41 protein-coding genes are annotated in these 48850 nt (G+C 41.6%); 24 read left to right on the top strand and 17 right to left on the bottom strand.

Features of this window, described 5'->3' with window-relative positions; translation table 11 throughout:
* Nucleotides 1-286 precede the first annotated feature (286 nt).
* The 3 genes from ACE01T_RS08425 to ACE01T_RS08415 form a co-directional block, all read right to left on the bottom strand.
* On the bottom strand, nt 287-2926 hold the full coding sequence (locus ACE01T_RS08425) for a bifunctional aconitate hydratase 2/2-methylisocitrate dehydratase (protein ID WP_180176100.1): 2640 nt from the start codon (nt 2924-2926) through the stop codon (nt 287-289).
* 296 nt (nt 2927-3222) lie between these two features.
* Nucleotides 3223-3495 carry a hypothetical protein gene (locus ACE01T_RS08420; RefSeq protein WP_180176154.1) on the bottom strand — a complete coding sequence of 91 codons (273 nt, stop codon included), beginning with the start codon at nt 3493-3495 and terminating at the stop codon, nt 3223-3225.
* Nucleotides 3496-3639: 144 nt separating this feature from the next.
* Entirely contained in the window at nt 3640-3999 is a 360-nt protein-coding gene (locus ACE01T_RS08415) for a hypothetical protein (RefSeq protein WP_180176101.1), read from the bottom strand.
* A 444-nt stretch (nt 4000-4443) separates the two neighbouring features.
* Between ACE01T_RS08415 and ACE01T_RS08410 the strand changes: the two genes are divergently transcribed.
* Nucleotides 4444-4653: a cold-shock protein gene (locus ACE01T_RS08410; RefSeq protein ID WP_086175076.1), complete on the top strand. Its 210-nt coding sequence runs from the start codon at nt 4444-4446 to the stop codon at nt 4651-4653.
* A 265-nt stretch (nt 4654-4918) separates the two neighbouring features.
* Here ACE01T_RS08410 and ACE01T_RS08405 read toward each other — a convergent pair whose 3' ends face one another.
* The 3 genes from ACE01T_RS08405 to ACE01T_RS08395 form a co-directional block, all read right to left on the bottom strand.
* Nucleotides 4919-5119 (bottom strand): hypothetical protein, encoded by a 201-nt coding sequence (locus tag ACE01T_RS08405; RefSeq protein ID WP_180176102.1) that lies wholly within the window; start codon nt 5117-5119, stop codon nt 4919-4921.
* A gap of 257 nt (nt 5120-5376) precedes the next feature.
* Nucleotides 5377-9891, bottom strand: a complete 4515-nt coding sequence (locus tag ACE01T_RS08400; protein ID WP_300046745.1) for a translocation/assembly module TamB domain-containing protein — start codon at nt 9889-9891, stop codon at nt 5377-5379.
* Nucleotides 9892-9929: 38 nt separating this feature from the next.
* Nucleotides 9930-12659, bottom strand: coding sequence for an autotransporter assembly complex protein TamA (locus ACE01T_RS08395; RefSeq protein WP_300046743.1), 2730 nt, complete (start codon nt 12657-12659; stop codon nt 9930-9932).
* Nucleotides 12660-12836: 177 nt separating this feature from the next.
* Here ACE01T_RS08395 and ACE01T_RS08390 point away from each other — a divergent pair, with 177 nt between their 5' ends.
* The 4 genes from ACE01T_RS08390 to ACE01T_RS08375 all read left to right on the top strand — a co-directional run bounded on the left by ACE01T_RS08390 (nt 12837) and on the right by ACE01T_RS08375 (nt 18049).
* Nucleotides 12837-14159: an MFS transporter gene (locus ACE01T_RS08390; RefSeq protein ID WP_180176105.1), complete on the top strand. Its 1323-nt coding sequence runs from the start codon at nt 12837-12839 to the stop codon at nt 14157-14159.
* A 4-nt stretch (nt 14160-14163) separates the two neighbouring features.
* A complete protein-coding gene (gene coq7, locus ACE01T_RS08385; RefSeq protein WP_180176106.1) occupies nt 14164-14799 on the top strand; it encodes a 2-polyprenyl-3-methyl-6-methoxy-1,4-benzoquinone monooxygenase in 636 nt (211 codons plus the stop codon).
* A gap of 753 nt (nt 14800-15552) precedes the next feature.
* Nucleotides 15553-15879 (top strand): pyrimidine/purine nucleoside phosphorylase, encoded by a 327-nt coding sequence (locus ACE01T_RS08380; protein WP_086197291.1) that lies wholly within the window; start codon nt 15553-15555, stop codon nt 15877-15879.
* Between the two features lie 547 nt (nt 15880-16426).
* Nucleotides 16427-18049, top strand: a complete 1623-nt coding sequence (locus ACE01T_RS08375) for a S8 family peptidase (protein ID WP_180176107.1) — start codon at nt 16427-16429, stop codon at nt 18047-18049.
* 251 nt (nt 18050-18300) lie between these two features.
* Here ACE01T_RS08375 and ACE01T_RS08370 read toward each other — a convergent pair whose 3' ends face one another.
* The 7 genes from ACE01T_RS08370 to ACE01T_RS08340 all read right to left on the bottom strand — a co-directional run bounded on the left by ACE01T_RS08370 (nt 18301) and on the right by ACE01T_RS08340 (nt 25546).
* A complete protein-coding gene (locus tag ACE01T_RS08370) occupies nt 18301-18738 on the bottom strand; it encodes a 2-amino-4-hydroxy-6-hydroxymethyldihydropteridine diphosphokinase (protein ID WP_180044266.1) in 438 nt (145 codons plus the stop codon).
* The gene (gene folB, locus ACE01T_RS08365) at nt 18695-19075 is read right to left on the bottom strand and encodes a dihydroneopterin aldolase (protein ID WP_180044268.1); all 381 of its coding nucleotides are present in this window, start codon (nt 19073-19075) and stop codon (nt 18695-18697) included. The genes ACE01T_RS08370 and folB overlap by 44 nt, the downstream gene beginning before the upstream one ends.
* A 135-nt stretch (nt 19076-19210) precedes the next feature.
* Nucleotides 19211-20509, bottom strand: coding sequence for an ABC1 kinase family protein (locus tag ACE01T_RS08360; RefSeq protein ID WP_180176108.1), 1299 nt, complete (start codon nt 20507-20509; stop codon nt 19211-19213).
* A gap of 58 nt (nt 20510-20567) precedes the next feature.
* A complete protein-coding gene (locus tag ACE01T_RS08355; RefSeq protein ID WP_218948958.1) occupies nt 20568-21323 on the bottom strand; it encodes a HesA/MoeB/ThiF family protein in 756 nt (251 codons plus the stop codon).
* Nucleotides 21324-21473: 150 nt separating this feature from the next.
* Nucleotides 21474-23120, bottom strand: coding sequence for an AMP-binding protein (locus ACE01T_RS08350; protein WP_300045511.1), 1647 nt, complete (start codon nt 23118-23120; stop codon nt 21474-21476).
* A 240-nt stretch (nt 23121-23360) separates the two neighbouring features.
* Complete coding sequence (locus ACE01T_RS08345) at nt 23361-24497, bottom strand: acyl-CoA dehydrogenase family protein (RefSeq protein ID WP_180044276.1); 1137 nt, start codon at nt 24495-24497, stop codon at nt 23361-23363.
* Nucleotides 24498-24775: 278 nt separating this feature from the next.
* On the bottom strand, nt 24776-25546 hold the full coding sequence (locus ACE01T_RS08340) for a 3-hydroxyacyl-CoA dehydrogenase (RefSeq protein WP_180044278.1): 771 nt from the start codon (nt 25544-25546) through the stop codon (nt 24776-24778).
* 156 nt (nt 25547-25702) lie between these two features.
* Between ACE01T_RS08340 and ACE01T_RS08335 the strand changes: the two genes are divergently transcribed.
* The 4 genes from ACE01T_RS08335 to ACE01T_RS08320 all read left to right on the top strand — a co-directional run bounded on the left by ACE01T_RS08335 (nt 25703) and on the right by ACE01T_RS08320 (nt 29614).
* Nucleotides 25703-26722, top strand: a complete 1020-nt coding sequence (locus ACE01T_RS08335; protein WP_180082595.1) for an AraC family transcriptional regulator — start codon at nt 25703-25705, stop codon at nt 26720-26722.
* A 213-nt stretch (nt 26723-26935) separates the two neighbouring features.
* Complete coding sequence (locus tag ACE01T_RS08330) at nt 26936-27289, top strand: hypothetical protein (RefSeq protein WP_180044280.1); 354 nt, start codon at nt 26936-26938, stop codon at nt 27287-27289.
* Between the two features lie 526 nt (nt 27290-27815).
* Nucleotides 27816-28784, top strand: coding sequence for an aliphatic sulfonate ABC transporter substrate-binding protein (locus ACE01T_RS08325; RefSeq protein ID WP_180044282.1), 969 nt, complete (start codon nt 27816-27818; stop codon nt 28782-28784).
* A complete protein-coding gene (locus ACE01T_RS08320; protein ID WP_180044284.1) occupies nt 28784-29614 on the top strand; it encodes an ABC transporter permease in 831 nt (276 codons plus the stop codon). Before ACE01T_RS08325 ends, ACE01T_RS08320 begins: the two co-directional genes overlap by 1 nt.
* A gap of 37 nt (nt 29615-29651) precedes the next feature.
* Here the strand turns inward: ACE01T_RS08320 and prmC are convergent, their stop codons facing one another.
* Both prmC and prfA read right to left on the bottom strand, forming a co-directional pair.
* Nucleotides 29652-30470 (bottom strand): peptide chain release factor N(5)-glutamine methyltransferase, encoded by an 819-nt coding sequence (prmC, locus tag ACE01T_RS08315; protein WP_180044286.1) that lies wholly within the window; start codon nt 30468-30470, stop codon nt 29652-29654.
* Entirely contained in the window at nt 30470-31558 is a 1089-nt protein-coding gene (gene prfA, locus ACE01T_RS08310) for a peptide chain release factor 1 (RefSeq protein ID WP_180044288.1), read from the bottom strand. Before prfA ends, prmC begins: the two co-directional genes overlap by 1 nt.
* Before the next feature lie 365 nt (nt 31559-31923).
* Here prfA and ACE01T_RS08305 point away from each other — a divergent pair, with 365 nt between their 5' ends.
* The 4 genes from ACE01T_RS08305 (at nt 31924) to ACE01T_RS08290 (ending at nt 35294) form a co-directional block, all read left to right on the top strand.
* Entirely contained in the window at nt 31924-32355 is a 432-nt protein-coding gene (locus ACE01T_RS08305; RefSeq protein WP_086197280.1) for a hypothetical protein, read from the top strand.
* A 194-nt stretch (nt 32356-32549) separates the two neighbouring features.
* A complete protein-coding gene (locus tag ACE01T_RS08300) occupies nt 32550-33068 on the top strand; it encodes a YMGG-like glycine zipper-containing protein (protein ID WP_180082203.1) in 519 nt (172 codons plus the stop codon).
* 157 nt (nt 33069-33225) lie between these two features.
* On the top strand, nt 33226-34227 hold the full coding sequence (locus ACE01T_RS08295; protein WP_300045498.1) for an LLM class flavin-dependent oxidoreductase: 1002 nt from the start codon (nt 33226-33228) through the stop codon (nt 34225-34227).
* A 512-nt stretch (nt 34228-34739) separates the two neighbouring features.
* Nucleotides 34740-35294 carry an NAD(P)/FAD-dependent oxidoreductase gene (locus ACE01T_RS08290; RefSeq protein ID WP_300045526.1) on the top strand — a complete coding sequence of 185 codons (555 nt, stop codon included), beginning with the start codon at nt 34740-34742 and terminating at the stop codon, nt 35292-35294.
* A 43-nt stretch (nt 35295-35337) separates the two neighbouring features.
* Here the strand turns inward: ACE01T_RS08290 and ACE01T_RS08285 are convergent, their stop codons facing one another.
* Entirely contained in the window at nt 35338-36108 is a 771-nt protein-coding gene (locus tag ACE01T_RS08285; RefSeq protein WP_180082205.1) for a hypothetical protein, read from the bottom strand.
* A gap of 66 nt (nt 36109-36174) precedes the next feature.
* The gene (ppsR, locus tag ACE01T_RS08280) at nt 36175-37011 is read right to left on the bottom strand and encodes a posphoenolpyruvate synthetase regulatory kinase/phosphorylase PpsR (protein WP_086197275.1); all 837 of its coding nucleotides are present in this window, start codon (nt 37009-37011) and stop codon (nt 36175-36177) included.
* Between the two features lie 153 nt (nt 37012-37164).
* Here ppsR and ppsA point away from each other — a divergent pair, with 153 nt between their 5' ends.
* The 11 genes from ppsA (at nt 37165) to dnaB (ending at nt 48723) form a co-directional block, all read left to right on the top strand.
* Nucleotides 37165-39543: a phosphoenolpyruvate synthase gene (gene ppsA, locus ACE01T_RS08275; RefSeq protein WP_300045493.1), complete on the top strand. Its 2379-nt coding sequence runs from the start codon at nt 37165-37167 to the stop codon at nt 39541-39543.
* A gap of 88 nt (nt 39544-39631) precedes the next feature.
* A complete protein-coding gene (locus ACE01T_RS08270; RefSeq protein ID WP_131274772.1) occupies nt 39632-40402 on the top strand; it encodes an RDD family protein in 771 nt (256 codons plus the stop codon).
* Between the two features lie 318 nt (nt 40403-40720).
* Nucleotides 40721-41791 (top strand): ubiquinol oxidase subunit II, encoded by a 1071-nt coding sequence (gene cyoA, locus ACE01T_RS08265; RefSeq protein WP_180082206.1) that lies wholly within the window; start codon nt 40721-40723, stop codon nt 41789-41791.
* A 3-nt stretch (nt 41792-41794) separates the two neighbouring features.
* Nucleotides 41795-43783: a cytochrome o ubiquinol oxidase subunit I gene (cyoB, locus tag ACE01T_RS08260; protein ID WP_395519101.1), complete on the top strand. Its 1989-nt coding sequence runs from the start codon at nt 41795-41797 to the stop codon at nt 43781-43783.
* Nucleotides 43784-43787: 4 nt separating this feature from the next.
* Nucleotides 43788-44408 carry a cytochrome o ubiquinol oxidase subunit III gene (cyoC, locus tag ACE01T_RS08255; protein ID WP_086197270.1) on the top strand — a complete coding sequence of 207 codons (621 nt, stop codon included), beginning with the start codon at nt 43788-43790 and terminating at the stop codon, nt 44406-44408.
* Nucleotides 44408-44734, top strand: a complete 327-nt coding sequence (locus ACE01T_RS08250; RefSeq protein ID WP_086197269.1) for a cytochrome o ubiquinol oxidase subunit IV — start codon at nt 44408-44410, stop codon at nt 44732-44734. The genes cyoC and ACE01T_RS08250 overlap by 1 nt, the downstream gene beginning before the upstream one ends.
* A 10-nt stretch (nt 44735-44744) precedes the next feature.
* Nucleotides 44745-45623: a heme o synthase gene (gene cyoE, locus ACE01T_RS08245; protein WP_180082208.1), complete on the top strand. Its 879-nt coding sequence runs from the start codon at nt 44745-44747 to the stop codon at nt 45621-45623.
* A 311-nt stretch (nt 45624-45934) separates the two neighbouring features.
* Nucleotides 45935-46321, top strand: a complete 387-nt coding sequence (gene rpsF, locus ACE01T_RS08240) for a 30S ribosomal protein S6 (protein ID WP_086197267.1) — start codon at nt 45935-45937, stop codon at nt 46319-46321.
* Between the two features lie 12 nt (nt 46322-46333).
* The gene (gene rpsR, locus ACE01T_RS08235) at nt 46334-46561 is read left to right on the top strand and encodes a 30S ribosomal protein S18 (RefSeq protein WP_004719336.1); all 228 of its coding nucleotides are present in this window, start codon (nt 46334-46336) and stop codon (nt 46559-46561) included.
* Nucleotides 46562-46570: 9 nt separating this feature from the next.
* Entirely contained in the window at nt 46571-47017 is a 447-nt protein-coding gene (gene rplI, locus ACE01T_RS08230) for a 50S ribosomal protein L9 (RefSeq protein WP_086197266.1), read from the top strand.
* Nucleotides 47018-47277: 260 nt separating this feature from the next.
* Nucleotides 47278-48723, top strand: a complete 1446-nt coding sequence (gene dnaB / locus ACE01T_RS08225) for a replicative DNA helicase (RefSeq protein WP_086197265.1) — start codon at nt 47278-47280, stop codon at nt 48721-48723.
* The last annotated feature ends 127 nt before the right edge of the window (nt 48724-48850 follow it).

Below are 48850 nucleotides of genomic sequence, written 5' to 3'. Positions count from 1 at the left end.
TGGGTAATGTACAAGTTGCTGTAGAAGCATGTTTAATTCGTCTGATCACAGATACTTTATAAAGCATTTTAATACTTTTTTGAATCTGTCAATGCGTAAGTCCTAGAATATTTAAAGTCATTGTTCTATTAGAGTGCTTGGAAATATTACTTTTCAGCAAAGATCAGACGTTTGTATAAATTCATTGAGGCTTTTAAAAAGCCCAGAATACCAACTCTCTATATTTGTCATTACTCCAAAAAATAAGGGCTGATAAATCAGCCCTTATTCTCAACTACTTAATCAATTAAGACAATTGAGCAGCAGCAATTTTCTTAGTATCGATGTCTTTAGCAGCATCTGTATACTCGCCCATCTTGTCGAAGTTCAAGTATTGATAGATATCAGCCGACATGCTGTCAATTTGAGCTGCATATTGTTGGTATTCTTCTGGAGTTGGTAATTTACCAAGTACAGCAGCAACAGATGCAAGTTCAGCAGAAGCTAAGTAAACGTTAGCGCCTTGACCTAAACGGTTCGGGAAGTTACGAGTAGAAGTCGATACACAAGTTGTGTTCGGAGCTACACGTGCCTGGTTACCCATACATAATGAACAGCCTGGCATTTCAGTACGAGCGCCAGCTTTACCATAAATGTTATAGAAACCTTCTTCCATCAATTGGTGCTCGTCCATACGAGTTGGCGGAGCCAACCATAAACGAGTAGACAATACGCCACCAGGTACTTTATCAAGTAATTTACCCGCAGCACGGAAGTGACCGATATTCGTCATACATGAACCAACGAATACCTCATCAATCTTAACGCCTTGAACGTCAGAAAGAAGTTTCGCGTCATCTGGATCATTCGGGCAGCAAAGAACAGGTTCAGTGATTGTAGCTAGGTCGATTTCATACACTTTAGTGTATTCAGCGTCAGCATCAGCTTTAAGAAGTGATGGATTCGCCAACCATTTTTCCATGTTCTCAACACGACGAGCCATAGTACGCGCATCGCCATAACCTTGAGAAATCATCCATTTCAACATAGTGATGTTAGAACGGAGGTATTCAGCAACTTTCTCTTCAGAAAGCGTAATTGAACAACCAGCAGCAGAACGTTCAGCAGAAGCATCAGAAAGTTCGAATGCTTGTTCTACTGTTAATTCAGTTTCCATTTCAGTCAGGTCGATTTCTAGGATACGACCAGAGAAAATGTTTTTCTTACCTTTTTTCTCAACAGTAAGATCGCCTTCTTGGATCGCACGGTAAGGAATCGCATGTACAAGGTCACGTAGAGTGATACCAGGCTGCATTTTACCTTTGAATTTCACAAGAACAGATTCAGGCATGTCTAGTGGCATAACACCAGTCGCTGCAGCGAACGCTACAAGACCAGAACCTGCTGGGAATGAAATACCGATTGGGAAACGAGTATGTGAGTCACCACCAGTACCAACAGTATCTGGAAGAAGCATACGGTTTAACCAAGAGTGAATAATACCGTCACCTGGACGTAATGAAACACCACCACGGTTCATGATGAAATCAGGAAGCGTGTGTTGCATTTGTACGTCAACTGGTTTTGGATACGCAGCTGTGTGACAGAAAGATTGCATTACTAGGTCAGCAGAGAAGCCTAGGCAAGCCAAGTCTTTCAATTCGTCACGAGTCATAGGACCAGTTGTATCTTGAGAACCAACAGTTGTCATCTTAGGTTCGCAGTAAGTACCTGGACGAACACCTTGACCTTCTGGAAGACCACAAGCGCGACCTACCATTTTTTGAGCTTGAGTGAAACCTTTACCAGTATTCTCAGGTTGAACTGGAGTACGGAATAAAGTTGAAGGTGCAAGACCTAAAGCTTCACGCGCTTTACCAGTCAAACCACGACCAATGATCAGGTTGATACGGCCACCAGCACGTACTTCATCTAACAACACTGGAGTTTTGAGTTCAGACTCGGCAATTTGAGCGCCATCTTTGAATGCAGTTACTTTAGCAGCAGCATGGTCGATTTTAAGTGTGATCTCGTCGCCCATGTTCATGTTGGTAACGTCGATCTCGACTGGTAACGCACCAGCATCTTCCATTGTGTTGAAGAAGATCGGAGCAATTTTACCACCTAAGCAGTAACCACCGTCTTTTTTGTTCGGGATGTGAGCAATTTCGTCACCAAAGAACCAAAGAACAGAGTTAGTTGCAGATTTACGAGAAGAACCTGTACCAACTACGTCGCCGACGTAAGCAACTTGGTTGCCTTTCGCAACAAGTTCTTTAATTTGGTTTAATGGACCAACTTCACCTGGTTTTTCAGGATTGATGCCATCACGTTCGTTTTTCAACATCGCATTTGCATGTAATGGGATGTCCGGACGGCTCCAAGCATCTTGAGCTGGAGACAAGTCATCAGTATTAGTTTCACCAGTAACTTTGAATACAGTGAGTTTAATTTCTTCTGGAACGTCTTTACGGCTAGTGAACCATTCAGCATCAGCCCAAGACTGCATAACAGCTTGTGCATTTGCATTGCCCGCTTTCGCTTTGTCAGCTACGTCATGGAATGCATCAAATACAAGAAGAGTTTTTTTCAATGCATCAGCAGCTAAACCTGATAATTCTGCATTGTCTAAAAGTTCAACTAAAGGCGCAACGTTATAACCACCAAGCATAGTACCCAGTAAGTAAACCGCACGTTCTTTAGAAACTAATGGCGAAGTCGCTTCACCTTTTGCCACAGCAGCCAAGAAAGCAGCTTTAACATAAGCAGCTTGGTCAACACCTGCTGGAACACGGTTTTCAAGCAAGTCAACTAAAAATGCTTCTTCTCCAGCTGGTGGATTTTTTAATAGTTCAACCAAGTCAGCTGTTTGAGCATCGTCAAGTGGCTTCGGTGGGACTCCGAGTGCGGCACGTTCTGCAACGTGTTGGCGGTAAGCTTCTAGCACAGTGTTATTCCTCTTTTTTAAAAAATTATTTACGAATTCCAGCTTATGCAAAGCTTCGCAAATAATATGGACTGCTAAATTTTACTAAAATTCCAGTTAAAAGTTAATGCAACTACAGTGTTTCTTTGTGATGCCCATTATTTTATAGCTAAATAATGCCCATATCGATTACACAATAAGCAAATCCTTCACTTTTAAAGCTTTTTGATGATGAAAAAAGTTACTTTTAATGGAACATTCAACACAAAAAAGACAACTCCATGTTGCCTGTTTTGCTTCTATAAAAATATTCAACCTTAGTGGACAGTGGTAGCTGTTAAATATTGAGCTAATTCTGTACGATTCCCGGTAAATTTAACTGCACATTCATCTTCAAACAGGCCTTGATGTTGATTACTGGCGAATGAAATATCAACTAAATAACGAGGATAATGCTGATCTGCCAATTTTCTGCGCAGAAACACTTTATCTCCCACACTCAGGACATAATTTGCACCACCAATAATTGCTACACCGTGCTCATCTTCCAAGAGCAAATCTTCATGATGTAAGTAGCCAATCACATCCATATTTCTACTCCAGTCATTATAATTCTTGATTTCATTATTCAATAACAAGATAAGTTTTTCCATATTTTTAATGAAGCAAATGTCACAATTTATGCTGATCAATATACTCAGGCTATTTTAAGTCACCCAATAAAAAACCGTTCATTAGAACGGTTTGTAATTCGGCATTTTATCATGCGGCGTAGCGATACATTTTTCAGTTATTTTCTGCTTAAATTGATTACGGCTGGCTTCTGGATCTTTACTAATTTCATCTATAGGAAATGCATAGACCTGTTCAATAATATCCAGAATAAAGGTTTTGGTGATTTCATCTTCAATCTTGTTGGCGTGTTCTATAGCGGCCTCTTTGGTAATGGTATTTTGACGATCATACATAATATTGTTTGCCGCATTACCCATACTCGTACAATAGCCTTTCCACTGCTCTTCAGGTGTTAGCGGCTTCTTTTCAGCACAGCCCACCAAGGCAACCAATGCCATCAAAGTGAATAACTTTTTCATCAATGTTCTCCTATTGCCCCCTATCATAATCAAAGTTCATGAAAATACGAAATCATCAAAACAAGATATCCCCAAAAATCATGAGCAAACTAAAATCAAGTACATAAAAATAAGCTCTATTTTAAGTTCATGGTTTTAAAAAAGACTTTGAATTGATTTTTTTATTTTTAACTGATCTTTAAGTTATTAATTTAATTAAATATAATTATTAAGTTACAAATTTAAGCTATAAAATGCAGCAATAGGTAGCTATTCATTTGCATAATTTCATACATAACTGTATGCTTAAAGCCAACTAGAAAAATAGTTTGCTCTGGTAAATCTTCTTGTATTTCGCAGTTTTAGTCATAATCCTTCGTTTTTCAGATTTAAAGTTCCATTCTTATTTTCAAGTTAAATTATCTGGCTTTTCAATAAGCTAAAAACATTTTTAAGGATTTTATTATGTCTAATACTGTAAAAGGTACTGTTAAGTGGTTTAACGAAACTAAAGGTTTTGGTTTTATTCAACAAGAAAATGGCCCTGACGTTTTCGCTCATTTCAGCGAAATCACTGGTAATGGCTTCAAAACTTTGGCTGAAGGCCAACAAGTTGAATTCAGCATCGCTCAAGGTCAAAAAGGCCCGAATGCTGTAAACATCGTAGCACTATAATTTTTAAATCGCGCTTGCCGACTGCAAGTATGATTTAAAAAAAGCGAGAGTTTAACTCTCGCTTTTTTTGGATTTTAAAACACTGATGCGCTAAATTAGGGTGTTTTATTGAGTAGTTGATCTACCAGTTCATTAATTTTAGTTTCAATGATGCACGTTGCGAGTGACATTGCTGAGGTCAGAATCGGGGGATTGGAAATATTGTTTCATTCATGTCCACCACCTCACAGAAAATAAATAGCCCAATATTGAATTGGGCTATTCTTTACTCTTCAACTTCTATCGGATCCCCATCTTCAGGTCGAATATGACGAGTTCCATCATCTGCAGGGTCAACACTTGAGCCATCTTTAGTAATCGTGTTGTACATCTCTTCCTCTCTCTTATCGTCGATAAATTCTTCATCTTCGAAATCTTGAGGCTCATTATCATCGTCAAAATCTAAAGGTTTTTCTTCATCTATCATGACAATCCATCACTTGTTTGATCAATCAAATATCATGCTCAAACATTCGACAGTGTTATTCAATAGTGAACTATCCTTATTTGTGTAACTGATGATGAGATATTTTGTTGTGGCTAAAACCACAAATGCAACACTTGTCTTTAAGTCCGAAATGATGCAACAAGCTATATATGGTCTACACTGCTAAAAACAATGCAGACCGATGTTGATAAAATTTTGAATATAACAAATACTTGAGAATTTATTTTCTCAAGCCATTAGAAGCGCCAGTTATAGAACACGTCGATCGCACGTTCTAGCGATTGGCTCGCTTCCAGATACAAGCGTTTATTCATTTGATAACGCAAGGTCAATTTATTCACCGGTGTAAACACCCCTACACCATAACGGATGAACAGATCCGGTGTAATATAACCTGTCACACTGACCTGAGTATCGTCTCCCGTTCCCTGTGCATCCAACGCCAGACCACTCAGACCAAAAGTACGTCCAATCTGGTTGGTGAGAGCGCGTGTACCGCCTAAGCCCATACTGATTCCGGCAGCCGCAATGGTATTATTGACATCGGACTTAAAGCCCGCTTCCTGACTAATACCACTAGCCCCCTCATTAATACGGCCGGTAATGATGGCATTTAAGGCTTCTTGTTCAGACAATCCGGCATCGTTATAGACCTGAATATTCGGACTGGTGGCTGTACCTGTTACACGCACCCCAACCAGACTACCCTGTACAGTCTTATTGGCATCGATATCCAGGGTCGGGTTATATAAAGGACCGTTAAAACGTGCAATCGAACGATTCAAATCCAGACTTTGTCCATAGGCTTCAATTTTTACCCGTTGACTGACCCCAATTGCACCATTAGCACGCATGGCGGTTTCAAGTCCACGTTGTGAAAGATACAAACGGCCGGCCAGTGGAATACGACTATCAAAGCCCTGGAAAATTACCTGATTACCTAAATTAACCATGACATCGGCACGAATATCCCAAGGACGGGCTGCCCTTAATATTGCAAGCTGGTCTTGTCCTTCACGCACGATTCGTACATCTGAAGATACATTGATTACCGGTGCTGAAGCTTCAGGCATCGAAATTAAGGCACGTGGTACATCCACCTTACCGTTTAAGCTTAATTTCTTCTTAAATGGCAGCACATCTAAAGACAAATCCGGCGTAACCACGGCGGTAATTAACGGCGCCTGACGTATAAGCAGGTTTTCACCTTTTAAATGCAACTGAATGCGGGGATCATCTTTCCAATTTACACTACCAGTCAATGCACCTGCACCTTGACCACTATTAAATGCACCGTTAATGGTAGCGTGATCCTGGCGAATGGAAGAATAGACCTGAATATTGGTTAAATTCACCGGCAAGGAAATCATGCTGATCGCACCATCTTTCAGGCGCATTTCACCATTCAGCAAAGGCTGCGTTAAAGTACCGCTAATTTTTCCAGCAAAAGACAAGTTGCCCGCCAGGGAACGGACATCTCGCATAAACGGTTTAAAGACTTTCAGTTGTACCTGATCGAAGGCGATCTCACCGCGCATCGGCATCCTGTCTTTATAAGGGTCGATAATGACATTGACATAACCGGTACCAATTTCAGGGGTTTTAACATCTAAACGAACCTGTAGCCCCGTCGCTACACTTTTTGCCACCACTGCAATTTCATTATAATTTAGTGTAGAACCCATATCTTGTGGATCTTCAGCGGCGAGCCCGATCACACCACTGCGTGTCACCAGTCTGGCATCAATTTTTGGCTTGCTGCCTTGTGCCCAAGTGGCTTTGGTATAACCATTGACCTTACCGGTAATTTCCAGACCTTCTGGCATAAAAGCAGCAAAGTCATTTAAATCGACATTACGGGTAATAAATGAAACATTACCTCTGGTTTTGCTGACCCGAATCGGTTGGTCAAAACACAACTGGCTTTGTTGACTCGACCAGCAATGTGCACCGACAAACAATTCGCTTTTGGCAGAACTGTAAATCACTGAGGCATTTTGACGTTGTACCAAACGTGCGCGCAAGGAGTCAAAATCACCTTTCTGGATTTGTCCCAACCAGTCATTCTGTGCATTAAAACCACCAGCCAATTGCACATAAAATTTAGACAGTCTGTTTTGTGCTTGTACTTTCAGGATATGGGCCTTACGCGTTCCGGCCAGTGAAATTTCACCCTGCTGAATCTCACGCTTACCACTACGCAAGTTTTCCATTTTTGCAGTCATCAAGGTCGGAGCCGACTCAGAAGTCGGCAGCTCGCCTTGTACACGTAATTTTTTAACACTGAATAACTGGTTAAAACCGAAATCATCTACCGCCAGATTGGCCGTCGCTTGCAGGCGTGGTTGTGATTGCACATTTAAATAGCCATAAGCACGGCCACGAAGTCCACTGTATATTTCATACAAGGCCGGCGCATTGATTTTCAGCCTTAGATTCTGTGCATTGCCTGTGGCCTGAAGCTGGTTTTTGGCATAAGAAAGATACAAGTTGTTCGCTTCAAACTGTTGTGGCAGGAAGCCTTTTTGATTTGAATTAATCACCATCGCTAGATTTCCTGTTCCGCGAACAGGTTTATTGTTGATGATACCGGCTATATTCAGTTTCTGGATATTAATACGTTTTAAGTTGTCCGACCAAACCCCTTCAGTTTTCACGTTACCGGACAATTCACCGCGCACAGATGAGACAAAATAATGCGGTTTAAAACGTACTAAAGAGGCATTGATATTCCAGCCCAAACCATTTTTAAGATAGACCAGACCACTGGCATAAATTTTTCCGGCAATACCTGAATGTTTCAGTTCATCGACTTTAACCAGTTCAGGTGTACCGGAGATCTTGAACTTGAGCATGCCTTCGCTGGCCGGAATTTGACTGGCATTGAGTGCGCCATCATAATTGACAGCAAAACTTTTAAATGCACCACCCGCTTTTTGGGTATTAAATAAAAGGGCGATGGTGCTACGACCAGTTAAGCGTACAGTTTCGTTGTTATTTTGCTGCGCCAGGCGACCGGTTAAATTAATCGCATTCAAATGAATAATCTGCTGATTCGGTTTGGCAAAACCATTGGCTTTTACCTGTCCATTGAGCAGATTCACCGGTGCAGCCACCGCAACAGTTTGTGGATTAAAATCTTTGGCATTGAGAATGGCATTCCATTTCAATTGACGTTTTTTGGTCGGCAAATCTACTTTGGCACTACCGCTTAAACTACCTTTACCTGCTACATAACTAAAACTCGGGATATTCAAGTCATTATTTTTGAAATTGAGCTGGGCAGTATACAAGCCTTCAGGCAACCTGCCCTTATCATTTTTGGTCACTGTAGTGGCGACATGAATATCCTGCTTGCCTTCAACCAGCGCTAATTTTACATCGCCCGATTTACTGCTTAACCAGCCCACGTAAGGCACGGCACGATCAATATTTTGCCAGGCCACATTGAGCAGCATCGGGTTTGGTTTTTTGCCTTTCTGCTCCGCCTGATCGAGCTTTAAGTTCCATGTTTCATAACGGTCAAAATCCACCAATGCGGTTAAATGCAGACCATCTTGCAAACGGCCTTTAGATGCAATTTTTGCATCCAGACTTGGCGGCAAAAAGTCCTGAATGATTTGCGGAATCAGTTTGTCTTTGGGATTAATTTTATCGACACGGCCATTCATGTCCCAGGTGACATGATTTTTCCAGCTCACCACGCCTGCAACATTCACCGCACCACTCATCAACTGACCATTTAAATTGCTAATGTCGAGCTGATGCACCAAGTCGGTATGCATACTGCCGTTATATTGACCTTGCGGAATATTTTTACCGCTTAAATCTGTAATGGCATCGATATTTAAACGCTGAATATCACCATTAAATTTAGCCACGCCATTTTTGGTATATAATTCTTGTTCCTTCAGCAATGGCCAATGATATTTTTTTAAATTTAACTCGCCAAACATCGGCACATGTTTGCGTACCGGATGCAGTACCACCCAACCGGTTAACAGGTCTGGGGTATTGGTCGCTACACCGGCCTGAATCGTATCTAAAGACCCAGTTGCAACTACTTTAATATCATGAATATTTAGATTTTTATGCAGTGCAGGTATGTTCAGATCACCCACAGCATGTAAAGGGTATTTCCCTTCAAACTTCATGTTGCCCGTGGCATTTTTCACCGAAAGGTAACCCATATCCATCCGGGAATCTTCAAACTGCAATTCAGTACCTGACCAAAGCGCGTCATTCAGGTGAATATCGTGAAACTTGACACTTGCCGAAGCAGTCTTAATCAGCAGATGATCGACATCTGCCATATCTAAACGCAAAACAAAGGGCAAACGGATTTCATTAAATTTAAAGGGTTTATCACTCGGTGGATGTTTGGTGATAATTTGCAGATTACGTACATCGGCACGATTCAGATGAATTTCTTTTTTAAGAATGGCACGCCAGCCCAGAGTGACATCTGCTCGGTCAATTTTAACGTCTACAGGTTTGAGCGTGACCAAAATATTTTTTAGGATAATACCGCTGAGCAGATTACCGCCTTCATATTCATAATGAATAATTTGCTGACGCTCTAAAACACGGTCCAGTAAAAACTTGCTGCCTTTATCGGTACTAAACATCACGGCGAAAGAAGCAATCAGCAACACAAACACGATAAGTAATGTGAATAGCACACTCCTTAAAATACGACGCTTTTTCGGTCTAGGTGTTTCCGTTTCCGGTTGCTGTTCTACTTCAGCCATAATACTCTCTAAAAACTAAGATTTATAAAAACCAGTATTTATAATTGTGAACCAATAAAGAAATGCAGACGTATTGGATGATTGTCATCAGAAATACCTGAAGCAACATCTATACGAATAGGGCCAATTGGCGATGCCCAACGCAGCCCCAAGCCCACACTGTATGCAGTAGGCGTATTGAAATCTTTATCATAAGCATTGCCGACATCGCTAAAAATGGCTGCACGCCAACCTTCTTTAAATTGATAGTTATATTCAAATGATCCCACAGCCAGAGCCTGACCACCGATTTTAAATCCATTTTCTTCCGGCGATAGACTTTTATAGTCAAAACCACGTACTGTCTGGTCACCACCAGTAAAGTAACGCAGGTTATAAGGCACCTTGCTAAAATCCTGGGTCAGGATATAACCCAAATCGCCACGCCCGACAAACTGGTGACTATCATTTTCACCCAATGAATAAATAAAACGCCAACCTGCATTGAGAATAGCCATATCAGCATCAGACAATAATGACTCACTGCCAAGTTCGACCTTATAGGTCTGCTTAAAGCCTTTACCCGGATTGACCCGTTTATCGCTGGTCGCAAGTGATGCCTCATAACCCAACAATAAAGATTGCTGCTGGTCATTGGCATTGGCAATAAATGCATCAGGAATTTCATTGGTATTAATGGTTCCCTGTTGGGTAATCTGGTCCAAACGATAACGGAGACCAAAAGTATGTTGCCAGCTACCACGCGGTCTTTTAATAATTCTGTCAGCACCAGCCACAGCAGATTCAATCTTCAGGCTATTCCCCTGTGCCACGTCATCACGTTCTTCACGTTCATAACCGCCAACGATACTGATGTAGTCATTGATAGGATCGTGATAGGGAATATTATAACGTCCGTCGATAGACTGGCGAATTTGCGACACTTCCATGTTGGCATCAAAAGAATGTCCACGGCGGTTGACGATGGCACGGCGGTACTGAGCACGTAATCGTGCTCCTGTATCGGAACCATAACCTGCCCCCAGTTCTGCACTATTTAAACGATCAGTATTTAAAGTCACGATCACTGGAACTTTCTTCTCTTCACGTGCCTGAACTTTTAAACGATCTTCTTCAGATTGTTTGGTTTCCTGCTGTGCACGCATCTGACGAAGATTTTCATCCCCTTCAGTTTCCTCTTGACCCGCAAACTGGGTTTCATCGGCTACAGATTGGGTGACTTCTTTAGCGGAAGCGACCCGTTTTTTATCCTGAACGCTAGCCTCACTTTCAGATATTTTTTGCTGATCGACCAAAGCCTGAATATCGGGCGGCAGTTCCAGCGCTTTCTCAACTGGATCTGGATGTATTGCATCCACCAGAGTGTAATTAAAATAACGCGAGTTGGTGAGGTTATTGGCTAAACCATTGACACGCCAGAAAGTATAATCGGCACCATCCTCCCAGGAAACCATGCTTTGCAGAACATCCATATCAATTGGAAATGGCTGTGACGGATCACTCATGCGGAATTCGACTGGGCCTAACTTGTAGCGTTCGCCCGTTTCATAGCGCAGGTTCACATCGACAGTATTTTGTGGCTGGGCTACTTTTACATCATGCAGGCGCCAATAGCTGTCAAAGTAACCATTATTGGTTGCGGCATCGCTAATACGGTTTTTGGTTTCTTCATATAGACCATGATTGAAAATGTCCCCTACATCCTGATCGGGCAAAAGCCGGATCACCTGGAACTGGGGCTGATTTTCTCCTGCACCGCTAAATTCAATATTCTGTGCTTTAATCTGTACCGGTGCATTTGTCGTTACTCTGACCCGAACACGACTTTCACTGAGTTTCTCGAATTTAAATTCGGCATTATAAAAGCCGACGGCTTGTGCAGCCTGATTTGACAATGTCCTCAGCTGCGGCAATGCTGAAGGGAAATCACTAAAAGATTCCCGGGTAAAACTGGAAAGTTTAGCTCTGATATTTTCTTTCAGATTTTCCATAGCCTGTGCATAAGCTTTGGCTGAAACGTCGCTACTATTTGGTGTAGGGACAATAATCACATCGGCACTGATACGATCCAGCTTGGCAGTATTCAATTGACGCGGCGGGCGTATTTTATATAACCAGCGTTTAAAGAAATTCGGTTCTTCAATTTCATCAGTGGGGGCCAGTTCAGGTAAAGTTTTACCGGCTGCATTGGCTTCAACCACAATCTGGCTGTCTGCCTCAATATTCGACATCAACTGATCGATATTTACTGGTGCCTGATTAATTTCAACCAACTCTTGTTGTGTGGCATCAGAAACAGCTACCTCTGTGCCCTGACCGGCACGATATTGCTGGGCTTCTCGTTTCGCCTCTTCAGCAACCCGAAAAATTTCATTTGCCATTTCTGCATTGACAGGGGTTATCGGCAGTTCTTCCAGATCCTCAAATTCAATCGGCTTGAATTCTTCCAGAGGCTGGGTGGTCTGTTCTTGCTGCTCCAGCATTTGCAGGCTATCAGGTTCAGTCGGGGTTTGCTGAATGTTCTCTGGTTTTTCCAGTTCTGCACGGCTGCCCACACCCTGCTGCTGAATAGCTTCATTTTTGAGTTGTTGCTGAAATTCTGCTTCAGTGATGATGCTATTTGGCTGAGTCACTTGTGCAAAACCGTGTTGAGCCAGTAACATGAGTAAAATACTGAGTCCGAATCGTTTATGCTCATTGTTCCACTGTAAAATGGAATTGACGCTTAAAGTAAGCGTCGTCTTTTTAAAATTCAGTTTCGAAAGCATAAAAAACTCTAAACTCATATAATATTTGTAATGGAAATGCCCAATGAAAGCTCGCTAACAAACTCAAATCTATTGGAATTTTCACTAAAGTATAGGTTAAAAACATCATACATGATTTTTATAGTGTTTTACCAAATGCTCACATTTCTTAATAAAACTTAATGAAGTCCACAAACCATGGAAAAAAATGAACATCTCTTAGGCACACGCCGGTTTTTACCGATGTTTGTCACTCAATTTTTTGGTGCCCTGAATGACAACGTGTATAAACAAGCCTTGTTACTGGTCATTACCTATGGTTGGATTAACCAGCAAACTGCCAGCGTAAGCACACTGAATAACCTTGCAGCCTTGTTGTTTATTTTACCCTATTTCATTTTCTCTGCCACAGCCGGACAGATTGCCGACAAATACGAACGTTCACAACTTGTACGGGGCATCAAGATTCTCGAAATCGTGATTATGCTGATTGGCTCGGCGGGTTTTTTACTCGGTCATTTGTGGCTTTTATTAGTGGCTTTATTTTTAATGGGTACTCACTCGACTTTCTTCGGACCAATCAAATATGCCATTTTGCCAGAAATTTTAAAGCCCAATGAATTGATGTCCGGAAATGCCTTATTTCAGTCAGGAACTTCAATTGCCATTTTAGTCGGGATGATTTTAGGCGGTGCGGTCATTTCTGCCTCGGACGGCAATTTGTTGTGGATCAGCTTAACGATTGTGACGATTGCCTTGCTGGGATATTTTTCCAGTCGTTTTGTCTTAAAACAAAAGGTGACTTCACCAGACGTACACATTGACTGGAACTTTTTTAGAACCAGCTTTCAAACCCTGGGTTATGCCAAAAGTTTACCAATCGTGTTCCTGATTTTACTCGGCAATTCCTGGTACTGGTTTTATGGCGCGACCTATCTCACCCAAATTCCGCAGCTAACTCAACAAAACCTGCACGCCTCTGAAAATGTAGTCAGCCTGCTATTAACGTTCTTCTCTGTCGGGATTGGCATTGGTTCGTTATTGTGCCGCAGAATTGGTGGTACAGAAGTCAATTTGAAAATGGTTCCGATAGGAGCGATTGGCTTAACCGTGTTTGCTTTTTATCTGGCAGCGAGTTTGGCTTTTGTACCGGAACGTAGCGGTGAATTGCTCAGCTTGAAAGATGTCTTTACCCAAGGCTGGAGTTATTACCATGTCATGCTTGCTGTGACATTACTTGGGATTAGTGGCGGTTTTTATATCGTACCGCTTTATGCCATGATGCAGGCTTTTTCGCCGCCATCACATCGCGCACGTGTAGTTGCTGCAAACAACATTCTCAATGCCGTATTCATGGTATCCTCTGCTATATTTTCTATTATCATCTTAAGTGTGCTTAAGATTGATATTAAAATACTTTTTAGTATCACAGCGATTCTAAGCGCCATTTTCACTACATGGCTCTTGTTTAAGCTCAAGCCCATGCTTGCAGCACAGCAACAAGATGCTTTAGAGGATTAATTTTATGCGCCAATATACCGGTATTGACAAATTTATTCATTCATTTGACCAGGCACTACGCAGCCTGGTTCCGGGCACAACCTCTGCACACCGTGAAAACCCGGGAAATGAAGTTGAAACCAAACTCGGTGTCAGTGAAGCACGCCATGTGGCCGGTTTAATGCGGGTCAATCATAGTGGTGAAGTGTGTGCCCAAGCGCTTTATCATGGTCAGGCATTAACAGCCAAACTCCCGAATGTACGCCGTGAAATGGAACAAGCTGCAATTGAAGAACAGGATCATTTGGCCTGGTGTGAAGACCGTTTAAAAGAACTGGATAGCCACACCAGTTTGCTCAATCCGGTGTGGTATGGCCTGTCTTTTGGCATGGGTGCGATTGCCGGTATTGCCGGAGATAAATATAGCCTTGGTTTTGTGGCAGAAACCGAACGTCAGGTGAGCTTGCATTTACAGCATCATATCAGTCAGTTACCTGAACAGGATGAACGTTCACGTAAAATACTGGTGCAAATGAATGAAGATGAATTGCATCATCGAGATACCGCACTGAAGGCTGGCGGTGTAGATTTGCCAATACCGGTCCGTATTACCATGACCGCTATTTCCAAACTGATGACCAAGACCAGTTATTATATTTAATCTACATTTGCATGATTAAGCCTACTTGAATGTGGGCTTTTTTATGTCTATTCATCACGATTTTTTCTAACGAACGACTATAAAATACATAATCTGAAACAATAAGATACAGACCACCACCGCAAGAACAGTATCAATATCATGATGATAAAGCAGGCAAGCAGACTCAGCAGTACATATTTTCCCAAGGGATAAGCTTTGATTCCGATAAAAATGGGCAGAAAGATTCTGAGCTCCCCCAATAAAATTGCATCAATAAAATGTTCAGCACGGGATAATTGTCGATGACACTGCTGACCTGAGCAATTTTTTATGCCAGATCATTGTTTATTGCAAAGACCAGTCTGATTTTTTAAGCTTTTATATTTCATCAGCAGAATAAAGTGATTTCTTAGTAGATATCATCTGATCAACATGATGTTTTTTAGGATTTTATAGGCAGGGTATTATTTATATATGTCTTACTCCTTTACAATAAATTGTTTTTAAAAGACTTTTCTATCCAAAAAATAAATCTCAAAATATCAGAAATAGAGCTGCTTCCTTGTGAGTTTTTGCTTACAACACGTGTCTAAAATTTTAATGGTATGGATAGGTTTTTATAGCACCCTGTAAAGCTTCTATTTTTGTAAAATTTATACAATACGATGACCAAAACATATAAAAAAATTCATTCGTATCCTTTATAAAAATAAATATTAGCTGCATAAAGAACAAAAAAACTAACAACAAAAATAATTTAAGGAGCAAGGTATGTCTACCCAGTTCAATTTTGTCTCTGTCCAGAAAAAATCAAACATCCATTTTGATGGCTGTTCTATCAGCCATGTAATTGAGTTAACAGATGGAAGAAAAAAAACCTTAGGTGTGATTCTGCCCACAGAGCGTCCTCTGGTTTTTGAAACTGTGGTCGCTGAACGCATAGAAATTGTTTCAGGGAAGTGTTTGGTTCAAATTGGCAACAATACAGAGAGCCAAACCTATCATGCTGGTGAATCTTTTTATGTGCCTAAAAAAACCCAATTTAAAATTATCACGGATGATATTGTCGATTACGTTTGCCATCTGGAAGACCGTTAGGTTTGGTAACATCCTTATTACACATTAATTAGTCGACAATAAAAAAAGCCCGACATCCTGTCGGGCTTTTTCGTATGAGTTCGCTCGGTATAACTCCTGTCGTACCTGACGGTCCTTGTGCTTGTTTGTTATAATTCTTTTGCAGAACTTCCTGTTCTTGTTGAACTCAACATATAAAATTTCCAGTATTTCAAATAGACGCTATAACCTTAAATTCATGTGAGCAAATGCTTACAAAACGAAGTAAAAATCACCCGATACTTATTAACAAAAATTCCAGATCATCTTTCTCCAGGAACAATTTGGAACAGTAAATAAAGAAAATTCTATGCTCAATCAACTTATAATCACATATATTTCTCGTCCCAAAACATCATTGAAACATTTAAAAAACCAATAAAAAACAGATTTCGAGAAAAATTATTATTTGATGATGCCATTAAAACTTCATTTTATTCTGCTATCTTTTGAGCAGAACAATGCATGACAATTACCCTATTTTATTAATTAAATTTTCAGCCGCTATGGTTGGGGTCAGGAGTATCGAATGAACAGGATCCATAAAATTTCCATCTTTGCAGCAAGTTCAGCTGTTGCTGTCCTGGCTTATGCGGTAAGCACACCATCGAATAAAGCTGCTACAACAGCAGTAAAACAAGATCAAGTACTGACCAACCAACAAGTTTCCACACCCAGCACAACGACAGCAAACTCTTCACCGACCGTATTAGCACCCACATTGACCAGCACGACAACAGCTTCACCCATCAAGAACCAGTATATTGTAGTGCTCCAGGCGGGTTCAGATCTCCCTGCACAAGCTGCTGCAGCAATAGCAAAACAGCATGGGGGGCAAGTTTTATTTACGTATAACCGGGCGATTCGTGGTTTTGCCGTACGTATTCCAGAACAGGCTACGTCAGCTTTCCTTACGGCTATGCAGAAAAATCCGCAAGTCAGTTATGTAGAAGAAGATACTCTGATGCAGACTAATACAATCACGCAAAGCAATCCTGTATGGGGTCTGGATCGTATTGACCAGCACAATTTGCCACTAAGCAAATCATTTAACTATAACAAAACCGGTTCTGGGGTGAATGCCTATATTGTCGATACCGGTATTTTAGCCTCACATCAGGAATTTAACGGTCGTGTACAAACCGGTTATTCTGCAATTGCCGATAACAATGGCACCAATGACTGTAACGGCCATGGTACACATGTGGCTGGCACTGTAGGTGGCAGTACTTATGGAATCGCAAAAAATGTGGGCTTGGTACCTGTACGGGTACTCGATTGTGCAGGCTCAGGTGCTATGAGCGGTGTGATTGCCGGACTGGACTGGATTATTCAAAATGGTCGAAAATCCGCAGTGGTGAATATGTCTCTCGGTGGCAGTGCCTATAGTACCCTCGATACTGCTATAGATAACCTGTTTAATAACGGCTATGTACCAGTGGTTGCTGCAGGCAATTCAAATACCGATGCATGTACCAGCTCTCCTGCTCGCGCGGGCAAAGCCATTACCGTTGCTGCCACAGATTCAACCGATACCCGTGCCAGCTACTCGAACTATGGCAGTTGTGTCGATCTTTTCGCTCCAGGCAGTCAGATTACCTCTGCTTGGATTGGTAGCAATAGCTCGGCAGCAACTGCCAGCGGAACCTCAATGGCTTCGCCACATGTTGCAGGCGTAGTCGCGACAATGCTAGAAAATAACAGTACTGCAACACCGCAAAGTATTACTGATCAACTGCTCAACCAAAGTACTATAAATCTGATTCAAAATCCGATGAGTAGCCCAAACCGATTGCTCTATAACTTGATAGACACACAGACCATCACCCCAGTACCAAGTATTATTGCGCATATCAGCAAACTCAATGCAACAACCCTACGTTATCGCAACGGTACATGGCGTGCCAATGTGACCATTTCTGTGGTCGATAGCAATAACCTTGCCGTGCCGAATGCAACAGTAACTGGCAGTTTCTCTGTAGGTGGCAGCAATCTTAACTGTACGACAAACAGCTTGGGGCAATGCCAAATCAATAGCGGCACCATCAAAAGTGCAACGCAGACTACCTTTAACGTCAACAATATTAGTGGAAGCAACCTGACCTATGCAGCCAGCAGTAATTTGGTCAGCTCCATTACTATTTACCGTTAAATAATCCTTGAAATAAAAAACGCAACTTTATAGGTTGCGTTTTTTATAGAATGATTGGCACTTCCCCATAGATCTCAATTACCACTAAATAGCATTTAGATTGTAATACTGTTGGTGGTTTTTTGAGGATTAATCACATGCTGCTACTCAATTTTTATTACCTAGTGGAGCAAATTAAGTCATCAAGCTATCTTATTTTGCTTAGGCTATTTTTAATCAACTAAATTTTCTGATACATAAGGGAATTAATTTTAATTTGTCCAATTGACCACTGGAAATTGATGATTTTCATGCTGGAAATCGCTACTTTGCCAAATATCCAGCATCGGTATTTTAACATCTAGAGCCAACGGCAACTTTTTAGGATTAAACTGCATGTGCTGTAAATCCTGTCCCCAGGCAATTAAATCCATATCCAATGAAATTTGATGTGAAGGCCGTACCCGACCAGAATCCGCTTCCATTCTTTTTAATAATGCAATGATATCATCCACCGACATTACAGCTTTTAACAAACACGCCGCATTCCAGTAATCCGCCCCCACCGCATCACGACACGGAATCACATAAATTTGAGAGAATTGAACCTCTCCCAAACCAGAGATTTGTTTCATAGCGTTTTGAAAATGCTGTTGGGGATGACAATTACTCGCCAGAGCTAAGGCGAATATCGTTTCGGTGGCGTTCAAGACGAATTCCTACAGAATTTGCTTGCGCGATAATGGCAGGCTTACGGATGGTAATCATAATCGATTCTACTGTGGGAAAGGTAGTAAAAAGCGCATTTAGCACAAGTTTTGCTGCATGTTCAATCAATTCAGGCTTGGCTTCCTGAATGACTTTGGCAGAAATCTCGCAAATTTCAGCGTAATTTAGCGTATGTTCCAGCTGATCCGAATTGGAAGCCTGTTCCAGACTGGTCTGGATGGTCATATCCAGCATTAAAGGCTGCATGATTTGACGTTCCCAATTGAAACATCCCACCACTGTTTCAACCTTTAAACCTTCAATGATAATTGCGTCCATTTGATCACTCGAGAATATGATATTTATAAATAATCTCCCTAAATCCCTCTTTAGAAAAGAGGGACTTTCATCACTTATATTTTTTAGCAATGAAGCACTCCTCCCTTTATCAAAGGGAGGCCGGGAGGGATTAAATTAATGTTTTAATAATACATTTGGGTCAAGAGTTTGCACCATTTGCAATCTCTGGTCTGCATAGATATCTGTATATGGTGCAAGAATGCGCATAAAACGATCGAAATACAGCATTTGCTTAAACAGCAAGGCAAAGTCGCGCGGGAAGCGAATGCCATGACGCTCGCCCACTCCCACCATATCCATCATGATGTCGTTTAAATCAGCAGGATTGGAAGTGAGTAACTCTTGAGGATCAGCCAAAAGGACACCACTGAACAGACGTTCTAAGTCAGCCGCCAAAACTTGAGTATCAATTTTCTTGTCCGTCATGCCCATTTTCAGCATGTTTTCAGCCATTAAGGTGTAATCGGTTTTTTGCAGCGCATCCATGAAGGCGATACAAGCTGTCCAGACTTCAGGTTTTAGCTGGCCCACAATACCAAAATCGATAAAGCCGACCCGGCCATCTTCAAGCAGCATCAGGTTTCCGGCATGCAGGTCTGCATGGAAGCTGTTACACATCATCAAGCTGCCAAACCAGGTATTCATGGCGGTAATGAGCACCTGAGATGGGTCTTTAGCCACTTTTTTTACTACATCAAAATCGGTCAATGGCACGCCATATAAGCGCTGCATGGTCAGTACACGGCGGGTTGAGTATTGATGATAAACTTTTGGTGCAGTAGCTTTCTGGTTTTGCGTTATATTCAGATAATTAACGAAATCATCCAGGTTTTGCGCTTCTTCAATAAAGTCGACTTCGCGTACCATCCGAGTTTTAATTTCCTCGACAATATCGGCAAGTGATGCAAATTTCACTTTCGGTACGGCTTTTTCCAAAATCTTGGTGGCCCAGTGCAAGACATTCAAGTCGGTATACAGAATGGTTTCCACACCCGGTTTTTGCACTTTAATAACAACATCTTCACCAGTCACGAGTTTGGCTGCGTGAACCTGTGCAATAGAAGCCGAGGCTAAAGGCTTTTCATCAATGGAAGCAAAAATTTCATCTAAATTTCGACCTGCAAACTCAGAGGCCAATACGCCTTGTACATAACTAAAAGGCAATGATGGGGTCTGATCTAAACAGCCCTGAAATTCTTCCACATATTCACGTGGAAACAAGGAAGGTGTGCTGGCAATAAACTGTCCAAGCTTGATATAGGTTGAACCTAAGGATTCAAAAGTTTCACGCATCAGCTTGGCGTTACTTGGTTTTTCTGTGGCGTATTTAAAGCCTGCTTTTGCTGCAATGACAGCCGTTTCCCCGACACGGGCAACTGAACGCAGGCCATCTAACCAGATATTGTTTTTCATAATGTCAGCTTAGAATTAAATTATAGCGAGTGTAGCAAAAAAATATGGTCTTGCAGGTCTATCTTGCCTGACAGATTGGACAATCTGTATCTTTTTCGAAAGCCAGTAGACGTTGTTTCATGCTTAATCCATCCCAGAGCATCAGTTTTTGCTTCAGTGGTGTTTTGCCCAACCCCAAGTAGAGTAAAGCATGATGCGCCTGCAAACTCGCCATAACATTCGGAGTCGTAGCTAATACGCCTGAATCTGCACAGCGCAGGTTTTCATTGGCATGCTGTTCTTTGGGAAATAGACATTCATAACAGGCCGATTCGTCTTCTACCATAAACAGCTGTCCCTGAAAACCAATCGCTGAAGCACTGATTAAAGGTACATTGAATTGCTTGCAACTTTGGTTGACGAGATAACGTGTAGTGAAATTATCACAGCCATCTAAAACCAGATCTTGAGTTGAAATTAATGCTTCTGCATTGCTCTCGTCCAGTTTTACTGTTTGAGATTCAACACGGATATGCGGATTAATCTGCTTTAAACGCTTGGCCAGTATTTCAGCTTTATAGAAACCGATATTGTCTTCCACATAGGCTATTTGCCGTTGCAGATTACTCATTTCAATAGTGTCAGCATCAATTAAGGTGATTTTTCCTACACCTGCCCGAGCAAGAAGTTCAGCTGTAGTACAGCCAATTCCACCACAACCGACAATCAGGACATTGGCAAGTTTCAGTTTTTCCTGGGCTTCAATGTCCCAACCATCCAGCAGAATTTGCCGGCTATAAAGATGCATTTCTTCATCGCTTAACTCTAGGTCCATGTCGAGTGCTTGGGTCACTTGCTTATCCTGTCTATTACTTGCGTTTGCTTAAACCAGACAGCCATTATAGTTCAAAATGAATTTTGCATAGGACTAAAAAAAGCACCCTTTCGGGTGCAAGAGCATGAAACTTAAAAAAACGAAAAAGGTTTAACTGACTTTCTGAATTCCTTGCATGTTGGCAATTTCCTGCTGCTTGAGTAAATTGCGTTGAATTTTACCACTCGTGGTTTTAGGTAAACCTTCGACAAATTCGATTTCTTTAGGATAGGCATGTTTAGACAAACGTGAACGCACATATTCCTGAAGTTTATGGCTTAACGCATCCGAAGCCGCAAATTGCGGTTTAAGCACGACAAAAGCTTTCACCACCTCGGTACGTTCCGGGTCTGGCTTGCCAATAACTGCAGATTCCAAAACCTCAGCACATTCCAGTAAAGTGCTTTCCACATCGAAAGGACCCACACGATAGCCTGACGTTGTAATGACATCGTCAGCACGTCCGATGAAATCTACCCCACCCAGTTCATTTAATTTCACCGTATCACCAGTTAAATAATAATGCCCAACGAATGATTTACGGTTATTGCCGCCATAACCTTTAAACCAGGTTAAAGGTGATTGCGAAAAATCAATAGCCAAGGTACCAATACCGCCTTTTTCCACTTCTTCGTGGTTTTGATTCAAGACCACAAAACGATGACCCGGGTTAGCAAAACCTGCAGAACCGACTTTCTTTTCATGTTCTAAAGCATGATGATTGGCAATCACCATCCCCAGTTCAGTTTGGCCATATTGATCATAAATATTCACATTCAAATCATGATTAAACCAGTGAATCACTTCTGGGGTTAATGGCTCACCGGCACTACTGACGGCACGTAAATGTTCTTTAATCGATGGATCAAATTTTTCCTTGAATCCGAAAAACATCCGAAATGCCGTTGGTGAACCAGTCAAGTTACTGACTTTATGCTTTTTAATGATCTGCACGGCGTTATCTACACTAAAGGCACGTTCATCCATAATAATGCTATGCCCCAAGCTTAAAGGTCCGGTAATACCATAATACAAACCATAAGCCCAACCCGGATCGGCCAGATTCCAGAAAGAGTCTTCTTCACGCAAATCCACCGCGTGGATCATATAGCCTTTAAATGCCAGCAGTGCTTTTAAAGGAACCTGCACCGATTTTGCCAAACCCGTGGTTCCTGAGGTAAACATCATCAGGAAATCATCTGCAAAAGTCTGCATTACTGGTTCAAAAGATTCTGACTGTTGCGCCAGTTCTGCCCAGAAATCGGCATCTGCATGACTTAAAGCATCTTGTGGATGGACTGTTAAAATATGCGGTACAGTGACACCGTTCAGTTTTGAGCGTTGTTCTGCATTGGTGACAATCAATTGGGTTTTGGCAGTATTAATCCGATGCTCAATGGCTTTGGATTCAAAAGCTGTAAACAATGGCTGGTAAATTGCACCCATACGCCAGGTGGCTAAAATGCTAATCAGCAGTTCAGGCGTACGCGGCAATAAACCGGCAATGCAATCACCTGCTTTTAAGCCTATGGATGCAAAATAATTTGCCAATTTTCCAGAGGCTTCTGCCAGTTGTTCAAATGTCCACTCTGCGGACTCGCCGTTTTTGCCTTCCCAGATTAAGGCCGTTTTGTTTAAACCGAGATAACGCTCGCAACATTCAACATAGGCATTGACTGACTCAGCCGTACCGACCAGTTGCTGTGCAAGAAAATCATCAAAATTAAACTCTTGATATGCTTGTTGTAGTGTCTTCATGACGACAACCTCTCATCCGTTATTTTATAAACAAAGCTTCTGCTTTGCTGATCCATTTTGCTTATTGTTCTGACTCTAAAAATGCCAAAGCTGATTCAGCATTTTTAAGTTTTTTACTTCACAGTTGACTTAGATAACCATGATTCCCCAGCTCCTGCAATTTCCTTATCCATCAGAAAATGTGCAGGATTTGAACACCGACTAAAGTCTAGAATTTAGCCATTTGAAGCTTTAGCCGGTTTAGATTTTAGTCACCTCACGTGCAATGACCAGGCGCTGAATATCCGAAGCCCCTTCATAAATCTGGCTAACCCGTACGTCGCGGTAAATCCGCTCTACCGGGAAATCCGAGACATAGCCATAACCGCCATGAATCTGAATGGCATCGGAACACACCCGCTCCGCCATGGTGGATGCAAACAGCTTGGCCATAGAAGCTTCTTTCAAACACGGTAAGCCGGCATCTTTTAAAGTTGCTGCATGGAAAATCAGTTGTCGTGCCGCTTCAATCTGCGTGGCCATATCTGCCAGACGGAATGCAACGGCCTGATGCTGTACAATTTCTACCCCAAATGCTTTGCGCTGATTGGCATAGTCCACAGCAGCATCGAGTGCAGCACGCGCCATGCCGACCGATTGTGCGGCAATCCCGATTCGTCCTGATTCTAGGTTAGATAGGGCAATTTTGTAACCTTCACCTTCTTTACCCAATAAATTTTCGGCAGGAATCCGGCAATTTTCAAAAATGATGGTGGCGGTATCTGAACAATGCTGTCCCATTTTTTCTTCCAGACGCGAAACAATATAGCCTTCTGTGTCTGTAGGAACTAGGAAACAGGAGATGCCTTTTTTCCCTGCGGCTTTATCGGTCACAGCAAAGACAATCGCCACTTGGGCATGTTTGCCTGTGGTAATGAACTGTTTGGTGCCATTCAATACCCATGCATCTCCATCACGTTCTGCCTTACATTCCAGTGCACCGGCATCGGAACCAGCTTGCGGTTCGGTAAGACAAAAACATCCGAGCCATTCACCTGTAGCCAGTTTGGTAAGATATTTCTGTTTCTGTGCTTCTGTACCGTAACGCTGGGTAATGCCACACGGCAAAGAGTTTTGCACACTGACAATGGTTGAAATCGCGCCATCACCTGCAGCAATTTCTTCCAAGGCAAGCACCAGCGAAACATAGTCCAAACCCGCACCGCCCCATTGTTCGGATACGGTCATGCCCAAAGCACCCAGCTCACCGAGTTCTTTCAGTTCTTGTGCGGGAAATTGCGCAGTTTTATCACGTTCTGCGGCAGTAGGTTTTAACTTGTTTTGCGAATAATCCCGCAACATGTCCTGAACCATCTTTTGTTCGTCATTTAAAATCATTGAGCTTCCCTCTCATGTTTCACATTCAGTTTTTAAAATTCTTTATTTATAAAAATTTAAGAAATATTTGATACACGACAATCCCATTCGCAACCTGAAATACATCTAAAAGATAATGTTTCCGAGAGACAGAGGACTGTAATTTTGATTAAACAGGTTTTGCGAATGGGGATGGTTTTGCCTACTTTTCCCGAAAGAAAAGTAGGTCGAACCGAAGGTTAAACAGAGTTTTATTACATATTGAAAAGACTCCGTCATGCCGCTGCAATTATCAATAATTACTTAGGCTGCATACGAATCGCACCATCTAAACGAATCACTTCACCATTCAAATAGGTATTTTCAAAAATATGTCCGACTAGATGTGCAAACTCTTCCGGCTTGGCCAAACGCGATGGAAACGGCACCATTTGACCCAAAGCCTCCTGCACATTCTGCGGCATGGCTTTCAGCATTGGTGTTTCCATAATGCCTGGTGCAATCGTCATCACCCGAATCGCCTCACGCGCCAGTTCACGTGCCAGAGGTAAAGTCATGGACACCACAGCACCTTTAGAAGCAGCATAAGCCACTTGCCCGAGTTGCCCTTCAAATGCAGCCACTGAAGCTGTATTGACAATCACCCCACGCTCTTCTTCACCTGGCTGCAACTGATATTTCGCCATCAAACTTGCCGCAAAACGGATCATGTTAAAAGTACCACTGACATTGATATTCAATACTTTCTGGAACAGACCCAGATCATGAATGCCATCACGACCCAACACTTTGGCAGACGGTGCAATCCCGGCACAGTTCACCAAACCATTTAACTGACCATACTGCTGTTCAATATTTTCAAAGAAAACTTTGACTGAATGCTCATCGGTCACATCCAGTTTGACAAAAACTGCATGCTCACCCAAGCGCTGCTGCATTTCCTGACCCAGCTCCTGGTTCATATCCACCATAATCACCTGAGCGCCCTGACCCACCAGATAAGTGGCTGTGGCTGCACCCAAACCCGATGCACCGCCTGTCACGACAAATACTTTTCCTTGAATTTTCATTTTTTGTTCCTGTTAATTATTTGAATAAACACTCGACTTAAGATGCAGAGTAAAGGCAGTTCAGCTAGAGTACAATTTCCAAACCTTGCATCTTTTATGATGGATTTGGACAATCCAGGTCACGGTAGTAAAAATACGGAATATGGACATCTGTACATGAATGAACAAGACTTAAATTATAGTAAAGGCACGATCTCGATCAGTCTGGTGCATGAAGCGCTTTTATCTGCCCAGCATCAGGGATTGAACACGCAAAATATCTTGCTCAAATCCGGTATTCCTGTTGAGTTGCTGCATTCCAGTAAGGCTCGCGTTTCAGTTTCACAATATGCCCAGCTCTGGACCGAACTGGCAGATGTCATGAATGACGAGTTTTTTGGGATGGACAGCCACCCAATGCGGCGCGGCAGTTTCAAACTGTTATCCCAATCCGTCATGCATGCCGAAACCCTGGAAAAAGCCCTACAGCAAATTTTGCAGTTTTTAAATCTGCTACTGGATGATTTTATCAGTCAATTGTCTGTGCAAGAAAACTATGCCTATATTGTTATTTATGAACAGAAACACACCAAAAGAATGTTCAGCTATGCCACCTATTTAATGCTGATTCATGCTTTGATGTGCTGGTTAAGCGGACAACGGGTCTTACTGAACCAAATTCAGCTCAAATGTGATGCACCACTGGATGATCAGGACTATAAAGTCCGTTTTTGTGAAAATATTCAATACAATAGCCATGAAAACTATATCCAGTTCGATGCCAATTATTTAAATATTCAGATCAAACAGGACAAACAGTCATGGCATCAGTTTATTAGACAAACACCGCATAACCTGCTGGTGCGCTTTAAAAATCCACATGCGATTAGCTCGCAAATCCGTAAACATTTAATGAATGTTCCACCTGCTGAATGGTTAGAACTGAATGAAATTGCCCAGCGCTTAAATATTTCGGATGCCACTATGCAAAGACGTTTAAAAAGCGAAGGTGTCAGCTATCAACAACTTAAAAATGATATCCGGCGTGATACAGCTATTGAATTTCTGACCAAAACAGAGAAAACTTTGCAACAAATTAGTGATGAACTCAGCTTTCACGATCCGAGTGCATTCCATCGTGCTTTCAAAAAATGGACCGGCGTCAGTCCCGGGGCTTATCGGCAAAATAAGGAGTAATAAATTCAATATAAGCCATAAGAATATAGCTGCTTTTCTAAAAATTTAATAATTCTTTGCTTTTCATTGACTTAAAAAATGATGCATTTTTCGTCTGAATTTATTTGCAAAAAGAGACAAAATAGATTACTTTTCAACCAATTTAAAGGCATATTTTTATGCCCCCTCTGCTGTAATCTCCCTGTTAAATCACCTTATATTAAAGGTTCTGACATGCTTAAAATGATTGATGTACTAGAGCAAAGCTTGGTGCAAAATTTTACTCATTCTCTCAATTCTCACACCAGTCAATTTGATGAGTTATTCAATCAAGGTATTTTAAATACTGCTGATTCTGCACTTCAAAATGTGGTGGTCAATTTCTTCAATCGTGCAGATGCCATTGAATCCGCTCAGGCACTGGATATCAGTGCTGATCGTATTCAAGCTTTACAAACTGGCGTAGCTTTAAAAGATGAGCAATATCTTGCAGATACAGCAAAAATTGTGGCGCTTTGTTTAGCCCTTGAAACAGATGCACTTGCACACTTAGACATATCTGATGGTTTACAAGATTTTCTAATATAAATCTAAAACCCATTAAAAAAAGCGACTCCAGTGAGTCGCTTTTTTTAAATCAATTTAATTTGTTTGATTTTATATCACGCCCCAATAATAGATCTGACCACGTATTCTTTCTACTTACCTCTCTTATGCTACACCAGACAGATCTGAATTACTCATCACATCCTGTTGGCAGGTTGCATTACCATTTAAAAACATAGTTTTGACTATTTACTTTAAATTTTTGTTTTCAGCAATCGCCAAACGCAACCATTAATGTAATTACATAGTAATTACATTAAAATTACAAAATCTCATTTTTCTTAATTGTTTCATATTTTACTTTTATTCATACTGATGTAACTTTTTGATATAAAGTGCAAAATATTTAAACATACAAAATAAATTCATTAAAATTCATAAACTTATTTCACAAAATTCAATATATCCAGAATTAAGATAATTTTATAAAAATTACTCTTTTGTCTTATCCCTTGAGTTACTGGCAGTATTTGCCGCATCTCATTCAAATCATTCTATCGGGACTTATATGCAAAATTCTGGTTTCAAAACGAAAATACTCACAGCGATCACATTCGGCTTGGTCAGTCAATATAGCATGGCAGCCCTACCTGATACGCTAAAGCTGGATTATGCCTATTATGCTCCGACCAGTTTGGTGGTGAAGGAACAAAAACTTTTGGAAAAAGCTTTACCTAAAACCCAGATTAAATGGGTGTTTAGTCAAGGGAGTAACCGTTCACTCGAATATTTAAATAGTGGCAGTGTAGATTTTTCCTCAACCGCCGGTTTGGCAGCCGTACTCAGCCGTGCCAATGGCAGTCCGATTAAAACCGTCTACATCCAGAGTCAGCCTGAATGGACGGCCTTATTGGTTGCAAAAAATTCTCCCATTAAAAACCTAAAAGATTTAAAAGGAAAAAAAATTGCCGCCACCAAAGGTACAGACCCTTTCCTGTTTACCTTACAGGCACTGGAAACAGCAGGCTTAAATAAAAAGGATGTTCAGCTTGTACATTTGCAACATCCAGATGGTAAAACGGCGCTTGAACGTGGCCAAGTCGATGCCTGGGCAGGTTTAGATCCACTAATGGCTTCTGCACAAGTCCAGTCAGGTGCAAAACTGCTGTATCGAAATGTCGGTTTTAATAGTTACAGCGTATTAAGTACCAGGGAGCAATTTGCGAGCCAAAGCCCGGAAGCCATCGAAGCGGTGATTAAAGCTTATGAACAGGCACGTAAATGGGCCAAAGCCAATCCAGCCAAACTGGCCGAATTGCTGGCACGGGAATCGAAATTGCCTATTGCTGTGGCCAAACTGCAACTCAGCCGTACCAATTTTGAGCAAAACATCCCAACTGTAAAACATCTCAATGCATTGAAAAAATCAGGAACCATTTTGACCGAAGAGGATTTAGTTCGTAAAGGCACTAATGTCAATCAGGTGATTGATCAACTGTTTGATGCAAAATATGCAAACAAGGTTGTAAATAGATAATGAGTTCGTCTGTAACAACGAATAAGGCACCGATTCAACCTAAAGTGGATAGCATCCCAGCGCCTGGCTTGCTTAAATTATTAAGCAAGCTGAAGGGGCTGGTCATCCCTGTTCTTGCGTTGATCCTGTGTGAAATTTTGGTTAGAAACGGTTTTATAGCACCCTACCTGCTCCCCGCACCCAGCAGTTTATGGCAATCGTTATTAGAACTGTCTACAGGTGATTTGTGGCTACATATCTGGACCAGTACCTGGCGGGTATTTCTAGGTTTCTTTATTGGCAGTGGACTTGCGCTGGTTTTCGCCATCTTGGTCGGTTTAAACAAGCAAGCTGAAGAATTTTTAGAACCTTCTTTTTCAGCGATTAAGTCGATTCCAAGTCTGGCCTGGATTCCCCTGTTACTGCTGTGGTTAGGCATCGATGAAGCATCCAAAATTACCCTGATTGCCATCGGCGCATTTTTCCCGACCTATACCAATACCGTTGCCGCGATTCAGGGCGTAGACCGCAAGCTGATTGAAGTCGCGCAAGTCTACCGTCTGAAATACCTGCAACAGATCAAGGAGATTGTACTTCCGGCAGCATCCCCGGGTATTTTAACCGGTTTACGCAACAGCCTGAGCTTGTCCTGGATGTTTATGATTGCTGCTGAACTGATCGCGGCCACTCAAGGGATTGGTTATTTGCTCAGTGATGGACGGGAAACCTCTCGACCTGACATTGTCATTATTGCAATTATTTTATTGGCTATTTTAGGCAAAATGACGGATAGCTTAATGAAAATTGCTGAAAAATGGCTGTTACGCTGGCGGGATGTAGTCAAAAAATAAAGCGCATGATGCGCTTTATTTTTTATCTTTTTTAAGATTAATGTGGCCATTGCCCCAAAGTGACACGGTCATTACCACCATAGTCTTTTACCGTACGCACTTGCTTATAACCGGCTTGAGTAAAGATATGCCGTACCGCCTCACCCTGATCATAACCATGTTCCAGCACCACCCAACCATTGACGGTTAAATGCTTTTTGCCCTGCTGGATAATCTGCTCCAAATCTGCCAGACCATGTTTGTCTGCTACCAAAGCCCGCTCCGGTTCAGTCGCCAAATCCTGCATATGGATATCATCTGCATCGATATACGGCGGATTGGAAACAATGACATCAAAGAATTCACGGCCCAGAGGTTTAAACCAGGAACCACAAACAAAACGCACATGCCCAAGATCATGCTTTTCAGCATTAAACTGAGCAACTTCTAGAGTCGGTGCATAGATATCGGTTGCCGTAATAGACCAATCCGGACGTTCACTAGCAAGAGATAAGGCAATGGCTCCAGTTCCGGTGCCTAAATCGACAATTCGGGTATCTTCAGGCAAATCGAGTTTCAGTACCGTTTCGACCAGTACTTCTGTATCTGGACGTGGCACCAAGGTGTCTTTGGTGACTTTTAAATCCAGTGTCCAGAATGGCTGTGACCCCGTGACATAAGCCAGAGGTTCACCTGCTGCAATACGTGCCAAGCCATTACGATATGCCTGTTCTTGCTCTGCTGTTAATTCCAGAGTTTTTTTCAATGGCAAATCAAAAGCATCAATTTTGGTAATGTGCTCAAGTAACCACGCATTTTCCTGGCGTTCATAGCTTTCTGCATCACCACGTAAGGCCAAAGCCTGTGCAATATTCATTAGCCACCATTCTGCTGTGCAAGAAGTGCCAGCTGGTCTGCCTGATATTCGCGATGCAAACTGTCAAGCAATTCGGTCAAGTCACCTTCCATCACGGCATCCAGCTTATATAAAGTCAGGTTGATACGGTGATCAGTCATACGACCTTGCGGATAGTTATAAGTACGGATACGTTCCGAACGGTCCCCGGAACCCACCAGGTCACGGCGCATTTCCGAAGTTGCCGCATCTGCCGCCGCACGTTTGGCATTTTCCAGACGTGAAACCAGAAGTGCCATGGCTTTGGCTTTGTTCTTATGCTGTGAACGTTCATCCTGACATTCAACCACCGTACCGGTTGGAATGTGAGTAATACGGACTGCCGAATCGGTTTTGTTAATATGCTGACCACCTGCACCCGATGCACGATAAGTATCAATACGCAAATCTGCCGGGTTAATCTCTACCGAAGTATCGACATCCACTTCAGGCAAAATTGCTACTGTGCATGCTGAAGTATGCACACGACCTTGAGATTCAGTTGCAGGAACACGTTGTACGCGGTGTGCACCACTTTCAAATTTTAAGCGACCGTAAACACCTTCACCATTAATCAGGCAGATGACTTCTTTATAACCGCCGTGTTCACCTTCATTTTCAGACAGGATTTCCAGACGCCAGCCCTGAGTTTCAGCATATTTGCTATACATACGGAATAAATCGCCCGAGAAGATGGCAGCTTCATCACCACCGGTTCCGGCACGAATTTCCAGATAAGCCGAGTTGGCATCATTTGGATCTTTCGGAATCATCAGAATATTTAAGTCTGCTTCCAGTTGTTCCAGCAGCGCCTTATTGTCTTTTATTTCTTCCTGAGCCATTTCCTTAAAGTCAGGATCGCTCAACATGGCTTCAGCAGTTTGTATATCTTCTTCTGCCTGACGGAATTTAGTCCAGACTTCAGTAATTTCAGATAAATCACTATGCTCACGAGACAATTGGCGGAAGCGTTTGTTATCTGAAATCACTTCAACGTCGGCAAGTAATGCGTTTAATTCTTCATGACGGTCAGAAAGTTGATCTAATCGTAAACGTAACGATTCTTTCATTTTGCTCAATATCTCAATACAAAGGCTATCCCCATGCCTTATAGGACATAGATCAGCGCAAAAAAATTGTGCCTAGTGTAACGATTCTAAGGGTTAAATGACATAGATATTGTGGGGACAAAACCACATGTAGAAAGGGATTTTTTTAAGATAAGAACTGTATTGATACCAGTTTTATTCATATTTGCCTTATAAACGTGCATTTTATGAGCACTTTTAAATATTGTTAATATAACTTTACAAAGCAGACACTAAACGCCACAACTCTAGTTGAACCTCTCCACATTGTTGGAAAAAATTTTTGTTACATTTGCCGACATCGAAATAACTTACCTATAACGTTCATTTTGGACATGGAGTTAACTATGAAACTGAATGCATTATTACTCAGCGCAACAATGGCGGCTGCATCAATGTTTACTGTTACTGCTCATGCAGACAACTCTACTCGTATTGCGGCAACATCCGCATTAGGTAGCGTAGCAGGTACTGCAATTGGTAAACAGATGGGCGGCAATACCGGTGCAATGATTGGCTCTGCTATCGGGGGTGCGGGTGGTGCGGCAGTTTCTGCAGACCGACGTAATCGTACTGGTGCTGCTATCGGTGGTGGTCTAGGCGGTGTTGGTGGTTATGCCGTAGGTAAAAATGTCGGTGGTTCTACTGGTGGCTATATCGGCTCTGCACTAGGTGCTGCAGGTGGTTCGGTACTGGGTAAAAAAGTTTCAGAAGACCGTCGTGCGGATCAACGCAAATACAAGAAACATTCTAAAAGATATTATCGTAGCCATCGTTAATAGATGATGCTAAGACAGAACAAAAAAGTACCTGAAGGTGCTTTTTTGATTTTTTATCATAATGATCCGTTATTAATTATGGATAAATCTGAAAGATAAAAATACAAATGATAAACAACTCACCCATGATCATTTCTACATCTTTCATTACATTTAACTCAAGATATAACAAAAGCTTCCAAAAGGAGTTTGCCATGAAATTTAATTCCATCATTCTTGCTGCTGTAGTGACTTCATCTGCTTTAACCATGACTACAGCCAATGCAGGCAATACAACAAATACAGCCTTAACTTCTGCTCTGGGCGGTGTTGTAGGTGCCGCCGTGGGTAAACAGATGGGTGGTACCACAGGTGCAATGATTGGTTCAGCGATTGGTGCTGGAGCCGGTGCCGGTGTTGCTTCCAACAAACGTGACCGTACTGGTGCCGTGATCGGTAGTGCTCTGGGCGGTGCTGGTGGCTATACCGTAGGTAAAAATATGGGGGGTACTAGTGGCGGTTATATCGGTGCCGGATTAGGTGCTGCAGGTGGTTCGGTACTGGGTAAAAAAGTAAGCGAAGACCGTCGCTACGATGACCGTGATGAACGTCGCTATGATCGTGATGAGCGTCGTTATGATGACCGCTATGATCGCCGTTATAACAGTTATCGTTACAGTGACCGCCACGACAATGGTCGTCATTTAGGTTGGTACAAAAACGGTAAACGTTAATTCATCGCAATACAAATTGCCTTAAAGCACCTTCGGGTGCTTTTTTATGCTTGCTACAAGCCAAATCACAAGCATCGCCCATATATCGAAAAAAAACGATATACAAGTTCAAGTAGGCAGCGTATGCTTTTCTTAGCCCTGATATTAGAGAAAACCAATGCGTTCTTTAAAAGATACCCAATTTTCAATTCTGGACCTAGTTCCTGTTCGTGAAAATAAAAGCATTCTATCTTCATTACATCATGCACTTACTTTGGCTCAACATGCCGAAAAATTAGGTTATAAACGCTTATGGCTCGCTGAGCATCACAATATGTCCGGCATCGCCAGTTCAGCAACTGCTGTTCTCTTAAGTTATTTATTGGCAAATACTCGAACTTTAAAAGTCGGCTCAGGCGGCATCATGCTACCGAACCATGCCCCTTTAATAGTTGCAGAGCAATTTGGTACTTTGGCAACACTCTATCCAAACCGTATTGAACTTGGTCTTGGTCGTGCACCGGGTACGGATCAAAATACAATGCGTGCACTGCGTCGTGGCCGTCAGGAAACTGAAGATCAATTCCCACAAGATGTACTGGAAATTCTGCAATACTTTAAAGATCCACTACCACAGCAACGCATTGTGGCAACTCCAGGTCAAAGTACCCATGTTCCGGTCTGGTTACTCGGTTCAAGTTTGTTTAGCGCACAACTAGCCGCAAAGTTGGGTCTACCCTATTCATTTGCCTCCCATTTTGCACCGCGAATGCTCGATCAGGCGATCAAGCTATATAGAGAGAACTTTGAACCCTCGGAATACCTGGATCGGCCTTATGTTTCAATGGGTGTTCCAACGGTAATCGCTCAGACAGATGAAGAAGCGCAATATTTAGCAACATCACCATATCAGCGTATTATTTCAATGTTCCGCAACCAACGCGGCAAGTTGAAACCACCAATCGAAAATATTGATGAAATCTGGTCACCTGCAGAAAAAATGTCGGTTGACAGTTTCTATGCCATGGCACAAATTGGCTCACCTGAAACGGTTAAAGCTGGTTTAGAAAACCTGTTAGAAAACTATAATGTCGATGAATTTATCTTTACCTGTGATATCTATGACACAGATAAACGTCTTGAAAACTTTGAATTATTGATGAATATCAAAAACGCTTAATCCTTTTAAAATCGTAAATAGCATCTGCTTGAGGTGCTATTTTTTTATCACAACTGCCCCATTCAGTTCATCATCTGATCTATTTTTAGCAATAAGACTGGATAACATTTACGAACTTGTGTTCGAGGCATCTCTCTATAAAGAATAATCCATTTTAAGGATACAACCCGACCAGAAACCATATTAATTAAATTATAAATATCAAATATTTAAATAAATTATTTCAACAAATAAACACACTAGACAATTAACAAAAATGCTCATCTCACTTTAAGTACTTAAGCAAATTACATTGTCCGGCTTTTTCATACACTTGTCATTAAACCATGATTTTAGAGGTGTACATAATGGCTTCAACAGACCTAAAAAAATGGTTTCATATTCCTGCCGATGCAATGATGGCGATGACTGACAAGATTCCAGAAAAATCTTTACCCAAAGTTCCATCTTGGATATACCTAGGAAGTACAGAACAAACTGCAACAAAAGTAAAAATAAAAAAGGATATAAAAATGGTCAACAAGAAAAAGAATCCACTGGATGGATTCTTTCAAAATTCACCCGATTTTTTCCAGAAATTTCAGGGGAAAATCGTCGCTTCTGAAGACATTAACAACTTTGATTTCACTAATTTAAATGTGGCTATTGTTGGGGGCAACCAGATGACAGTTATGCATCTGGAACAGATATGCAATACCGCAAAATTTGTAAAAGTATTTCAAATTACACCACTTTTTATTTTACCTCAAACTGAAAAAGGCATTCACAAACTGCTTTCGCATCCTTTGATTATCAAGAATCGTCGTTTATTTAACACCCGCGTCAAATCATTACTGGCTATTCGCTATCTGGATTCCCAAGTTCAAGATACCTGGTTAAAACGCCAGCTAATGCCCAATTCGGCATCTGGGAATAAGGTTTTTCTCAAATCGGATCGTTATTACACTGCGCTGCAACAGGATAACTGCAAGCTGATTACCTGGCCTGTGGTAAAAATTACTGAAAATGCAGTACAAAGCATGGAAGGTGTTGAACATTTAGTAGATGTCATTATTACTACCTATTGATGTTTCAACATAAAAACAGACATATCAGCCGCTCTTATGCATTTTATTTTACTATGCCAATATATTGATAATAATGTTTAGCCTTTTGATAACGCAAATAATTAGAAGTTAATTCACCTGATGGCTTAATGACTAAAATATCGATGTTTTTAAGATTTTTGGAAACACGAATATAGTGCCGATTCATATCAAAAGGCTGGATATTTTCTGGATAATAATGACAATCATAACTGACATCAATATGGTTCCGTACTTTCGTTCCGATTTTAAATACCTCGACAGCTTGATATTTCGAATTTCTAATTTGCGCTGCCTGAATAGCATAGGTCCCTACACAACTGCTGCCAATATAGGTACTTGAAATAAAATAAGTGGGTGCTTTATTCAGCTCAGTTTGCTGAATGGATCGTATAAATCCTCCATCATTCACCGCCTGAGTAACAACTTTATTGCCCTGTTTAAATTGCACATAAGATTCGAATTCCCGCATCGTACCGCCAGCTGAAATATCAAATGTATAAAATTTCAGCTTTTGATCAGGGCTATAATGTATAGAAATCATGTTTTTGCTGGCTAGATTTTTAAAATTATAGTGGAAACTTTGTGGATGACTCTGAATAAAATCGACTACTTTTACAGCCACCTCCTGATTAACACCCTCACTCTCATAAATGTCTGCTAAACGCCTTTGATCATATTGTTTGATCATTTGGGTTTCAAAATCAGCCACAGATTGTGCAAAAACATGCGCATTTATCAGACTAAACCAAGCAAAAACAAGAGTTATTTTATTTATTTTTAATACTTTATTCATATAATTACGCTCTATATTTTCGATTATAGAAATGGAGTTAAATCTGAATTTAACTCCATTTTTAAATTAGCCAATACGACGTTTTAAACCTGTCATCTGTAAAACACGGGTTGAAATTTCCTCAATCGACATTTCAGAAACATTCAGATATTTAATGCCTTCTGAAATATAAATGCCTTCTACGGCACGCAGTTCCATTTGGCATTGATTAAAACTTGCATAACGGCTATTGGCTTTACGTTCGCTACGAATCGCTACAAGTCGTTCAGCATCAATCATTAAGCCAAATAGCTTATGCTTGTGTGCCTTTAACACCGCAGGTAAACGGTTGTCATCCAGGTCTTCTTCGGTCAGCGGATAGTTCGCCACACGAATTCCAAACTGTAATGAAAGATAAATTGAAGTCGGTGTTTTACCGGAACGGGAAACCCCAATCAGGATCAGATCGGCTTTGTCATAATGACGTGTGCGTGCGCCATCATCGTTATCTAGGGCAAAATGCACTGCATCAATACGTGCTTTATATGACTCAGAATCGGTTACAGCATGGGTTTGTCCGACTAAAGTTGTAGGCGCAGTACCTAAAACCTCAGACAATTTACCAATAAGACCTTCAAAAACATCAAGATTTACTGCGTTTGCAGTATTGATAATATCACGCACATACGGGTCTACCAAGGTATCAAACACCAAAGGTTGTTGCCCATCTTGATCGGCACGCTGGTTGATTTCAGCTACCACATTCATCGCAGCTTCTTCGGAACTGATATAAGGAATAATATGAATGTCAAAATCTACATGAGGAAACTGTGCTAACAGTGAGTGTCCAAGGGTTTCAGCAGTAATTGCAGTCCCATCGGAGATAAAAAACACACTGCGTTTAATCTGTTTACCTTCTGACATTAAAATTCTCCTTAAATATTTGTCTAAGTGCTGTAAAATCTTTATAGTAAACCGATCTTACATGACTGTCGCCGAGTAAATCAAAAAGCTGGGCGATTTGTTATAATTTCATGCCAAGATAGTGATTAATACTGCATAAGTGGAGTAACAACTTTGGAAGCGCGCGTAATTGGTCTAGAAAAATTAGGGAAACACGACGTTGAACTCGTTGGTGGGAAAAACTCATCACTGGGTGAAATGATCAGCCATTTGTCTAATGCTGGTGTATCAGTACCGGGTGGTTTTGCAACCACAGCTGCTGCGTATCGTGAATTTCTCGAGCAAAGTGGCCTAAACGCTAAAATCAACGCCGAGCTTGCAGCGCTTAATGTTGATGACGTAAAAGCTCTAGCAGAAACTGGCGCAAAAATCCGTCAATGGATTGTCGAAACTCCGCTTACAGCAGAACTTGAAAAGGAAATTCGCGAATCTTTCGCTGCTCTTTCAAACGGCAACCCTGACATCGCGGTTGCCGTTCGTTCATCTGCAACAGCAGAAGACTTGCCAGATGCATCATTTGCAGGACAACAAGAAACTTTCCTGAACATCCGTGGCATCGACAACGTTCTTGTAGCCATTAAGGAAGTATTTGCTTCACTTTACAACGATCGCGCAATTTCTTACCGTGTACACCAAAACTTTGCTCACGACATCGTAGCGTTGTCGGCTGGCGTGCAACGTATGGTCCGCTCTGAAACTGGTGCTGCTGGTGTAATGTTCACACTGGATACAGAATCTGGTTTCCGTGATGCAGTATTTATTACCGCTTCTTATGGCTTGGGTGAAATGGTCGTTCAAGGTGCTGTTAACCCTGACGAATTTTATATTTCTAAACCACTTCTTAAAAATGGCAAGCATTCTATCCTGCGTCGCAACTTGGGCTCTAAACACCAAAAAATGATTTATGGTGAAGAAGGTGCAGCAGGTAAATCTGTCGTTGTCGTCGACGTTGAAAAACAAGAGCGTCAACAATTTGCCTTAAATGATCATGAGCTGCAAGAACTTGCAAAACAAGCCTTGATCATTGAAGAACATTACGGTGCCCCAATGGACATCGAATGGGCCAAAGATGGTGATGACGGTCAGCTTTATATCGTTCAGGCACGTCCAGAAACCGTAAAAAGCCGTGAAAATGTCGGCACCATGGAACGCTACCTGCTTAAACAAAAAGGTACTGTGGTTTGTGAAGGCCGTTCAATTGGTCAACGTATCGGTTCTGGTAAAGTCCGCATCGTCACTTCGATTAAAGAAATGGATAAAGTACAAGACGGTGACGTACTCGTATCTGACATGACTGACCCGGATTGGGAACCAGTGATGAAACGTGCTGCTGCTATTGTCACCAACCGTGGTGGCCGTACCTGTCACGCTGCCATCATTGCACGTGAACTTGGTGTTCCAGCGATTGTAGGTTGTGGTAACGCAACCGAAGTTCTGACCGATGGTCAAGAAGTAACTGTTTCTTGTGCTGAAGGTGACACAGGCTTTATCTATGAAGGTGCTTTAGATTTCGAAGTTCAACGTAACTCTATCGAATCTATGCCTGCGCTTCCATTTAAAGTCATGATGAACGTAGGTAACCCTGACCGTGCATTTGACTTCGCACAAATTCCAAACGCAGGTATTGGTCTGGCACGTCTTGAATTCATCATCAACCGTATGATTGGCGTGCATCCTAAAGCATTACTCAACATTGACAGCCTTCCACGCGAAACTCGCGCTGCTGTAATGGCACGTACTGCAGGTTACGCTTCTCCAATCGAGTTCTATGTAGAGAAACTGGTTGAAGGTATTTCTACCCTTGCTGCTGCATTCGCTGACAAACTAGTGATCGTGCGTATGTCTGACTTTAAGTCAAACGAATATGCCAACCTGATCGGTGGTAAGTTATACGAACCAGAAGAAGAAAACCCAATGCTTGGTTTCCGTGGTGCAAGCCGCTACGTTTCTGACAACTTCCGTGACTGCTTCGAACTTGAATGCCGTGCATTGAAAAAAGTTCGTGACGAAATGGGCTTAACCAACATTCAAATCATGATTCCATTCGTACGTACAGTAAACGAAGCGAAACGTGTCATTGAATTATTGGCATTGAATGGTCTGAAACGTGGCGAGAATGGTCTGAAAGTGATCATGATGTGTGAATTACCAACCAACGCATTGTTAGCTGAACAGTTCCTTGAGCACTTCGATGGTTTCTCTATCGGTTCTAACGACCTGACTCAGTTAACGCTTGGTTTAGACCGTGACTCTGGTATCGTTTCTCACCTGTTTGATGAACGTGACCCAGCGGTTAAAGCACTTCTCTCTATGGCAATCCATGCATGCCGTAAAGCAGGCAAATATGTAGGTATTTGTGGTCAAGGCCCTTCTGATCACCCTGACCTGGCTAAATGGTTGATGGAACAAGGTATTGAGTCTGTTTCTTTAAACCCGGACTCCGTTTTAGACACTTGGTTCTTCCTTGCAGAAGAAAAAGCTCAACAAGCGTAATAAAACATGTTAAAAAAGACCCATTCGTGGGTCTTTTTTTTCTTCTGCGATTTTTTGTATTTTAGATTTATTTTGAGAATTGAGTTTTATGCAAATTTACTTGGCGAGAAATAATCAACAAGCCGGTCCTTACACCTTAGAGCAGCTTAATCAAATGCTCGCTAGCCAACAAGTGCTGCTAACAGATTTGGCCTGGCATCAAGGTATGACCGAATGGAAGGCTTTAGGTGAATTAACCCAAGGTAAACTTGTATATACACCTGAAGGCTATATCGCACCTGCGGCTTTTCCAGAACCTAGCCCTGTACAGAATTCAGCTATTCGTAAAGTTCAGGTGGAAAAAAAAGCAACTGCCCGACAGGAGTTGGCTGCAATTCCAACCCGTATTTTGGCAAAAATCATTGACTTGCTACTCTGGCTACCTGCAGCCGCAATTCCGTCATTTTTCCTAAAACCGGAGCAATTTAACCAGTTATCCGAGATTCAGCAAAAAATGCAATCGGCCGAGACTTCCACTCAAGCCATGCAATTGCAACAGGAATTATTTACCCTTATACCTTCTGAAGCCTGGCAGACCATGTTTATTTACCTCATTATTATGCTAGGTATACAGGCATTTATGTTGGCAAAATCCGGGCAAAGCATCGGTAAAAAACTGACCAAAATTAAAATTGTAGATGCCGATAATGGTGAAAAAGTCAGCCTGATGCGTGCTTTCACTTTACGTAGCTTTATTTTTATCGTTTTAAATTTGCTATTTATGCCATTTATTACAATTATTGATCATGTTTTTGCACTGGGCGAAAAGCGCCAGACCTTACATGATAAGTTAGCCAAAACCAAAGTGGTTAAACAATAAGCATATAATTAGACAGGGATTGTTTTTATATCCCTGTTTTTCCGCAGAATATTGATATTAAAATAAAATTCATATAATAAAAGCTTAATTCCGAGTAAAAAAATCAGTTTTTATAACAGATATTTAAAGCCACTTTACATATAGCTTAGTTTGTCGATATCAGGCATAATGCCCTACAACGTAGCGGTGCCTCATGATTGGGAAGGCTTTACTGTGCTTGGATTTTCTAAGTGAAAAATAAACATTTCCAATCATGCGACACTTTAATCGCTATCCCATATTAAATTAGGGAATGGGACTCTTCACCGAGGTTGTAAAATGAGACAAACAATTTTAGCTGTATTGTCTTTATCTGCGATGGCTGCACTCTTGACTGGGTGTGGTGGTGATTTAGTACTTCTGAACTCCAAAGGTCCAGTTGCTGAAGGTCAATCAAACCTCATGTTGACTGCGATTTACTTAATGCTATTGGTGGTTATTCCATCAGCGATTATGGCATTATGGTTCGGATGGAAATATCGCGCGTCGAATAAAGATGCAGACTATAAACCTACATGGGCACACTCTACTGCAATTGAAATTGTAGTCTGGGGTGTTCCTGTTATTATTATTGGTATTTTAGCTTGGTTAACTTGGTGGGGTTCCCACAAGTATGACCCATACCGTCCGCTAGAATCAGATAAAGCACCTTTAAATGTTCAGGTTATTGCTGAACAGTTTAAATGGATTTTTATCTATCCAGAACAAAACATTGCGACTGTTAACGAAATTCGTTTCCCAGAAAAAACTCCGGTTAGCCTGCGTTTAACTTCTAACTTCACAATGAACTCGTTCTTCATCCCTGCATTGTCTGGTCAGATTTATGCTATGGCGGGTATGCAAACTCACCTGAACTTCTTGGCAAATGAAACCAGTCCTGCTGAAGGCTTCCGCGGTTTCTCTTCTAACTATTCAGGTTATGGTTTCTCGCAAATGCGTTTCCGTGCACACTCTGTGACTGATGCTCAGTTTGCTGAATGGGTTGCTGCAGTTAAAGCGGGTAATGGTAATACCATTAATCCTCAAGCTGTTCAAAAAACAGTTTTAGATCAAGCTGAATTTGCAACCTTACGTGACGGTAACCGCTCTAAGCACCAAATCGAAGCAATCGTTGCGAAAGCGCAAACTCCTGAAGAGAAGGCTGCTGCTGAAGCGTTGAAGCCTTATCCGACTAAGCCACACCCAGTGACTTATTATTCTTCAGTAGAACCTAAACTGTTCGAATCTGTGATTAACAAATACATGAGTAATTACCACGGTGCTGATCACTCGGCAACTGCTGGTCATGAAGCTGCTGCTTCTGAAGCTCATGCAAATGTTGAACATGCGACTGCTTCTGTAGAGGAATAAGACATGAGCTTCTTAGGTAAGTTAGGTCCGGATGCAATCCCTCACGATCCAATCGTGCTGGTGACAGTTGCCATGATGGTCCTAGGCGGTCTTGCACTGTTTGCAGGTATCACCTATTTCAAAAAATGGGGCTATTTGTGGAACGAATGGTTCACATCTGTAGACCATAAAAAAATTGGTATCATGTATATCATTGTGTCGATTGTCATGCTTCTGCGTGGTTTTGCCGATGCGATCATGATGCGTCTTCAACAGTTCCTTGCAAAAGGTGGTGGTGAAGGTTACTTGCACCCAGAACATTACGATCAGATCTTTACTGCGCATGGCGTAATCATGATCTTCTTCGTAGCGATGGGTCTTGTGGTTGGTTTGATGAACATTTCTGTACCACTTCAAATCGGTGCACGTGATGTTGCCTTCCCGCTATTAAACTCTTTAAGCTTCTGGCTATTCGCTGGCGCTGCTGGTCTGGTAATGGCTTCTCTTGCTTTAGGTGAATTCGCTGCAACAGGTTGGATGGCTTATCCTCCTCTATCAGGTATCGAATATTCTCCTGGCGTAGGTGTAGACTACTACATTTGGGCACTGCAGATTTCAGGCTTGGGTACACTTTTAACTGGTGTTAACTTCTTCGTTACCATCATTAAAATGCGCGCGCCTGGCATGACCCTTATGGATATGCCTATTTTTACCTGGACATCTTTAGTTACTGTTGTACTTATCATTGCGACATTCCCAGTATTAACTGCGACTATTGCAATGTTGTCACTTGACCGTTACTTTGACTTCCACTTCTTTACAAATGACTTGGGTGGTAGCCCAATGTTATATGTAAACTTGATCTGGACTTGGGGTCACCCGGAAGTATATATCTTGGTATTACCAGCTTTTGGTATTTACTCGGAAGTTACTGCCGTATTCTGCCGCAAAGCTTTGTTCGGTTACAAATCAATGGTGTACGCTACTGTAGCAATTGGTGTTTTATCACTTGTTGTTTGGGTTCACCACTTCTTTACCATGGGTGCAGGTGCCAACGTTAACGCGTTCTTCGGTATCATGACCATGATTATTGCGATCCCGACTGGTGTGAAAATCTTCTCTTGGTTATTCACCATGTATAAGGGCCGCATTACCTATACAACACCAATGCTTTGGACACTTGGCTTCCTTGTGACTTTCGGTATCGGTGGTTTAACAGGCGTATTGATGGCAGTTCCACCAGCGGACTTCCTAGTACACAACTCTTTATTCCTTATCGCTCACTTCCATAACGTAATTATTGGTGGTGTAGTGTTTGCGATGTTCGCAGGTATCATCTTCTACTGGCCAAAAATGTTTGGCTGGCAGTTAAATGAAGCTTGGGGTAAAGCTGCATTCTGGTTCTGGTTCATCGGTTTCTATTTTGCGTTCATGCCACTTTATATCCTTGGTTTCATGGGTATGACTCGTCGTTTGAATACATTTGACAACCCTGAATGGGATCCATATGTAAATATTGCTTTAGTTGGTGCAGTTCTTATTGCACTGGGTATTGCATGTTTCGTTATGCAAATCGTGGTGGGTTTCTTGCAACGCGAGAAAAACATGGACGTTACTGGCGATATTTGGGATGGCCGTACGCTTGAATGGTCTACTTCTTCTCCAGCGCCGTTCTATAACTTTGCCTATCTTCCAAAGATCAACGGTATTGATACTTTCTGGACTGACAAAGAAAACGGTATTGCATACACTAAACCAACCAAGTATGAAGACATTCATATGCCAACCAACCGTGCGGCTGGTTTTGTTATCGCGATGTTCATTACTGTTATGGGCTTTGCTTTAATCTGGCACATCTGGTGGTTAGTAGCGATTACATTCGTTTCTTCGATCATTAGCTTCATCGTGTCTTCTTTCACCAAGAAAGTGGATTACTATGTTCCAGCTGCTGAAGTTGAACGCATCGAAAACGAACGTTATGCACAACTTGAAAAACACTTGAAGAAGGACTAAGACTATGGCTGAAGTACTTCATCACGATAACCACGGACACGATGAACATCATCATCACGATGATACTGACATCACGGTCTTTGGTTTCTGGTCTTACTTGATGAGTGACTTGATCCTATTCGGTACACTCTTCATCGCGTTTGCTGTATTAAGCAGTCACGTTCCAGTTGGTACTCCAAGTGCACGAGATCTTTTTGGTGAATCTCTCAGTTTCGTATTAACTGAAACATTCGCCCTCTTGATTTCGTCTGTAACGTTCGGCTTTGCTGTTCTTGCTGCCTACAAAAAAGACGTATCTAAAGTTCTTACTTGGCTTGCAATTACTTGGGTATTTGGTGCTTCGTTCATCGGCATGGAATTATATGAGTTCAATCATTTAGTTCATGCAGGTCATGGCCCTAGCACAAGTGCATTCTTATCTTCGTTCTTTACGCTGGTAGGTACACACGGTATTCACGTAACTTCTGGTTTGGTATGGATGATCGTGTTAATGGTTCAAATCAAGAAATATGGTTTGACTCTTCCAAACACTCGTCGTCTTGCATGCTTAAGCTTGTTCTGGCACTTCCTTGACATCGTTTGGATCTGTGTATTCAGCGTAGTTTACTTGATGGGAGTTCTCTAATGAGTCACGATCACAATTCAGCTGGTGCAGCACACGGTAACGTTAAACAATATACAGTTGGCTTTATCCTATCTATCATCCTGACCATCATTCCTTTCGGAATGGTGATGGCTGGTGGTTTTGGCCGTGGTATCTTGATTACCGTGATTGCAATTACTGCAGTTGCTCAGATTCTTGTACAGTTAATTTATTTCCTGCACATGAACTCTTCTTCAGAGCAACGCTGGAACGTTATTGCATTCGTTTATACGATTCTGACCATTGCCATCCTTTTGGTTGGTTCTGTATGGATCATGAACTACCTTCACTACAACATGATGATCTAAACTGGTTGTCATGCTGAAAAAGTATTTATTCCTGACTAAGCCAGGAATTCTCTTTGGTAACTTCGTTACCACTTTGGGTGGCTACTTTGTAGCTGCCCAAGGTTCTGTAGATTTCCTTCTTCTTCTCATTACCCTTCTCGGTACAACTCTGGTTGTAGCATCAGGTTGTGTAGTCAATAACATCATTGACCAAGACATCGACCAAAAGATGCAACGTACGCAAAATCGTGCGATGGTTAAAAAATCAGTTTCCGTTCCTGTTGCTTTGGTTTATTCCCTGGTACTTGGATTCGCTGGTTTTAGCATTTTGTGGTTTTGGGTCAATGAGTACGCTTTTTTATTTGCTGTTATTGGTTTTGTTGTATATGTTGGTTTTTACAGCTTATGGACAAAACGGACAACCATTCACCAAACCATTGTCGGTAGTATTTCCGGTGCGGCTCCACCTGTAATTGGTTATACCGCTGTTGCAAATCAGTTTGACATGGGTGCTTTACTTATTTTTATTGGGTATGCACTTTGGCAAATGCCTCACTCTTGGGCAATTGCAGTTTACCGCTTTGAAGATTACAAAAATGCAGGGATTCCAATTTTACCTGTAGCACGTTCAATTCATCGTACCAAGATTGAGTCACTCATCTACGTTGTATTGTTCTGTATCACCATGAATGGATTATTTGTTTATGGTTATACAAATTGGATTTATGTGGTCGTACTGAACCTTTTGTGTCTGTACTGGGTGTATTTGAGTATTCAGGGCTTTAAAGCTGAAAATGATCAGTTATGGGCAAAGCAATATTTCATGTTCTCTGTCAAATTAATCACTGTCATCAGCCTGTTGTTTAGTTTCACTTCAACAGCCCCACAATTACCCATCATATTTTTTTAAAAGATAGAGTCCTGCTCTATCTTTTAATTAGATATGTCATACACTTTGCACCCTTCTCGTTATACTTTGTTTACTTTCCTTATTTTCAATAACAAACTTTTAGTAAGTAATTTCCTTTTCATCCTTATAATAAGCAAAATTTAGCTCAGCACTATTTTCAGTATTTTTGCTTTTTGCTCTCCTCAAACCTTGTATTTAGCCAGCAAAGGCTCTAAAATTCACGCTTCGCAATTTATGCGACACAACTTTAGTTGTGACTCCTTGCCTCTGCTTGTATTTGCAGAGGCTGTATAAACCGTAAGGAGCTGACAATGCGTCACTACGAAATCGTACTTTTGGTACATCCAGACCAAAGCGATCAAGTTGTGGGTATGGTAGAACGTTACCTAACTCACATCAAAGAAGCTGAAGGTCAAATTCACCGTTTAGAAGATTGGGGCCGTCGTCAATTGGCTTACCCAATTAACAAAATTCACAAAGCTCACTACATTTTAATGAACGTTGAATGTGGTCAAGCTACGCTTAATGAATTAGAAGAATTGTTCCGTTATAACGATGCAATCCTTCGTAATGTTATTATTCGTCGTGAACACGCTATCACTGAAGAGTCTTTACTTGCTAAGAGTGCTGAAGAAAAACGTGCGCGTAAAGCTCAACGTGAAGAAGCACAACAAGCTCAAGACTCTGCTGAAGCATAAGGAGAACATTACATGGCACGTTTTTACCGTCGTCGCAAGTTCTGCCGCTTTACAGCTGAGAACGTTACGTACATCGACTACAAAGATATCGATACTTTGAAACAGTACATCACTGAAAACGGCAAGATTGTTCCTAGCCGTATTACAGGTACTAAAGCTCGTTACCAACGTCAATTGGCGCTTGCTATCAAACAAGCTCGCTACTTAGCGTTGATCCCTTACACTGACAATCATAAGTGAGGTTGAGCTGTGGATATTATCTTATTACAACGCATTAAAAACCTTGGTAAACTAGGCGATAAAGTATCAGTTAAAGCTGGTTACGGCCGTAACTTCCTTATCCCTCAGGGTAAAGCAGTTGCAGCGACTGAAGCGAACACTGCTGCTTTTGAAGCTCGTCGTGCTGAACTTGAGAAAGCTGAAGCTGACGTTTTAGCTGCTGCTCAAGCACGTGCTGACCAATTGAACGAAGTTAACATCGTAATCACTGCTAAAGCTGGTGACGAAGGTAAACTATTCGGTTCTATCGGTACTCGTGACATCGCTGACGCTTTAACTAATGCAGGTCTTGAAGTTGACCGTGCAGAAGTTCGTTTACCAAACGGTGCGCTTCGTCACACTGGTGAATTCAACATCGCAATCCAATTGCATCATGATGTTATTGCTGAAGTTCTCGTTACTATCGTATCTGAGTAATTTCTTGCAAGAAAAAGAGCATGCTTTTGCATGCTCTTTTTTTATCTCTAAAAATAGTCAAAATAGTTGAATTAACCCTTATATAGACCTTGTTCACTTCATTTATTTTGACTGTTTTTAGATACTTAAATAAATGAAATTTTCGATTCGCATTTTTTTTAAGAGCGCGTATCATCTGTTTATACGAAGATAATACCTTTTTTATTCTTCGGCATTTTTTTCAAATTACTCATTTATTGCATTTAAAATTAGGGTTTTATATGTCACAGGCGAATGCCAGCGCTATGCTTAACTCAGTTAAAGTAGATAATAAAGCAAATGAGTCAGGCCAACTTAAAGAGTTTCGTACACCTCCGCATAACTTGGCAATTGAACAAGCTGTTCTTGCCGCGCTGATGACGGTCGCAGAATCTTTTGAGCAAGTCGGTGATGTATTAAGTGAAAACGATTTCTACGCCACACGTCATAAATATATTTTCCGTGCCATTGAAAAATTAGCCCAGGAAAACTCGCCTTATGATGCCGTATTGGTCAATGACTGGCTGATCAAACAGAACCTGCTTGAAGCTGTGGGTGGCGAAGAATACTTAATGCAATTAATGGCAGATTCTCCTTCCAGCTTTTATAACCTGGAAACTTATGCCAATAAAATTAAAGAATTTTCAACATTACGCAGCATGATTAAAGTCAGCTCTGAAATTTTACAGAATGCTTACGACACCAAAGGTCGTAGCGTGAGTGAAATTCTGGATCTAGCTGAAACCAACATCTTCTCGATTGCTGAACAGCATAATAACAATGCCAAGGCCCAAGGCCCAAAACCGATTAATGCGGTAGTCGCCGATGTTTTTGATAAGTTGAATGAACTTTCCCAAATGGAAGGCAACATTACCGGTTTAACATCAGGTTTCGTGGAACTGGATAATAAAACTTCAGGTATGCAGGCTGGTGATTTGATTATTGTGGCTGCACGTCCATCTATGGGTAAAACCACTTTCGCCATGAACTTGGTGGAAAGTGTGCTGTTTAACTGTGACTTGCCTGCCCTGGTTTTCTCTATGGAGATGCCCGCAGATTCGATTGCCATGCGTCTGATTTCTGCTTACGGTAAAGTCCATCAGGGTCATCTGCGTGCCGGTAAACTGGATGGCGATGAATGGTCTAAAGTCACCGGTACCATTTTACAGCTACAGGAAAAACATCTGTACATCGATGATTCTTCTGCCCTGCCTCCGACGGAATTACGTGCCCGTGCCCGTCGTATTGCCAAACAACATGGCGGAAAAATTGGCTGCATCATGGTCGATTATCTTCAGCTCATGAAAGTACCTGGTATGGGTGACAACCGTGTCGGCGAGATTTCAGAAATTTCCCGCAGCTTAAAAGCCTTGGCTAAAGAGATGAACTGTCCTGTCATTGCACTTTCTCAGCTGAACCGCTCACTGGAAAACCGTCCAAATAAACGTCCGGTGATGTCCGACTTACGTGAATCTGGTGCGATCGAGCAGGATGCCGACTTGATCATGTTCATTTACCGTGACGAAGTGTATAACAAGGAATCCAAAGAAGCCGGTACTGCCGAGATTATTATCGGCAAGCAGCGTAACGGACCGATCGGTACGGTTCGTCTAGCTTTTGAAGGTCAATACACGCGCTTTAGCAATCTCTCACCTGAGTTCTACGCTCAATATGATGATGAAGAATAAGATAAAAAAACGAGGTGCTGACCCATTGCTGTCCCACAATTTTTCACAAGAGGAAGCTCATTTGAGCTTCCTCTTGTTTTATGGGTATTTTATCGGGTGAAAATAAAGCTTTTAAAGTTCTTCTTTC

Origin of the sequence: Acinetobacter uliginosus (genome assembly GCF_044130295.1) — a bacterium.
Lineage (GTDB): Bacteria > Pseudomonadota > Gammaproteobacteria > Pseudomonadales > Moraxellaceae > Acinetobacter.
Note: the sequence above shows the minus strand (reverse complement) of the source record. Positions and strands in the feature narration are given on the sequence as shown.

Coding starts and splice junctions, on each gene's coding strand:
- prfA (WP_180044288.1), bottom strand. CDS start 31,558: ATGAAAGAATCGTTACGTTTACGATTAGATCAACTTTCTGACCGTCAT.
- ACE01T_RS08405 (WP_180176102.1), bottom strand. CDS start 5,119: ATGATAGATGAAGAAAAACCTTTAGATTTTGACGATGATAATGAGCCT.
- ACE01T_RS08420 (WP_180176154.1), bottom strand. CDS start 3,495: ATGGATGTGATTGGCTACTTACATCATGAAGATTTGCTCTTGGAAGAT.
- cyoE (WP_180082208.1), top strand. CDS start 44,745: ATGCTGAAAAAGTATTTATTCCTGACTAAGCCAGGAATTCTCTTTGGT.
- ACE01T_RS08330 (WP_180044280.1), top strand. CDS start 26,936: ATGCTTAAAATGATTGATGTACTAGAGCAAAGCTTGGTGCAAAATTTT.
- ACE01T_RS08300 (WP_180082203.1), top strand. CDS start 32,550: ATGAAATTTAATTCCATCATTCTTGCTGCTGTAGTGACTTCATCTGCT.
- ACE01T_RS08320 (WP_180044284.1), top strand. CDS start 28,784: ATGAGTTCGTCTGTAACAACGAATAAGGCACCGATTCAACCTAAAGTG.
- ppsR (WP_086197275.1), bottom strand. CDS start 37,011: ATGTCAGAAGGTAAACAGATTAAACGCAGTGTGTTTTTTATCTCCGAT.
- ACE01T_RS08290 (WP_300045526.1), top strand. CDS start 34,740: ATGGTCAACAAGAAAAAGAATCCACTGGATGGATTCTTTCAAAATTCA.
- folB (WP_180044268.1), bottom strand. CDS start 19,075: ATGGACGCAATTATCATTGAAGGTTTAAAGGTTGAAACAGTGGTGGGA.
- cyoB (WP_395519101.1), top strand. CDS start 41,795: ATGAGCTTCTTAGGTAAGTTAGGTCCGGATGCAATCCCTCACGATCCA.
- ACE01T_RS08355 (WP_218948958.1), bottom strand. CDS start 21,323: ATGGACCTAGAGTTAAGCGATGAAGAAATGCATCTTTATAGCCGGCAA.
- ACE01T_RS08295 (WP_300045498.1), top strand. CDS start 33,226: ATGCGTTCTTTAAAAGATACCCAATTTTCAATTCTGGACCTAGTTCCT.
- ACE01T_RS08305 (WP_086197280.1), top strand. CDS start 31,924: ATGAAACTGAATGCATTATTACTCAGCGCAACAATGGCGGCTGCATCA.
- ACE01T_RS08350 (WP_300045511.1), bottom strand. CDS start 23,120: ATGAAGACACTACAACAAGCATATCAAGAGTTTAATTTTGATGATTTT.
- ACE01T_RS08325 (WP_180044282.1), top strand. CDS start 27,816: ATGCAAAATTCTGGTTTCAAAACGAAAATACTCACAGCGATCACATTC.
- coq7 (WP_180176106.1), top strand. CDS start 14,164: ATGCGCCAATATACCGGTATTGACAAATTTATTCATTCATTTGACCAG.
- ACE01T_RS08340 (WP_180044278.1), bottom strand. CDS start 25,546: ATGAAAATTCAAGGAAAAGTATTTGTCGTGACAGGCGGTGCATCGGGT.
- ACE01T_RS08345 (WP_180044276.1), bottom strand. CDS start 24,497: ATGATTTTAAATGACGAACAAAAGATGGTTCAGGACATGTTGCGGGAT.
- ACE01T_RS08285 (WP_180082205.1), bottom strand. CDS start 36,108: ATGAATAAAGTATTAAAAATAAATAAAATAACTCTTGTTTTTGCTTGG.
- cyoA (WP_180082206.1), top strand. CDS start 40,721: ATGAGACAAACAATTTTAGCTGTATTGTCTTTATCTGCGATGGCTGCA.
- ACE01T_RS08400 (WP_300046745.1), bottom strand. CDS start 9,891: ATGGCTGAAGTAGAACAGCAACCGGAAACGGAAACACCTAGACCGAAA.
- ACE01T_RS08270 (WP_131274772.1), top strand. CDS start 39,632: ATGCAAATTTACTTGGCGAGAAATAATCAACAAGCCGGTCCTTACACC.
- ACE01T_RS08410 (WP_086175076.1), top strand. CDS start 4,444: ATGTCTAATACTGTAAAAGGTACTGTTAAGTGGTTTAACGAAACTAAA.
- cyoC (WP_086197270.1), top strand. CDS start 43,788: ATGGCTGAAGTACTTCATCACGATAACCACGGACACGATGAACATCAT.
- dnaB (WP_086197265.1), top strand. CDS start 47,278: ATGTCACAGGCGAATGCCAGCGCTATGCTTAACTCAGTTAAAGTAGAT.
- ACE01T_RS08335 (WP_180082595.1), top strand. CDS start 25,703: ATGAATGAACAAGACTTAAATTATAGTAAAGGCACGATCTCGATCAGT.
- ACE01T_RS08250 (WP_086197269.1), top strand. CDS start 44,408: ATGAGTCACGATCACAATTCAGCTGGTGCAGCACACGGTAACGTTAAA.
- rpsR (WP_004719336.1), top strand. CDS start 46,334: ATGGCACGTTTTTACCGTCGTCGCAAGTTCTGCCGCTTTACAGCTGAG.
- ACE01T_RS08395 (WP_300046743.1), bottom strand. CDS start 12,659: ATGCTTTCGAAACTGAATTTTAAAAAGACGACGCTTACTTTAAGCGTC.
- prmC (WP_180044286.1), bottom strand. CDS start 30,470: ATGAATATTGCACAGGCTTTGGCCTTACGTGGTGATGCAGAAAGCTAT.
- ACE01T_RS08390 (WP_180176105.1), top strand. CDS start 12,837: ATGGAAAAAAATGAACATCTCTTAGGCACACGCCGGTTTTTACCGATG.
- ACE01T_RS08380 (WP_086197291.1), top strand. CDS start 15,553: ATGTCTACCCAGTTCAATTTTGTCTCTGTCCAGAAAAAATCAAACATC.
- ACE01T_RS08360 (WP_180176108.1), bottom strand. CDS start 20,509: ATGAAAAACAATATCTGGTTAGATGGCCTGCGTTCAGTTGCCCGTGTC.
- ACE01T_RS08415 (WP_180176101.1), bottom strand. CDS start 3,999: ATGAAAAAGTTATTCACTTTGATGGCATTGGTTGCCTTGGTGGGCTGT.
- rpsF (WP_086197267.1), top strand. CDS start 45,935: ATGCGTCACTACGAAATCGTACTTTTGGTACATCCAGACCAAAGCGAT.
- ACE01T_RS08375 (WP_180176107.1), top strand. CDS start 16,427: ATGAACAGGATCCATAAAATTTCCATCTTTGCAGCAAGTTCAGCTGTT.